51 protein-coding genes, 1 tRNA gene and 1 riboswitch (2 of these 53 cut by a window edge) are annotated in these 57671 nt (G+C 69.8%); of the genes, 21 read left to right on the top strand and 31 right to left on the bottom strand.

Annotated elements, in window-relative coordinates; genetic code table 11:
* Positions 1-1174 carry the 3' portion of a class II fumarate hydratase gene (locus DW307_RS15180; protein ID WP_021199548.1) on the top strand. It extends 221 nt beyond the left edge of the window, so 1174 of the gene's 1395 nt are visible here — the last part of the coding sequence; the start codon falls outside the window, past its left edge; the stop codon is at positions 1172-1174.
* 169 nt (positions 1175-1343) lie between these two features.
* Here DW307_RS15180 and DW307_RS15175 read toward each other — a convergent pair whose 3' ends face one another.
* The 4 genes from DW307_RS15175 to DW307_RS15160 form a co-directional block, all read right to left on the bottom strand.
* The gene (locus DW307_RS15175) at positions 1344-2174 is read right to left on the bottom strand and encodes an endonuclease domain-containing protein (protein ID WP_136025115.1); all 831 of its coding nucleotides are present in this window, start codon (positions 2172-2174) and stop codon (positions 1344-1346) included.
* Positions 2175-2434: 260 nt separating this feature from the next.
* Entirely contained in the window at positions 2435-3817 is a 1383-nt protein-coding gene (locus DW307_RS15170) for a PhoH family protein (protein ID WP_021199547.1), read from the bottom strand.
* A 158-nt stretch (positions 3818-3975) separates the two neighbouring features.
* A complete protein-coding gene (locus tag DW307_RS15165; protein ID WP_136025114.1) occupies positions 3976-5106 on the bottom strand; it encodes an aminotransferase class V-fold PLP-dependent enzyme in 1131 nt (376 codons plus the stop codon).
* Positions 5107-5161: 55 nt separating this feature from the next.
* On the bottom strand, positions 5162-5941 hold the full coding sequence (locus DW307_RS15160; RefSeq protein ID WP_029266653.1) for an isoprenyl transferase: 780 nt from the start codon (positions 5939-5941) through the stop codon (positions 5162-5164).
* Between the two features lie 97 nt (positions 5942-6038).
* On the opposite strand from DW307_RS15160, the gene trhA reads away from it, so the two are divergent.
* Positions 6039-6770, top strand: a complete 732-nt coding sequence (trhA, locus tag DW307_RS15155) for a PAQR family membrane homeostasis protein TrhA (protein WP_240750692.1) — start codon at positions 6039-6041, stop codon at positions 6768-6770.
* 7 nt (positions 6771-6777) lie between these two features.
* Here the strand turns inward: trhA and DW307_RS15150 are convergent, their stop codons facing one another.
* Entirely contained in the window at positions 6778-7077 is a 300-nt protein-coding gene (locus DW307_RS15150; RefSeq protein ID WP_021199543.1) for a hypothetical protein, read from the bottom strand.
* A 67-nt stretch (positions 7078-7144) separates the two neighbouring features.
* Here DW307_RS15150 and DW307_RS15145 point away from each other — a divergent pair, with 67 nt between their 5' ends.
* Both DW307_RS15145 and greA read left to right on the top strand, forming a co-directional pair.
* The gene (locus tag DW307_RS15145) at positions 7145-7531 is read left to right on the top strand and encodes a DUF4307 domain-containing protein (protein ID WP_021199542.1); all 387 of its coding nucleotides are present in this window, start codon (positions 7145-7147) and stop codon (positions 7529-7531) included.
* A gap of 98 nt (positions 7532-7629) precedes the next feature.
* Positions 7630-8118: a transcription elongation factor GreA gene (gene greA, locus DW307_RS15140; RefSeq protein ID WP_021199541.1), complete on the top strand. Its 489-nt coding sequence runs from the start codon at positions 7630-7632 to the stop codon at positions 8116-8118.
* A 69-nt stretch (positions 8119-8187) separates the two neighbouring features.
* Here greA and ilvA read toward each other — a convergent pair whose 3' ends face one another.
* Entirely contained in the window at positions 8188-9417 is a 1230-nt protein-coding gene (gene ilvA, locus DW307_RS15135; protein WP_029266649.1) for a threonine ammonia-lyase, read from the bottom strand.
* On the bottom strand, positions 9414-10610 hold the full coding sequence (locus tag DW307_RS15130) for an AI-2E family transporter (protein ID WP_136025113.1): 1197 nt from the start codon (positions 10608-10610) through the stop codon (positions 9414-9416). Before DW307_RS15130 ends, ilvA begins: the two co-directional genes overlap by 4 nt.
* An 88-nt stretch (positions 10611-10698) precedes the next feature.
* Here DW307_RS15130 and DW307_RS15125 point away from each other — a divergent pair, with 88 nt between their 5' ends.
* On the top strand, positions 10699-11952 hold the full coding sequence (locus DW307_RS15125; RefSeq protein ID WP_136025112.1) for a winged helix-turn-helix domain-containing protein: 1254 nt from the start codon (positions 10699-10701) through the stop codon (positions 11950-11952).
* Complete coding sequence (locus DW307_RS15120; RefSeq protein ID WP_136025111.1) at positions 11949-12854, top strand: hypothetical protein; 906 nt, start codon at positions 11949-11951, stop codon at positions 12852-12854. The genes DW307_RS15125 and DW307_RS15120 overlap by 4 nt, the downstream gene beginning before the upstream one ends.
* A 25-nt stretch (positions 12855-12879) precedes the next feature.
* On the opposite strand, the gene DW307_RS15115 is transcribed toward DW307_RS15120, so the two are convergent.
* From DW307_RS15115 to DW307_RS15105, 3 genes are all read right to left on the bottom strand, one after another.
* Positions 12880-13446, bottom strand: a complete 567-nt coding sequence (locus DW307_RS15115) for a LemA family protein (RefSeq protein ID WP_021199536.1) — start codon at positions 13444-13446, stop codon at positions 12880-12882.
* An 88-nt stretch (positions 13447-13534) separates the two neighbouring features.
* Positions 13535-14848, bottom strand: coding sequence for a D-arabinono-1,4-lactone oxidase (locus tag DW307_RS15110; RefSeq protein ID WP_136025110.1), 1314 nt, complete (start codon positions 14846-14848; stop codon positions 13535-13537).
* Positions 14845-16092 carry an alanine racemase gene (locus DW307_RS15105; RefSeq protein ID WP_021199534.1) on the bottom strand — a complete coding sequence of 416 codons (1248 nt, stop codon included), beginning with the start codon at positions 16090-16092 and terminating at the stop codon, positions 14845-14847. The genes DW307_RS15110 and DW307_RS15105 overlap by 4 nt, the downstream gene beginning before the upstream one ends.
* Positions 16093-16178: 86 nt before the next feature.
* Between DW307_RS15105 and DW307_RS15100 the strand changes: the two genes are divergently transcribed.
* Positions 16179-16251, top strand: a tRNA-Leu gene (locus tag DW307_RS15100).
* Positions 16252-16274: 23 nt separating this feature from the next.
* On the opposite strand, the gene DW307_RS15095 is transcribed toward DW307_RS15100, so the two are convergent.
* The 11 genes from DW307_RS15095 to DW307_RS15045 all read right to left on the bottom strand — a co-directional run bounded on the left by DW307_RS15095 (position 16275) and on the right by DW307_RS15045 (position 26838).
* The gene (locus DW307_RS15095) at positions 16275-16940 is read right to left on the bottom strand and encodes a DedA family protein (protein WP_029260392.1); all 666 of its coding nucleotides are present in this window, start codon (positions 16938-16940) and stop codon (positions 16275-16277) included.
* 6 nt (positions 16941-16946) lie between these two features.
* Positions 16947-17885 carry a hypothetical protein gene (locus tag DW307_RS15090; protein WP_029266639.1) on the bottom strand — a complete coding sequence of 313 codons (939 nt, stop codon included), beginning with the start codon at positions 17883-17885 and terminating at the stop codon, positions 16947-16949.
* A gap of 294 nt (positions 17886-18179) precedes the next feature.
* Positions 18180-19721, bottom strand: a complete 1542-nt coding sequence (locus tag DW307_RS15085) for an NAD(P)/FAD-dependent oxidoreductase (protein WP_136025145.1) — start codon at positions 19719-19721, stop codon at positions 18180-18182.
* A 25-nt stretch (positions 19722-19746) separates the two neighbouring features.
* Positions 19747-21054 (bottom strand): S8 family serine peptidase, encoded by a 1308-nt coding sequence (locus DW307_RS15080; RefSeq protein ID WP_029260395.1) that lies wholly within the window; start codon positions 21052-21054, stop codon positions 19747-19749.
* The gene (locus DW307_RS15075) at positions 21051-21593 is read right to left on the bottom strand and encodes a DUF501 domain-containing protein (RefSeq protein ID WP_029260396.1); all 543 of its coding nucleotides are present in this window, start codon (positions 21591-21593) and stop codon (positions 21051-21053) included. Before DW307_RS15075 ends, DW307_RS15080 begins: the two co-directional genes overlap by 4 nt.
* A gap of 47 nt (positions 21594-21640) precedes the next feature.
* Positions 21641-22216 carry an FtsB family cell division protein gene (locus DW307_RS15070; RefSeq protein WP_205810515.1) on the bottom strand — a complete coding sequence of 192 codons (576 nt, stop codon included), beginning with the start codon at positions 22214-22216 and terminating at the stop codon, positions 21641-21643.
* A gap of 75 nt (positions 22217-22291) precedes the next feature.
* Positions 22292-23572, bottom strand: coding sequence for a phosphopyruvate hydratase (gene eno / locus DW307_RS15065; protein ID WP_021199527.1), 1281 nt, complete (start codon positions 23570-23572; stop codon positions 22292-22294).
* A 132-nt stretch (positions 23573-23704) separates the two neighbouring features.
* A complete protein-coding gene (locus DW307_RS15060; protein WP_136025109.1) occupies positions 23705-24364 on the bottom strand; it encodes an O-methyltransferase in 660 nt (219 codons plus the stop codon).
* A 31-nt stretch (positions 24365-24395) separates the two neighbouring features.
* Positions 24396-25346 (bottom strand): CPBP family intramembrane glutamic endopeptidase, encoded by a 951-nt coding sequence (locus DW307_RS15055; RefSeq protein ID WP_136025108.1) that lies wholly within the window; start codon positions 25344-25346, stop codon positions 24396-24398.
* Positions 25343-26413, bottom strand: a complete 1071-nt coding sequence (locus tag DW307_RS15050) for a DUF1648 domain-containing protein (RefSeq protein WP_136025107.1) — start codon at positions 26411-26413, stop codon at positions 25343-25345. Before DW307_RS15050 ends, DW307_RS15055 begins: the two co-directional genes overlap by 4 nt.
* Positions 26410-26838 carry a GntR family transcriptional regulator gene (locus DW307_RS15045; RefSeq protein WP_021199523.1) on the bottom strand — a complete coding sequence of 143 codons (429 nt, stop codon included), beginning with the start codon at positions 26836-26838 and terminating at the stop codon, positions 26410-26412. Before DW307_RS15045 ends, DW307_RS15050 begins: the two co-directional genes overlap by 4 nt.
* A gap of 109 nt (positions 26839-26947) precedes the next feature.
* Here DW307_RS15045 and DW307_RS15040 point away from each other — a divergent pair, with 109 nt between their 5' ends.
* Positions 26948-27418 carry a PaaI family thioesterase gene (locus tag DW307_RS15040; protein ID WP_021199522.1) on the top strand — a complete coding sequence of 157 codons (471 nt, stop codon included), beginning with the start codon at positions 26948-26950 and terminating at the stop codon, positions 27416-27418.
* On the opposite strand, the gene DW307_RS15035 is transcribed toward DW307_RS15040, so the two are convergent.
* Entirely contained in the window at positions 27399-28403 is a 1005-nt protein-coding gene (locus DW307_RS15035; RefSeq protein WP_031207208.1) for a LacI family DNA-binding transcriptional regulator, read from the bottom strand. The genes DW307_RS15040 and DW307_RS15035 overlap by 20 nt on opposite strands.
* Before the next feature lie 104 nt (positions 28404-28507).
* On the opposite strand from DW307_RS15035, the gene DW307_RS15030 reads away from it, so the two are divergent.
* From DW307_RS15030 to DW307_RS15010, 5 genes are read left to right on the top strand one after another with little or no spacing between them, the layout of a single operon-like run.
* Positions 28508-29518, top strand: coding sequence for an alpha/beta hydrolase (locus DW307_RS15030; RefSeq protein WP_136025106.1), 1011 nt, complete (start codon positions 28508-28510; stop codon positions 29516-29518).
* The gene (locus DW307_RS15025; protein ID WP_136025105.1) at positions 29515-30531 is read left to right on the top strand and encodes an alpha/beta hydrolase fold domain-containing protein; all 1017 of its coding nucleotides are present in this window, start codon (positions 29515-29517) and stop codon (positions 30529-30531) included. The genes DW307_RS15030 and DW307_RS15025 overlap by 4 nt, the downstream gene beginning before the upstream one ends.
* A gap of 35 nt (positions 30532-30566) precedes the next feature.
* Positions 30567-31865, top strand: coding sequence for an MFS transporter (locus DW307_RS15020; RefSeq protein WP_029266617.1), 1299 nt, complete (start codon positions 30567-30569; stop codon positions 31863-31865).
* Positions 31862-33580, top strand: coding sequence for a CocE/NonD family hydrolase (locus DW307_RS15015; protein WP_136025104.1), 1719 nt, complete (start codon positions 31862-31864; stop codon positions 33578-33580). The genes DW307_RS15020 and DW307_RS15015 overlap by 4 nt, the downstream gene beginning before the upstream one ends.
* 4 nt (positions 33581-33584) lie before the next feature.
* Complete coding sequence (locus DW307_RS15010) at positions 33585-34814, top strand: APC family permease (protein WP_136025103.1); 1230 nt, start codon at positions 33585-33587, stop codon at positions 34812-34814.
* Positions 34815-34893: 79 nt separating this feature from the next.
* Here the strand turns inward: DW307_RS15010 and DW307_RS15005 are convergent, their stop codons facing one another.
* Positions 34894-35685, bottom strand: a complete 792-nt coding sequence (locus tag DW307_RS15005; protein ID WP_136025102.1) for a helix-turn-helix domain-containing protein — start codon at positions 35683-35685, stop codon at positions 34894-34896.
* Between the two features lie 87 nt (positions 35686-35772).
* Between DW307_RS15005 and DW307_RS15000 the strand changes: the two genes are divergently transcribed.
* Positions 35773-36339, top strand: coding sequence for a VOC family protein (locus tag DW307_RS15000; RefSeq protein WP_136025101.1), 567 nt, complete (start codon positions 35773-35775; stop codon positions 36337-36339).
* Here the strand turns inward: DW307_RS15000 and DW307_RS14995 are convergent.
* The 4 genes from DW307_RS14995 to nhaA form a co-directional block, all read right to left on the bottom strand.
* Positions 36308-37114: an SGNH/GDSL hydrolase family protein gene (locus DW307_RS14995; protein WP_240750690.1), complete on the bottom strand. Its 807-nt coding sequence runs from the start codon at positions 37112-37114 to the stop codon at positions 36308-36310. The two genes, DW307_RS15000 and DW307_RS14995, sit on opposite strands and share 32 nt — an antisense overlap.
* Before the next feature lie 64 nt (positions 37115-37178).
* Entirely contained in the window at positions 37179-38429 is a 1251-nt protein-coding gene (hisS, locus tag DW307_RS14990; protein ID WP_240750696.1) for a histidine--tRNA ligase, read from the bottom strand.
* Between the two features lie 69 nt (positions 38430-38498).
* Positions 38499-39104: a MazG family protein gene (locus DW307_RS14985; protein ID WP_208323757.1), complete on the bottom strand. Its 606-nt coding sequence runs from the start codon at positions 39102-39104 to the stop codon at positions 38499-38501.
* A gap of 136 nt (positions 39105-39240) precedes the next feature.
* Positions 39241-40410: a Na+/H+ antiporter NhaA gene (gene nhaA, locus DW307_RS14980; protein WP_029260412.1), complete on the bottom strand. Its 1170-nt coding sequence runs from the start codon at positions 40408-40410 to the stop codon at positions 39241-39243.
* 110 nt (positions 40411-40520) lie between these two features.
* On the opposite strand from nhaA, the gene DW307_RS14975 reads away from it, so the two are divergent.
* Both DW307_RS14975 and gdhA read left to right on the top strand, forming a co-directional pair.
* Positions 40521-43217: a phosphoenolpyruvate carboxylase gene (locus tag DW307_RS14975; protein WP_136025100.1), complete on the top strand. Its 2697-nt coding sequence runs from the start codon at positions 40521-40523 to the stop codon at positions 43215-43217.
* A 131-nt stretch (positions 43218-43348) separates the two neighbouring features.
* Positions 43349-44719, top strand: a complete 1371-nt coding sequence (gdhA, locus tag DW307_RS14970; protein WP_021199508.1) for an NADP-specific glutamate dehydrogenase — start codon at positions 43349-43351, stop codon at positions 44717-44719.
* 72 nt (positions 44720-44791) lie between these two features.
* On the opposite strand, the gene DW307_RS14965 is transcribed toward gdhA, so the two are convergent.
* The 4 genes from DW307_RS14965 to mfd form a co-directional block, all read right to left on the bottom strand.
* Positions 44792-46219, bottom strand: a complete 1428-nt coding sequence (locus DW307_RS14965) for an APC family permease (protein WP_021199507.1) — start codon at positions 46217-46219, stop codon at positions 44792-44794.
* A 159-nt stretch (positions 46220-46378) separates the two neighbouring features.
* Positions 46379-49348: an aminotransferase gene (locus tag DW307_RS14960; protein ID WP_168441043.1), complete on the bottom strand. Its 2970-nt coding sequence runs from the start codon at positions 49346-49348 to the stop codon at positions 46379-46381.
* Positions 49345-49971, bottom strand: a complete 627-nt coding sequence (locus DW307_RS14955; RefSeq protein ID WP_021199505.1) for a gamma carbonic anhydrase family protein — start codon at positions 49969-49971, stop codon at positions 49345-49347. Before DW307_RS14955 ends, DW307_RS14960 begins: the two co-directional genes overlap by 4 nt.
* 35 nt (positions 49972-50006) lie before the next feature.
* A complete protein-coding gene (gene mfd, locus DW307_RS14950; protein ID WP_031207203.1) occupies positions 50007-53582 on the bottom strand; it encodes a transcription-repair coupling factor in 3576 nt (1191 codons plus the stop codon).
* 78 nt (positions 53583-53660) lie between these two features.
* On the opposite strand from mfd, the gene DW307_RS14945 reads away from it, so the two are divergent.
* The 5 genes from DW307_RS14945 to DW307_RS14925 all read left to right on the top strand — a co-directional run.
* Positions 53661-54224: a GNAT family N-acetyltransferase gene (locus tag DW307_RS14945; RefSeq protein ID WP_136025099.1), complete on the top strand. Its 564-nt coding sequence runs from the start codon at positions 53661-53663 to the stop codon at positions 54222-54224.
* A gap of 51 nt (positions 54225-54275) precedes the next feature.
* Positions 54276-55139 carry an Fpg/Nei family DNA glycosylase gene (locus DW307_RS14940; protein WP_136025098.1) on the top strand — a complete coding sequence of 288 codons (864 nt, stop codon included), beginning with the start codon at positions 54276-54278 and terminating at the stop codon, positions 55137-55139.
* A 78-nt stretch (positions 55140-55217) separates the two neighbouring features.
* Positions 55218-55362, top strand: a riboswitch (FMN riboswitch).
* Positions 55363-55425: 63 nt separating this feature from the next.
* Positions 55426-56481, top strand: a complete 1056-nt coding sequence (gene ribD, locus DW307_RS14935) for a bifunctional diaminohydroxyphosphoribosylaminopyrimidine deaminase/5-amino-6-(5-phosphoribosylamino)uracil reductase RibD (protein ID WP_136025097.1) — start codon at positions 55426-55428, stop codon at positions 56479-56481.
* Positions 56481-57110, top strand: a complete 630-nt coding sequence (locus DW307_RS14930; protein WP_029260422.1) for a riboflavin synthase — start codon at positions 56481-56483, stop codon at positions 57108-57110. The genes ribD and DW307_RS14930 overlap by 1 nt, the downstream gene beginning before the upstream one ends.
* Positions 57107-57671 carry the 5' end (the start) of a bifunctional 3,4-dihydroxy-2-butanone-4-phosphate synthase/GTP cyclohydrolase II gene (locus DW307_RS14925; protein WP_021201044.1) on the top strand. 704 nt of this gene lie beyond the right edge of the window, so only the first 565 of its 1269 coding nucleotides appear in the window; the start codon lies at positions 57107-57109; its stop codon lies beyond the right edge, outside the window. The genes DW307_RS14930 and DW307_RS14925 overlap by 4 nt, the downstream gene beginning before the upstream one ends.

Raw genomic sequence — 57671 nt, 5'->3', positions numbered from 1 at the left:
CATCGCCCAGGCCGCCGATCAGGTGGCGTCCGGCGCCCATGACGGAGAGTTCCCGGTCGACACGTACCAGACCGGATCCGGTACCTCGTCGAACATGAACATGAACGAGGTGCTGGCCACGCTCGCGACACGCATCCTCGGCGCGACGGTTCACCCCAACGACCACGTGAACGCCTCGCAGTCGTCCAACGACGTGTTCCCGACCTCGGTGCACATCGCGGTCACCCAGGCCCTCATCGACACTCTCATCCCCGCGCTCGACCACCTTGCCGTCGCCCTCGAGGCAAAGGCAGAGCTATGGAAGGACGCGGTCAAGTCCGGTCGCACGCACCTCATGGACGCGACGCCCGTCACGCTCGGCCAGGAGTTCGGCGGTTACGCCCGCCAGATCCGCCTCGGCATCGAGCGCGTGCAGTCGGCCCTCCCCCGCGTCGCCGAGGTCCCGCTCGGCGGCACCGCAGTGGGCACCGGCATCAACACCCCGCTCGGCTTCCCGCAGAAGGTCATCGCGCTGCTGGCAGCCGAGACCGAGCTGCCGATCACCGAGGCCAAGGACCACTTCGAGGCGCAGGCCAACCGCGACGGTCTCGTCGAGGCCTCCGGCGCCCTGCGCACGATCGCAGTCTCGCTGACCAAGATCAACAACGACCTGCGCTGGATGGGCTCCGGCCCCAACACGGGTCTCGGAGAGCTGCACATCCCCGACCTGCAGCCCGGATCCTCGATCATGCCCGGCAAGGTCAACCCGGTCGTGCCCGAAGCCGTGCTGATGGTGTGCGCGCGTGTGATCGGCAACGACGCGACCGTCGCCTGGGCCGGCGCATCCGGATCCTTCGAGCTCAACGTCGCCATCCCCGTCATGGGCACGGCCGTGCTCGAGTCGATCCGTCTGCTGTCGAACGCCTCGCGCGTTCTCGCGGACAAGACGATCGACGGCCTGCAGGCCAACGTCGAGCGTGCCGCTGCCTTCGCGGGCATGAGCCCGTCGATCGTGACCCCGCTGAACAAGCTCATCGGCTACGAAGCCGCAGCGAAGATCGCCAAGCACTCGGTCGCCAAGGGCATCACGGTGCGCGACGCCGTGATCGACCTCGGCTACGTGGAGCGCGGCGACCTCACCCTGGAGCAGCTCGACGAGAAACTCGACCTGCTGTCGATGACGCACCCGGGCTGACCCAAAGCGCGAGACGGCGGATGCCGCGAGGGCTCTTCCTCGCGGCATCCGCTGTTTCCAGGCCCGGCTTCCCCGCTCTCGGTGCACACGCATGACCAATCGACGATTGCATGACCATTCGGCGGGACGGCACGTGCATCCGGCATCACCTCATGCAGGTGCGCCACTTTCACGCACGAGCCCGTGCGAGCGCGGCCAGAATCGCAGCCTCGACCACGTCCCACGAGTACACGGTCATCGAATAGTCGAAGCGGAGCGTCTCGAAGCCGAGGTCGGATGCGCGCGCGTCTCGCATGAGATCACGATGCCGTTTCGCGGCACCGTCGTGGTTCTCGCGACCGTCGGCCTCGAGGATGACACGATCTTCGATCACGAAGTCGACCCGCCCGACCCCGTCGACGGCCACCTGGGTGCGCACAGCGACTCCGATGAGATGGAGCCTCAGCCGCACCAGGGACTCCAGGCCGCTCTCGGCGTCCGGACGCGCGAAATCGACGAGCCAGCGCGCCGTCGCAGGAAGGGCAGAGCGGACGTGCGCACGCGCCGCAGCCGTCAGCATCCGCTTGTTCCAAGCCGACTCGAATGCGGCGAAGAAGAACTCCTCCCCGTAACAGGCGTATGCGTGGGTCAACGCGATCTCGATCGGCGCGATGCCGACCTCCATGCGACCGCGGGTGAAGTGGCCGACGCAGCCGCAGTGCTCCGGGTGATGTCGCCGCCCGCCGAGCCCCATCCAGACATGCACTTCCGTCGGAACCTCCAGCGTCCACACCTCCCTGATCCTCAAGGCACTCGCGCACGTGAGGGCGCCCCCGTGAGCCGCTGCAGCGACCACATCGGTCGCTGCGCGTCGAGATGCGAACACGCCCGGACGCACGCGGACGATACGACCCGCTCTGCACTCCGCGCCCAGCCGCGATCGCGAGCATCCGAAGGCCTGCAGCCGGGTTCCGCGTGCGACGCCTCCCAGGCGTTCGAGGAACACGTTGACGTCGATCATCGTCCGATTCTGGGGGCGTGCGCCCACTCGGACAGTGCTCCTTCACGTAAACGGTGAGCACGAGTGCGGAACGCGCCGCCGTGCAGTCCGATTGATCCGCTTCCACGTCTCAGGCGCATGACCACCCGACGAATGCATGACCGAGCACGACAAAGCATCATGCGATCGGGCGGGATCCATGCGAACGGACGAAACGGCACCGAGCCGAAATCGGGGATGCCGCGAGGAGCGAGTCCCCGCGGCATCCGCTGTTTCCGTCGTCAGCTGAGCTCTCCACCCTCCAAGAGCTCGGTGACGAGCGCGGCGATGGCCGAACGCTCGGAGCGCGTCAGAGTCACGTGCCCGAAGAGGTCGTGCCCCTTCAGCGTCTCGATCACGCTGGCGATTCCGTCGTGACGTCCGACCCGGAGGTTGTCGCGCTGACCGACGTCGTGAGTGAGGATCACCCGGGAATTCTGGCCCATCCGACTCAGCACCGTCAGCAGCACGTTGCGCTCGAGCGACTGGGCTTCGTCGACGATCACGAACGCGTCGTGGAGGGAGCGTCCGCGGATGTGGGTCAGCGGGAGCACTTCGAGCAGTCCGCGCTCGATGACCTCCTCGATCACGTTTCCCGACACCACCGAGCCCAGCGTGTCGAACACCGCCTGACCCCACGGCCCCATCTTCTCGCCCTGGTCACCGGGAAGGTAGCCGAGTTCCTGCCCGCCGACGGCGAACAACGGCCGGAACACGATGATCTTCTTCTGCTGCTGCCGCTCCAGCACTGCTTCGAGTCCGGCGCAGAGCGCGAGCGCCGATTTGCCGGTACCGGCACGTCCGCCGAGGGAGACGATGCCGACCTCCTGATCGAGCAGCAGGTCGATCGCGATGCGCTGCTCGGCCGAACGGCCGTGCATACCGAAGATGTCGCGGTCTCCTCGTACGAGTCGGTACTCGCCGTCGCCCGTCACCCGGCCGAGCGCGGAACCGCGCTCGGAGTGGATGATCAGTCCGGTGTTCACCGGGAGACCGCGTGCCTGCTCGCTGATGCCGACCTCGCTCTCGTAGAGGTCGCTGATGTCATCGCCGGAGAGGTCGAGCGTCGAGATGCCGGTCCACCCAGAGTCCACCGCCTGCTCGGCCAGATACTCCTCGGCGCGCAGGCCGAGAGAGGCGGCCTTGACGCGCATCGGCAGGTCCTTCGAGACGATCGTGACGTCCTGCCCGTCCTGCGCGAGGTGCATGGCGACCGAGAGGATGCGCGTGTCGTTGTCACTGAGGCGGATGCCGGCGGGAAGCACGGAGGAGTCGGTGTTCGCCAGCTCGACGCGGAGCGTGCCCCCCTCGCCGACCTCCACCGGGAAGTCGAGCCGTCCATGCTCGATGCGCAGGTCGTCGAGGTGGCGCAGGGCCTGCCGTGCGAAGTAGCCGATCTCCGGGTCGTGGCGTTTGCCCTCAAGTTCCGTGATCACGACGACGGGAAGGACGACCGAGTGCTCCGCGAAACGGAAGAACGCCTGCGGATCGCTCAGCAGGACAGAGGTGTCGAGGACATACGTGCGCAGATCCTGATCCGGATCGGCGGACGATGCCCGGCTCGACGTCTTACGGGTGGACTGCTGCGCGGTGCTGGTGGCCTGCTGCGCTGTACGTGTGGTCACGACCCACTCCCGACCCGGGGAATCCCGGCTATTCGAACGAGTCGACCAGGGGGTCACGAGTCGTCAACCTGAGGCCGACTCGAACGGGCGCCTTGCCCGATGCCTAGAACGTACGACCATGCGGGCGATTAACCCGAATTCGACACGCCAGTGATTCGTTACGCGCTGATGAACGTCTCGTTGCCGAACGCCCGCAGCGCATCGTCGAGGAGCTCGAACGTCGCCGCGTCGGTGCCCGCGTGCGGTGCGATCCGCACCGAGGCGCCCCGTGCCGTGACGACCACTCCGGCGTTGGCGAGTGCCGCGGCGAGCCGCGCGGGCTCCTCCGGAGCGAGCGCGACAATGCCCGCACGCCGGCTGCGCTCGCGCGGGGAGCTCACCTCGATGCCGTGGCGGTCGGCGATCTCGATCACGGTGTCGACGTTCTGGGCGAGCCGCTCCTCGATCGAGACGACGCCGGCATCGCGCACGTCGCGCACGCCGATCGCGAGTCGGCCGGCCGCGAGCGTGTCGGGCTGGCTCACGGTGAAGGCGCGGGCCGACGGCGCCGGCGCAGGCAGTTCGTCGACGAACAGCCCCGCAGCCGTCGTGCCGGTGATACCGGACAACACGGGGGTGATGCGCTCTCGTGCACGGGGCGAGAACCACGCGAAGGCGCTGCCACGACCCGCGCGCAACCACTTGTAGCCGTGTCCGACCACCACGTCGGCAGCGGAGTAGTCGGCGTCGATCACACCGAACGACTGGACGGCGTCGACGATGAGCAGGCGGTCGGGCCCGATCGCCTCGCGAAGCGCCGCGAGATCGACGCGGAATCCGGTGCGGAAGTCGACGTGGCTCACCGCCAGCGCGACCACCTCGTCATCGAGGGCCTCGATCACGGTGTCGGGCGTCACCCGCCCGTCGTCGGGTGTGATCCAGCGCGGTGCGACCGTTCGATCCGATGCCGTGGATGCGCGCTCCAGGGTCAGACTGACGCTCGGGAATTCGGCGGTGCTCGCGATCACGTCGCCGGAGAGCCCGAACAGCGCGTGCATGAGCCCGTGGGTCGACGACGGCTGCAACGTGACGTCGTCGGCCTCCGCGTCCAGCAGCTCGGCGACGAGCTCCTGGGCCTGACCGATGCGCTCGGCGACCAGGGAGAGCGATGACGGCCGCCCGCTGCCGAGCAGATCGGCGTCGGCGAAGACCTCTTCACGGACGGACGGCGACAGCGGACCGAAGGCCGCCCAGTTCAGATAGCCGGACTCGGTGTCGAACGTGTCGACATAGTCCCGGAAAGTGCTCACTGCGTCATTGTGGCACGGCTCACAGGTTCCTGGTCCCCGGCCTCCCGACACCCGTTCAGCGCCCGAAGCGTCGGTCCCGATCGGCGTAGTCGCGGATCGCACGGAGGAAGTCCACCTGTCGGAGATCAGGACCCAGCGCCTCGACGAAGTAGAACTCGCTGTGCGCGCTCTGCCACAACAGGAAGTCGCTCAGCCGCTGCTCCCCACTCGTGCGGATCACCAGGTCGGGATCGGGCTGACCGCCGGTGTAGAGGTGCTCGCCGATCATCTCGGGCGTGAGATGGGCGGCGAGGTCTTCCAGCGTGCCGCCGGATGCCTCGTGCTTCGTGATGATGCTCCGCACCGCGTCGACGATCTCATTGCGTCCGCCGTAGCCGACGGCGAGATTCACGTGCAATCCGGTGTGATCCTTCGTGCGCTTCTCGGCGTCGGAGAGCACGCGCGCGAGTTCCGCCGGGAGGATGTCGGATCGGCCGACGTGCTTGACCCGCCAGTTGCCTTCACGCGACAGAGCCTCGGCGAGTTCGGCGATGATCTCGATGAGGTCGGCGAGCTCCGCGGAATCGCGCTTTCGCAGGTTGTCGCTCGAGAGCAGATACAGCGACACCACGCGCACACCGAGCTCGTCGCACCAGCCGAGGAACTCGCGCATCTTGGCGGCGCCCGCCCGGTGGCCCTCTGCGGGCGTGTCCAGTCCGAGCTGACGCGCCCAGCGACGGTTGCCGTCGATCATCATGGCCACGTGATGCGGCACCCTGCTCGGATCGAGGTGGCGACGCAGCCGGCTGGTGTAGAGCCGATACAGCGGCCCTCGCCCCGGGCTCTCGCGTGACATCACCTCCCTACGCTACCGTGCCGAGGCGTGCGGCATCGTGTGTGCACGCTGGGGATATGTGCCCTGTGGGGTATGCGCGTCGGCTTAGAGTGAGCACGTGAGCACTCCCGAGCCCTCCGGCCCCGACATCCCCCAGCTGCCCCTGCTCGAAGCGGCCGCCGTGGATGCGGCGACCGAGGTCAAACCGACCTGGCGCGGATGGATCCACGCCGGCACGTTCCCGGTGGCTCTGATCGCGGGCATCGTCCTCATCGTCGTGGCCGACGGCGCCCCAGCGAAGTGGGCCTCCGCCGTGTTCATGCTCACCTCGCTGCTGCTCTTCGGCAACTCGGCGCTCTACCACCGCATCGACTGGCGGCCGAAGGTGAAGGTGCTGCTCAAGCGCATCGACCACGCCAACATCCTGCTGCTGATCGCCGGTACCTACACTCCCCTGGCGGTTCTGGCGCTCCCGCCCGCGAAGGGCGTACTGCTCCTCTGCCTGGTGTGGGGCGGAACCCTCGTCGGCATCCTTTTCCGGGTCTTCTGGATCCACGCGCCCCGCTGGCTCTATGTCGCCCTGTACCTGCTGCTCGGCTGGGCGGCCGTGATGTACATCGTCGACCTCATGAACGCGAACTTCGCGATGATGGTGCTGGTGATCGTGGGAGGCCTTCTCTACACGGGGGGCGCCGTCGTCTACGCGCTCAAGAAGCCCAACCCCTGGCCGGGGCACTTCGGGTTCCACGAGATCTTCCACGTGTGCACGGTGCTCGCGTTCCTGTGCCACTGGACCGCGTGCCTGCTCATCGCGCTGTCACCGCTGTCGCCCTCGCTGGGCGCACCGTAGCGGTCGGTCAGCGAGCGGGCGTGTCGCCTTCGCCCTCCGCTGAGGTCGTGCCGTCGGCTGTCGATTCGTTCGCTCCGGGTGCAGCGGCACCGCCCTCGGCCCGCGCCGCTTCTTCGGCGTCCAGCTCGTCACGCACCTCTTCGCGGTACCGGACCCGGCGGATGCGACGGTTCATGTCCCAGATCAGCAGGATCACCGCGATCACGACCACGACGATCGCGGCGAAGCCGACGAACCCCGGGGTGACCGACACCGGATCGACGGTCATGCTCGGCGTCGGCATCGGGGTCTCGGACAGAGAGAACATGAATCGGCCTTTCGTACGCAGGTCGCATAACCTGGTAACACCAGCCTAACGACCGGAAGACCCACCTGTGACGACCGCACAAGAGCTCGACGAACGCTATGGCCGAACCCGACGACGCCGGACGCCGTGGATCATCGGTGGCGTGATCGCGCTGTTGATCGTGGGCGCGTTCAGCTGGATGACCGTCGCCCAGTCGATGGCGTCCGTCGACGCGGACGACCTGGGCTTCGAACTCGTCGACGAGCACTCCGTGAACATCAGCTTCCAGGTGACCGGCGTGCAGGGCAAGGATGTCGTGTGCGCCGTGGAGGCCCTCGACGAGGAGTTCGGCGTAGTGGGTTGGAAGATCGTCGAGATCGAGGCCGGAGACAGCCACTCCCAGGCCCGCTCCGTCACCATTCCGACCGTCTCGGCGGCCACCACAGGTTTGGTGAACGCCTGCTGGGTCGCTTAGACTCGTGCCAGACAAGACGACGCCCCGGCACCGTGCCGGGGCGTCTTGGCATATCCCCCGCAGCATGCCGGAGGGATCCCGAAAGAAGGAGCTTCGTCATGTCCACCGATGCTCAGGTTCCCTTCCTCACGCAGGAAGCGTATGACCGGCTCGTCGCCGAGCTGGAGCACCTGTCCACCTTCGGCCGCGACGAGATCGCCAAGCGCATCGAGGCGGCCCGCGAAGAGGGCGATCTCAAGGAGAACGGCGGATACCACGCCGCCAAGGACGAGCAGGGCAAGCAGGAGGCGCGCATCCGCACTCTCGAAGGCCTGCTGAAGACCGCAAAGGTCGGCGAGGCTCCTGCCAGCCGCGGGATCGTCGAGCCCGGCACCGTGGTCACCGCCCTCGTCGCGGGCGGTGAAGAGGTCTTCCTCCTCGGCAGCCGTGAGATCGCGGCCGGCAGCGACCTCGACGTGTACAGCGAAGCCAGCCCGCTCGGTCAGGCCATCCTCGGCCTGAAGGTCGGCGAGAAGTCCTCCTACGAGGCTCCCAACGGGCGCTCGATCAGCGTCGAGATCGTGAACGTCGAGACCTACACGGGCTGAGCATCCTGTCAGACGCGCCCCCGCATCCTGTCGGACGCGGGGGCGCTTCTGCGTGATCGATCGGTGTGCTCAATCGGGGACGAGGATGGGCTCGAAGCCGGCGCGGCGCAGCGTGTCGAGCGTGTGCTCCGAGTGCTCGGGTCCGCGCGTCTCGACGCTGAGCTCGAGGATGACCTCGCTGATCTGGAGGCCGTGGCCGTGGCGGGTATGCATCGCCTCGATCACGTTCGCACCGGCCTCGGCGATGAGCTCCGACACGCGGGCCAGCTGGCCGGGACGGTCGGGCAGAGGGATGCGGATCGTGAGGTAGCGACCGGAGGCGGCGAGTCCGTGGGAGACCACGCGCTGCAGCAGGAGCGGATCGATGTTCCCGCCCGACAACACGGCCATCGTGGTCCCCGTGGCCGACACCTTGCCGGCCAGGATCGCCGCCACACCGGCCGCACCGGCGGGCTCCACCACGACCTTCGACTGCTCGAGCAGGATGAGAATGGCCCTCGCCAGGTCGTCGTCGGAGACGGTGACGACCTCGTCGACGAGCTCTTTGATGATGTCGAAGGGGACGGCGCCCGGGCGAGCGACCAGGATGCCGTCGGCGATGGTCGGTCGCGTCACGATGTCGACGGGCTCTCCGGCCTCGAGCGAGGGCGGGACCGCTGCCGCGTTCTCGGCCTGCACGCCGATGATGCGGACCGTGCGCCCGAGCTCGGCGGCGCGTGCCTTCACCGCCGCGGCGACGCCGGCGATGAGACCTCCCCCGCCGATGCCGAGCACGACGGTGTCGACGTCGGGTGCATCTTCGAGAAGCTCGAGACCGAGCGTTCCCTGCCCGATCACCACGTCGCGGTGGTCGAACGGGTGGATCAGCACCGCCCCCGTGCGCTCCGAGAACTCGGCGGCGAGACGCAGCGATGTCGCCACCGTCTCGCCCTCCAGCACGACCTCCGCTCCGTAGCCACGCGTGGCGAGCAGCTTCGGCACGGGAACGCCCAACGGCATGAAGATGGTGGCGGGGATGCCGAGCTCCTGCGCGGCGAGCGCCACTCCCTGCGCATGGTTTCCCGCGGACGCCGCGACCACGCCGCGCGAGCGCTCCTCGGCGCTCAGCTTCGACAGCCGGTACGCCGCCCCGCGGATCTTGAACGAGCCGGTGCGCTGGAGATTCTCCATCTTCAGCAGGACGGGGGCTCCGAGAATGTCGGAGAGGGCTCGCGAGGGCAGCGTCGGCGTGTGCGAGATCACCTCAGCCAGACTCTGAGCGGCGTGCTCGAACTCGGTCAGGCTGGGGACTGCGCTCATCGATTCCTCCGTCTCCGCTCGCGCGGAACTGTGCTCCAGATAAGGTCTCCGCTCGGCCCGACGCCGGTGCGCCAGGAGCCCGAGCTGATGGTCACCGCGGCGACGTTGACGAAGGCCGCCAGCGGCACAGCGAAGAGGGCGCCGGGGATGCCGGCGATCATCGCGCCACCCGCCACCACGAGGACGACGGCGAGCGGGTGCACCTTGACCGCAGAACCCATCATGATCGGCTGCAGGATATGCCCCTCGATCTGCTGGACGGCGAGGACCACCACGAGCATCCAGAGCGCGATCCACGGACCGTTGTACACGAGCGCGAGGAACACGGCGACGGCGCCGGTCACCACCGCACCCACGATCGGGATGAACGAGCCGAGGAAGACGAGCACGGCGACCGGGAGCGCGAGGGGCACCTGCAGGAGGAACGCCCCGAGGCCGATGCCGATCGCGTCGATGGTGGCCACGAAGAGCTGGGTGCGCGCGTAGTTCACGATCGTGGTCCAGCCGTTGCGCGCGGCACCATCGACGGCCGGGCGGGCGCGACGCGGGAAGATCTTGAGGGTCCAGCGCCAGATCCCCGCACCATCGGCCAGCAGGCAGATGAGGATGAACAGCGCGAGCAGGGCGCCCGTGGCGACGTGACCGACCGTCGTGCCGATGGCGAGCGCGCCCGTCCAGAGGACCTGCGCCTGCTCGCTGATGAGATCCAGACCCTGCTGGAGGTAGTCGGCGATCTGCGTGTCCGAGATGTTCAGCGGACCGTCGTGCAGCCACACCTGGAACTGATCGAACGCTTCGGTCGAGCGCGCCTGCACGTCGGGAAGCTGAGCCCGCACCTGCCAGACGACGAGCCACATCAATCCGGTGACGATGGCGGCCGTGCCGATCAGCGAGAGCGCGATCGCCAGCCAGCGCGGAAGACCACGTCGCAGCATCCACGAGAACGCCGGCCACAGCAACGCCGTGATGAGGATGCCCACCATCAGCGGGATGACGAGGAGCTTGAGCAGCATCACCAGCCAGATGAAGACGCCGATCGCGGCGGCGATCAGGAGCAGCCGCCAGGCATATCCCGCCGTTATACGCAGGGGCAGGGGCACCGCCTCGTCGGCCTCGGTCGTCACGGTGCGGTCGGTGGAGACCGGGCGCGGACGGAACAGATCTCGCAGCCGGGGTCGCTGGTCCTCGCTCATCGCCCAAGTCTACGGTCATGCCGTATGCCGTCGGACGCATCCTTTCTCCGGGGGGTGGCATGTCGGCGGCCGGAGATACCCTGGCCGTGTGACCGACACCCTCAGCTCCACCCAGGCACGCCGCATCGCTCTGGCTGCTCAGGGCTTCACACGCACCCGCCCCGCATCGGTCACGGGGCGGCACGTGCACCGGGTCATGGACCGGCTCGGGGTGCTCCAGATCGATTCGGTCAACGTGTTCGCCCGGTCCCACTACCTGCCGTTGTTCTCGCGACTCGGCGCGTATGAACCCGCTCTCCTCGACCGCGTCTTCCTCTCCCGCACGACCCACTACGTGGAGTACCTCGCGCACGAGGCGACCTTCATCCCGATCCAGGACTGGCCGCTGTGGCGGTTCCGCATGGAGGACTTCCGTCGGCGGTGGGCCGGCGAGGACTCCTGGATGAGCAGCAACGCGCGCACGGTGCAGTGGGTGCAGGACGAGTTGCGCGCGCGTGGGCCGCTGCGGCCGGCCGACCTCCGCGCCGATGCACCCCGAGAGCGGGGAACGTGGTGGGACTGGGACGATGTGAAGCTCGCCCTCGAGCACCTGTGGCGTGTCGGCGACGTCGCGATCAGCGGGCGCCGCGGTTTCGAGCGCACGTATGCGCTGGCCGAGCATGTGATCCCCGACGGCATCCGCTCGGAGGAGGTCTCCCGCGCCGATGCGATTCTCGAGCTGACGCGTCGCGCGGCCCGTTCGAGCGGTGTCGCGACGCAGTCCGACCTCGCAGACTACTACCGGATCCGCGACCGGGCGGCCGTCGCCCGCTCGATCGCCGACCTCGCCGATGCGGGCGAGTTGCAGCCGGTGCAGGTGCGCGGCTGGGAACGTGGCGGGCGTCCGCTCGCGGCCTGGCGGCATCGTGACGCGGTGCTTCCCCGGGGAATCGATGCGGCCGCGATCCTGACCCCGTTCGACCCCGTCGTGTGGTTCCGCGATCGAGCACTCCGCGCGTTCGAACTCGACTACCGCATCGAGATCTATGTGCCGGCGGAGAAGCGTCGGTACGGCTATTACTCCTTGCCCGTCCTCGTCGGCGACCGCATCGTGGCGCGGGTCGACCTCAAGGCCGACCGCGCGACGTCGACGCTGCAGGTCCAGTCCGCCTGGTGGGAACCGCAGGCGCGCCCCGGCGATGCGGAACCGATCGCGGCAGAGCTCACCCTCGCGGCGGAGTGGCAGGGTCTGGAGAACGTCTCGGTCTCCGGCTGGGGCGACGCCACCGATGCCCTGCATGCAGCGCTGGCGAACAGCCGTGCCGTGGGCCGTCATCTGCATGCGCGGGAGAACCGGACGTGAGAAGGGCGCACTGGTGGCTCATCGGCGGTGCCGCGGGACTCGTCCTGGCCGCCGCGGGCCTGTGGATCTGGCAGTCGACAGCCCCTTCGTCCACTCCCGAGGAGGCGGCACTCGACTACCTGCACGCCCTGGAATCCGGCAACCCCGATGCTGTGGCAGCCACCGGGATGAAGGTCTCGAGGACCGCCCTTGACGCGTTCGACGCCGCGACCTCACTGATCGAGGATGCCAAGGTCACGCGCGTCCGTGAAGACGCCGACGGAGCATCCGCCGTCGTCGACATCTCCTTCCGCCTCGACGGCGCGTCGCAGGAGGCGCAACTGAGCCTCGGCGTCGTGGAGGACCGTTGGATCGTCGACTCCGCGGGTCTGGGCAGCCTGACCATCGAATCGAGCATCGGCTCCGACGTGGCGATCGGCGACGCGACCATTCCGGCAGGGAAGGGTATTCCGCTGCTGCCTGCGACCTACACCGTGGCTGCCGCGCCGACGACGCTGCTCGACGGCGAGAGATCGGTGTCGGTGCTGCCCGGCACGAAGACCTCGGCGACGGTCGATGTCGCCGTGCGCCCGGAAGCGACTGCTGCCGCACAGGACAGTCTCGACGAGCTCCTCGAGACCTGTACCGCCCCAGCCACCACGGAGGCGGAGGGCTGCGGAATCCGAATCCCCTGGGGGACGGAGTTCCGCGATGTGACCGGCATCCGCTATCGGATCGACGAGTCACCGACCATCGCGCTGTCCCCAGCCGGTTTCACAGCGGAGGGTGGAGTTCTCGTGGCCACCGTCACCGGGACCGGCCAGAACGGCGAACCTCGCACCACCACGTATCGCACCGTCTCCTGGAGCCTGCGCGGCGATGTCTCATTCACCGCCGACGGTCTCGTGCTCTCACCGTGGTGAGAGGGGTCTGGTCAGGCGGAGGTCATCAGAACTGCACGCGCGGTGGCTCGGAGATGGCGCTGCTGTCGGCGACCTCGAAGAACTCCCGCTCGGAGAAGCCCAAGCCCTTCGCGAACAGGTTGTTCGGGAACACCTTGATCTTGGTGTTGAGCTCGCGCACACCGCCGTTGTAGAAACGGCGTGCGGCCTGGATCTTGTCCTCGGTGTCGACCAGTGCCTGCTGCACCTGGAGGAAGTTCGTGCTCGCCTGCAGCTGCGGGTACGCCTCGGCGACCGCGAACAGGCTGCGCAGAGCCTGTTGCAGGTGTCCCTCGGCGATGCCCGCTTCCCCGGGGCCTCCCGCCGACAGGGTCTCGGCACGCGCGCGAGTCACGTTCTCGAAGACGGCCTTCTCATGGGAGGCATATCCCTTGACCGTCTCGATCAGGTTGGGGATGAGGTCGGCTCGTCGCTTCAGCTGCACCGTGATTCCGCTCCACGCCTCATCGACGCGGACGTTCAGCTGCACCAGCGAGTTGTACGTGGCCCACAGATAGATGCCGACGAGCAGGATCACTCCGACAACGATCAGTACCGGCACGAGCCATTCCATCAGAGGCCCACCCTTCCTCGTGTTTCTCTCATCCTAGACGCGCAGCCTGCACGTGGACTGGGCATGCCCGGCGACGACCGCAGACCGATCAGCTGCCGAGGACCCGTTCGAGATAGCGGTTGGCGAATCGACGTTCGGGGTCGAGGCGATCGCGCAGCGTGACGAAATCGTCGAACCGCGGGTACCGCTCCCGGAGCGTCTCCGCGGTCAGCGTGTGGAGCTTGCCCCAGTGCGGGCGTCCCCCGTATTCGTGCATGATCTCTTCGACGGCACCGAAGTACTCCGTGGGGTCGGCTCGCCAGTACCGGTGCACGGCGATGTAGGCGCTGGCACGCCCATGGGCCGTCGACAGCCAGCGGTCGTCGGCGGCCGCGAACCGCACCTCGATCGGGAACTCGATCCGCCACCCTCGTCGGTCGATGAGCGCCCGGACCGCCTGGAAGGCGGCCACTGCGTTCTCGGCGGGGATCGCGTACTCCATCTCGCGGAATCTCACGGTCCTGCTCTGGATGAGCACCCGGTGGGACAGCTCGGTGTATTCGCGATCGCCCGTGAGCTTGACGGCGAGCCGGCTGAAGGGTGGAGTGATCGCGGGGATGACCTGGCCCGCCGCGCACACCACGCGATACACGCCGTTCGAGAGCAGCGTCTCATCGATCCATCGCCCGACCGCCGGGAGCGGCTTGCGGACCGTCGCCTCCGGCATGCGCGTCTGGCGCTTGGTCAGGGCCACATCGGTGTGGGGGAACCAGTAGAACTCGAAGTGATCGGCGGCAGCGACGCGCTCGTCGAGGCTGGCCAGCACCTCGTCCAGGGCCACCGGCTCGTCGATCGCGTGCATGACGAACGCGGGCACGCACTGGAGAGTCACCTCGACGACGATGCCGAGCGCGCCGAGGCCCAACGCCACGGCGGGCAGGAGCTCATTCTCGTGCTCCTCGTCGATGCGGAGGAACTCGCCGGCCGCCGTGACCATCGTGACACCGACCACCTGGGTCGCGAGGCCGCCGTATTCGGCTCCCGTTCCGTGCGTGCCCGTCGAAATCGCACCGGCGATCGACTGCCGATCGATGTCGCCGAGGTTCTCCATCGCGAGCCCATAGGGCGCGAGCAGAGCCGGGATGCGGTGCAGCCGAGTGCCGGCGAGCAACGTCACGCGCCCGGTGGCGGCGTCCGCGGAGACGAGGCCCTGCAGGTCGTCGAGCTCGAGCAGGACGCCCGGGGCCACCGCGATGCCCGTGAAGCTGTGACCGGCGCCGACGGCCTTCACCGGCAACCCGTGCTTGACTGCGGCGATCACCGCGCGCTGCACGCCCTCCGGGCTGCGCGGACGCTCCACACGCACGGGTCGGACCGAGGCCGAGCGGCCCCAGTTCTGCCAGGTGCCGCCGATTCTCGTCACAGGAAGGCCTTTCCCTCGCCGCGGTAGGTCGGCAGCTCGTCGATGATCTCGTCGCCCGAGACCAGGTGGTAACTCTCGATGCGCTCGGCCGGCTCGCCGCTCTTGGCATGACGGAACCAGACCCGGTCCCCCACGCCCAGCGACGTGGCCGTCGGACCCTGGAGCGGTGTCTGCACTTCTCCAGCCGCTTCCCGGGAGAGCGTGTGGAGCCCTTCCGGCCATACGGGACGCGGCTGACGGGACGCGACTGCGGGGCCGGAGGCGATCCAGCCTCCGCCGAGCACGGTGGCGATGTCGACGGCCGGGCGCCGCACCACGTCGAACGCGAACGCCGAGGCTGGAGCAGGTCGGAACGAACGGTACCCGTCGAACAGATGGCCGCCCAGGAGCCCGCTCCCCGCACTCGCCTCGGTGAGGGACTCGTCGCTTCCGGTGAACTCGAGCGATCCGGTGCCACCGCCGTTGAGGATCTCGAGCGGAGCGATCGCGCCGACAGCGGAGACGATGGCTGCCCGGCGTTCCCGCAGCTCATTGCGCGAGCGGGCCTGCACCATCCGGATCAACGGCGCATCGGGCCCGGCGTCATCGCCCTGTCCCGCGATCTGCGCGTCATACATCTGCAGTCCGACGAGCCGGAACCCTGGCCGCGCGACCACCTTGCGAGCGAATGCCGCCACCTCTCCGGCGCTGAACAGCGCCGAGCGTCGGACGCCGATGTGGCCGAGGAGCGACGAGCGCCAGGAGGCGTCGACGTCGATCGCGACGCGGAGTTCGGGGCGCGACCCCGGGCCGGCGACGCTGTCGATCAGATCGAGATGCACGAGGTCGTCGACCATCAGGGTGATGCGCTGCGCGGCCTGCTCGTCGGCGAACAGCCGTTCCAGTCCTCCGCGATCCACGGTCGGGTAGCCGAGCATGATGTCGTCGTGCGTCTCGGCGAGCCAGAGCGCTTCCTCCAGCGTGAAGGCGAGGATGCCGTGGAACCCGGGCAGCGCGAGCACGGCATCGAGCACGGATCGCACGCGCACCGACTTCGAGGCGACACGGATCGGCAGCCCGCCGGCCCGCACCAGAAGGTCCATGGCGTTGTAGCGGAGCGCCTCCCTGTCGATCACCGCGACCGGGGCGGGGAGATGCCCGGTCACGGCGGACAGGCGCGGCCAGTAGCGGGCCGGGTCCTCCCACTCGGGGGCGACCGCGGGCGCACCATGGACGGGGCTCAGTTCGTCGATGAGGTCGAGCACTCCCCCACCCTAAGGCCTCATCGGACTCGGGATCACCCCCTGCGGCACCGCGTCGCATGCGGGCACGGCGATAGGCTGGCGGCGAGGCCCCCGTAGCCCAATGGCAGAGGCAGGCGACTTAAAATCGCTTCAGTCTGGGTTCGAGTCCCAGCGGGGGCACACCGGGGTTCGGCCCCGCCCTCTCAGTCTTCGATGTCGATGGCTCGCTTCTTCTCGCCCGAGGCCTCACGGATCCTCCGCACGATCAGGACGACGAGTGCGATCGCGATCGCCGAGTACACGACGTAGTCGAGATAGCCGAGATACTGCTCCAACTGCTCGTGCTGCGTGCCCAGCGCTGCGCCGACGCCCAGCAGGAGTGTGTTCCAGAGGCCGCTGCCGATGACCGTGTAGATGCTGAACGTCACGAGGTTCATGCGGGATGCGCCCGCCGGGATCGAGATGAGGCTGCGGACGCCGGGGACCATCCGCCCGACCAGCACGGTCCAACCGCCGCTGCGCACGAACCAGTCCCCTCCCCGCTCGAGGTCGGACCGGCTCACCAGCCGAGTGGCCGCCAGCATGCGCACGGCCCGATCCATGCCGATCGCGGCACCGAGTCCGTACAGCAGCAAAGCGCCCAGCAGGGACGCGAGAGTGCTCCAGAAGATCAACCACCCCAGGTTCAGGGCGCCGCTCTGGCTGAGGTACCCCGCGAACGGCAGGATGACCTCGCTCGGGATGGGGGGCACCAGGACTTCGAGGAAGACCAGCACGCCCACCCCGACATCCCCGAGTGCGGTGAGGACGTCGGCCGCGAATCCGGTGAGCCCGGTGAAGCCATGATCGGCGGCAGCAGTGAGGACCATCCGCGATCAGCGCCCGAAGATGTCGCCGATACCGGGGATGCCGAGATTGCCGAGTTGCTCGCCCCACCCGCTCGCCGCATCGCCCAGACCCGACACGGTCTCGCCGGCCGAGCCCAGGAGCTCACCGGCACCTCCCGTGAGCGACTCGACGTCGATGCCGGCGGCCAGGGACTCGATGTCGATGCCCTCCGCCATCGCGCCGAAGTCGACGCCGATGTTCGCGGCCTGCTCCAACAGGGGCCCCGCCACGGTGCTGAGGACGGCCCCGCCCGCCACCACGCCGAGCAATCCGACGGCCGCGCCACCAGCCGCGACCGCCGCACCACCGGCAGCGCCACCGATACCGGCTCCACGTGCTCGCGACAGCAGTCCGCGCATCCGGCCCGGCTTCATGGCCTCAGCACGTCCGGCGGCGCGGGCGAGGTCGTCCGCCGACGAGGACCGCGGCCGCTCACCGGGTTCGAGCTCCTGCCTCATCCGGGCCTCGACCTGCGCGCGCTGGTCAGGTGTGAGGCGGGCGAACGCCTCGCGGTGGATCTGTTCGACACGCTGCGGATCCGCCGTCTGGAGGAGGTAGTCGTAGCGGGCGATGGCCGCTCGATCGGCGTCGGTCACGGCGTGTGCGCCCCGCACGGTTCCGGGAGGAGGCGGTGCGTACGGGTCTGCAGCAGCCGGTGCCGTGTGCGCGGGACGCGGTCGTCCACCGGACGCGGCCGGCGGCGCGTACGGGTCGGCCGGCGAAGGCCTGCCCTGGCCCGACGACCGTGCGGGGTCGGCCGGACCGCGGACCGCGTCGACGGCACCACGGAGCATGCCTCCCCAGTCCGTCGACCGGGACCCGTCCTGCGAGCGCGATCGGTCGGCCGCGTGAGGGTCGCGCCCCGTGCCGGCGTTCTTCTCGAGTGCTTCGGACGCCATTCCGATCAGTCGGGAGAGCTTTCCCATGAGTGGTCCCTTTCGTGGTGCGGACCACCGCGGATCCACGACGCCGGGACGACGGCAGGGTTCTCTCGGCAGCCCGCGATGCGGGTGCCAAGGTCTCCTCCACCCTCACGGGCCGGCGGGCCGGAGCACGATCTCGTGCTCGTAATGACGACGTCGCCGCATTCGGGAGTACTCCCCTTGCTCGCGTGACGATACCGGCCGTACCTATGCATGACCTCGGAGCCGCCCCGCAGAGACGAACATCGGCCCCGACGCGGAGCGCGTGGGGCCGATGTTCGTGTGCGAGCGTGTCTGCTACTTGGCGGCAGCCTCGGCCGGCTCGGGAGCCTTCTCGGCGGCGGGCTTCTTCGCTGCGGGCTTCTTCGCCGCCGGCTTCTTCGCCGCCGGCTTCTTCGCGACCGGCTTCTCCGTCACCTCGGCCGATGCGGCCGGAGCGGCCTTGGCCGCCGACTTCTTCGCAGCGGGAGCAGCCTTCGCAGCCGGAGCAGCATCTGCCACGGGCGCGGCCGGAGCAGCCGGGCGCGGGCGCGCCGCGAACTCCTCGAAGACGTAGCGCGGGTTCTGCACGGTCTCGAGATTCACCAGGTCGCGGCCGAGCCACAGGTTGTTCCACCAGCCCCAGATGACGCGGAACTTGCGCTCCCACGTGGGCATCGCGAGACCGTGGTAGCCGCGGTGCGCGACCCAGGCCACGAAACCCTTGAGGGCGATCTTGCCGGACTGGAAGACACCGTTGTACAGGCCGAGGCCGGCGACGGCACCGAGGTTCTTGTGGAAGTACTCCTTGGGCTTCTCTCCCCGGAGGACCGCGACGAGGTTCTTCGCGAGCAGCTTGGCCTGGCGGACCGCGTGCTGGGCATTCGGCACGCAGAAGCCGCCGACCCCACCACCGGAGAGGTCGGGAACCGCCGAGACGTCACCGGCCGCCCACGCTCCCTCGACGAACGCCTCCGGCGTTCCGACGCGCAGGTCGGCGCGGGTCTGGATGCGACCGCGCTCCTCGACCGGCAGGTCTCCGCCGCGGACGACGGTCGGGTTGGCCATGACACCCGCGGTCCACACGATGACGTCGGTCGGGATGACCTCACCGGTGGAAAGCTCGACGTTGCCGTCGACGGCGCTCGTCAGCTGCGTGTCGAGGTGCACGTTGGCTCCGCGCTTGGCCAGGTCCTTGAGCACCCACTCGCTGGTCTGCAGCGAGACCTCGGGCATGATGCGGCCCATCGCCTCGATGAGGTGGAAGTGCGTGTCGTCGAAGCTGATCTGCGGGTACTTGGCCACCAGCGCGGACGCCAGCGAACGCAGCTCGGCGAACACCTCGATGCCGGCGAAGCCACCACCGACGACCACGACGGTCAGCAGACGGTCGCGCTCAGGCCCGGCCGGGAGGGAGGCGGCCTTGTCGAAGTTCGACATGACCTTGTCGCGGATCGCGACGGCCTCTTCGATCGTCTTCAGACCGATCGCGTTGTCGGCGATGCCGGGGATCGGGAAGGTACGCGACACGGCACCGGCGGTGACGACGATCTGGTCGTACGCGAACTCGTACGGCTCACCCACGGGCGGTGTGATGGTCGCGACCTTCTGCGCGTGGTTGATGTTCGTCACCTTGGCGGTGAGGACGTTCGTGCGCTTGAGGTGACGACGGTGCGCGACCACCGAGTGTCGCGCCTCGATGGAGCCGGCGGCGACCTCGGGCAGGAACGGCTGGTACGTCATGTACGGCAGCGGGTCGACCATGGTCACGTCGGCTTCGCCCTTGCGCAGGTGCTTCTCGAGCTTCCACGCGGTGTAGAAACCCGCGTACCCTCCGCCGACGATCAGGATCTTGGGCACAGTGCTGTTCTGAGGCACAGAAGAACTACTCCTCGGAGTCGGGGGTGTGGCGTACGGAAATGCGCGCCGATCGGATGCGCCGGGCAGCTGCGGTGACGCCAAGCGCTACCAGGATACCAGGGACGGTGAGCGCAATGAGCGGCAGGGTACCGTAGCGCAGTGAATCCGCGCTGGGAAGCAACGGTGAACCCGCCTCGGTCGGAGCGTCTGCGGCCGGAAGAGGGGGAACGGCGACCGGAGTCCTCGTCTCCACCGGCTGCGGTTCCGACTGCGCACGGCGGAACACGCGGATCCACTCCGCCAGGTCTCCCATGGGGTTCTCGCTCACTGCGGGGATGTTCGCAGAGATCGCCGCCGCCGCATCCACCAGCCCGTACCCGTACAGCGGATCCTGGGGCTTGATCGCATCGTCGACCGGAATCGCGGTCTTGATGATGCGGTTGATGACGTCGATCGCCTTGATGTCGGGGTGCGCCGAGCGGATCAGCGCCGCGACTCCGGCGACGATGGGCGCCGCACCGCTCGTGCCGCGCCAGGGGACGACCGAGCCATCGGCCGAGACACCGATCAGGCCTTCGCTGGGCGCCGAGATCCCGATCGTGATGCCCTGCGTCGACGCCTCGATGCTGGCCGTGCCCGTCTGGTCGACGCCGCCGACGGTGAGCACGCCGGGAATGGTCGCCGGGGCGCCGATGATGTTCGTCCCGCTCCCCCGGTTGCCGGCGGCGACGACCACCACCACGTCGTGCTCGAAGGCGTACAGGAACGCCTCGTCCCAGCTCTCGTCCCAATCGAGCGTGTTCGTGGTGAACGACAGGTTGATGACGTCGGCCCCGTTGTCGACGGCCCACTTCATGCCCTTCGCCACCTGTTCCGTGAACGGCACCGCCGCGGCCGCACCGAAACCCACGGAGATCGAGAGCAGGTTGGCCTCCGGAGCCACGCCGATCATGCCCGTTCCGTCCGGTGCACCGCGTCCGGCAGCCAGCGAAGCCACCCAGGATCCGTGGTTGCCGTCGACCGCGCCCAGCGGGGTGCGTCCGTCCGGAGTCCCGGCCCCCGACACGTCCGTGCCCCCGACGACCGCGTCGCCGAAGACCGACGGCACCTTGCCGATGCCCGTGTCGATCACCGCGATCGTCACGCCCTTGCCGCGGGTCGTCTGCCAGGCCTCGCGGATGCGTGCGCCGTCGAGCCAGTACTCCGAGGCGCGGACCGGATCTGCGGGGTCATCGGGGATCGGCGGCGGCGTGGCGGAGGCGCCGATGAGCAGCACGGTCGCCGCGACCACCACGATGGCGGCAGCGCTGCGCAGCTTCCGGCGCGCGGTCATGCCGAGGGGGCCGCCCCGTCGCGCACGGCGGCACCGGGGTCTTCGCAGCGGCAGACCGAGGGCGACCATGAAGAGCGTGCGAGTGCGGCGTCGCCGATCGGGTTGACCCCGGGGCCCGCAGCCAGGGCATGTCCGGCCAGGGCGTGCAGGCACTTGACACGCGTGGGCATGCCTCCGGCGGAGATGCCGTCGATCTCGGAGACCTCTCCGAACTGCCCACGGTCGGCGAGATAGGCCTCGTGGGCTGCGAGGTAGGCCGCGGCCACGTCTTCGTCGTCGGCGAGGAGGGCGGCGAGCTCCGGCATCACCTGGGTGGCCTCGAGCGTCGACATCGCCGCGGTCGCCGCCGGGTGCGTCAGGTAGTAGAACGTGGGGAACGGCGTGCCGTCCGGCAGACGCGGGGTGGTCGCGACGACCGTCGGGTTGCCGCACACGCAGCGGGCCGCGATACCCACCATGCCTCGGGCGGGACGACCGAGCTGAGCCGATACGACGGCGAGTTCGGCGGGCGTGGGGGCGGGGAACGGCGGCGTGGTCACCCCACCAGCGTAGGGGAGCCGCCAGGGAGGATGCTCGGAGCGAATGCTCAGGGAGCGACGGCGGCCGTGTCGCTGAGCCCGGTCGAGACCACGGTGCGCAGCAACTGCGGCATCCAGTCCGTCGGCGTCTCGACGAGCGTCTCGCTCACGGGGTCCTGCTCACGCGGAAGTGCTGCGGGGTCGAGGTCGTTGTCGACCAGGTAGACGACCTCGCCGGGCTTGACGTAGTAGAGGCGTTCGCGGGCCTGGGTGGCGATGTACGCGGGGTCGTTCCAACGCTCGCGTTCCGCGACGAGCGCCTCGATCTGGTCTTCGCTCACCTTCACCGATGCCTCGAGAGCAGCGATCTTCTGACGCTGATCGATGAAGGTCCCGAGCGTGGGCACGAGCACCCAGGCTCCCAGCACCACGAGAGAGAGCATGATGACGGAGAACGCCGAGAGCCGGATGCCGGATGCCCACTCGCGCACGTCGACGCGAGGCGCCGCGCCTCGGGACGCGCTCGACGCACGCCGAGACGACGTCGTCGCTGCCTGCGCCCGGGGCTTGGCGCCCTTCTTCGTGGGCGAGGGCGTCGGCTGCGCGCGCGGAGACGACGAAGGAGGAGCCGGTCGTCGTGCCACGGCTCCTCCTTCGTCGTGCCGGGTCAGCGGCGGTGTTCACCGCCGTGTCGGCGGCTTCTTCGATGTGTCGTGCGTTCAGGCCTGGTAGCGCGGGAACGCCGAGCGGCCGGCGAAGACCGCGGCGTCGCCGAGCTCTTCCTCGATGCGCAGCAGCTGGTTGTACTTCGCGACACGCTCGCTGCGGGCAGGGGCGCCCGCCTTGATCTGGCCCGCGTTGGTCGCGACGACCAGGTCGGCGATCGTGGTGTCCTCGGTCTCGCCCGAGCGGTGCGAGAGCATCGCCGTGTACCCGGAGCGCTGCGCCAGGCTGACGGCGTCGAACGTCTCGGTGAGCGTGCCGATCTGGTTGACCTTGACGAGCAGCGAGTTGGCGACGCCACGCTTGATGCCGTCGGCGAGACGCTGCGGGTTGGTGACGAACAGGTCGTCGCCGACCAGCTGGACCTTGGAGCCCAGGACGTCGGTGAGGTGCTTCCAGTTGTCCCAGTCGTCCTCAGCGAGAGCGTCTTCGATCGTGACGATCGGGAAGTCGTTCACGAGTCCGACGTAGTACTCGGTGAGCGCGGCGGCGTCCCAGTCCTTGTTGTCGAGACGGTAGACGCCGTCCTTGAAGAACTCGGTCGCGGCGACGTCGAGCCCGAGGGCGATGTCGGTTCCGGGCGTGAACCCGGCCTTCTCGATCGCCTTCACCAGGAAGTCGAGGCCCTCACGGTTGCTGGGCAGGTCGGGAGCGAAGCCGCCCTCGTCGCCCAGACCGGTCGCGTAGCCGGCGGCCTTCAGCTCGGCACGCAGCACGTGGTAGGTCTCGACACCCCACCGGAGTGCCTCGGAGTAGGTCTCGGCGCCGATCGGCGCGAGGAAGAACTCCTGCATGTCGATGCCGTTGTCGGCGTGCTCGCCACCGTTGATGACGTTGAACAGCGGAACGGGCAGCACGTGCGCGTTCGGGCCGCCGAGGTAGCGGAACAGCGGGAGGTCGGCCGAGTCCGCGGCGGCCTTGGCCACGGCCAGGCTCACGCCGAGGATGGCGTTGGCGCCGACGCGCTTCTTGTTCTCGGTACCGTCGACATCGATCAGGATCTCGTCGACGATGCGCTGCTCGCTCGCCTCGACACCCTCGATCGCCGGTCCGAGCTCATCGATGATGGCCTCGACGGCCTTCAGCACGCCCTTGCCGCCGTAGCGGCTCTTGTCTCCGTCGCGGAGCTCGTACGCCTCGAACGCGCCCGTGGATGCGCCGGACGGAACGGCCGCCCGCTGCACGATGCCGTCGTCGAGGAGGACCTCCACCTCGACGGTCGGGTTTCCGCGCGAGTCGAGAATCTCGCGTGCGCCTACAGCCTCGATCAGTGCCACTGATGTGCTCCTTGCTCAGGGGGAAAACGTTGTGTGGAGCGTCGTCGATCCGCGCCCAGTCTAGCCCGGCCTCCCGACGGACTCCGGGACTCGCCCGGACGCGAATCGCCCGCGGCGGGAAGCCCCGGAAGGTCAGACGACCACGGCGATCGCGAAGCCGTCCCATCCCTTCACGCCCACGGTCTGCAGGGCCGTGGCATCGAAGCGCGGATCCTCCCCCAGCATCCGCAGTCCGTCGCGGGTGCCCACGACCTTGGGATCGGTGCTGTCGTCGCGGACGATCTCGCCCTCGCGCCCGATGTTGTCGAGCACGATCACCGTGCCGGGGTGCCCGAGCTTCGCCGCCCAATCGAGGTAGATCGTGTTCGACTCCTTGTCGGCATCGATGAACACCAGATCGAATCCGCCGACCAGGGTCGGCAGCACGTCCGCTCCCCGCCCCACCCGGATGTCGACGCGATCACCGACCCCCGCGGCGTCGATGCTGGCACGGGCGACCGCCGCGTTTTCCGATTCCGCCTCGATCGTCACGACCCGTCCTTCGGCGCCGACGGCGCGGGCGAGCCAGATCGTCGAGTAGCCGCCGAGCGTGCCGATCTCGAGCACGCGGCGCGCGCCGCTGATGCGGACCAGCAGGTTCAGCAGTTTGCCGGCGACGGGCGCGACCTCGATCTCCGGGAGGCCGGCGGCCCGCTGCGCAGTGAGGGCCGACTCCAGCGCCGGATCGGGACCGACGAGCAGATCGGAGAGGAAGCTGTCGGCGTCGGACCAGGCGGCGGGGGTGGATTCCATGGCCTCAGCCAACCCCCGGCGCCGCCCTCCGTCAAGGCCGCGGTGCCGAGAGCAGCCGCCCCGACGCGTCGGCGAGCTCGGGCTGGGCACGGAACTGTCCCGTCAGCTGCAGCACCACCGCGACGAGCGCGAGGACGACCCAGGTCGCGACGCCGAGTGGTCCCGCCAACGCCAGATCGGGCTGCGTCGCGGCGACGATGAGGATGAGCCCCGCCGCGGCGTTCAGAGATCCGTGCGCGATGACCGCCGGCCACACCGATGCGGACCGCAGCCGCAGCCAGCCGAGCAGGACGCCCCAGGCCACGCATCCACCGATCATGAACAGGATGCCCGTGATGTCGGTGCGCCCGAAGTTGTAGCCGAGCAGGATGATCGGGCTGTGCCACACGCCCCAGATCACGCCGCTGAGGATCAGGGCCGGCCAGGTGCCGAGCGGGCGCAGCGCCGGAAGCAGCCACCCCCGCCAGCCGAGCTCCTCGCCGAACGCGAAGAGGCTGTTGAACAGCGCGCCGACGGGGATCATCGCGAGCTGCGCGAACACGACGACCTGGACAGGAGGCTGTGGCGTTCCGGCCGGCACTGCCTTCTCGAGCTCGGCTGCGAGAGCCGAGAACGTCAGGTCGAGCTGCACGAAACCGAGCGCGGCGGAGAGCAGGACGCCCAGGCCCACCAGCAGCGGCGGAACGAGCCACCCCGCGACCATGAGCCAGATCACGCGCTTCGCGGGGCGCAGCGGCCACAGTCCGAGGAAGCGGGCGCGCTGCCCGGGTGCGGGGACGCGCATCGCGAAAGTGACGATGAGAGCCGCCACCGCAGGCGTGAACATCATCACCGGCAGCAGGAACACCGAGCTCGGCTCGGCGAGCCCGTCGCCCAGCCACAGGGGCAGGGCGACCAGCCAGGAGAGGACGAAGGAGACCGCCACGAAGACGATCACCGCGGTCCACGGCACACGGCGCGGGTTCAGGGTCTGGTCGTTCATGAGGTCTCCTTTCCGGAGTCCGTCGATCGATCGGTCGAGGGGATGGCCACGGTCCGCGCGCGGTCGACATAGGCCTGGAGCAGCGCCGCGGCTTCTTCCGCGCCGTCGATGGTGACGATGAAGGGTCGCCGGCCCCGTCGGGAGACCTCGATCGCAGATCCGCGGCGCATGACGATCCCGGTGCGCCCGTCGACGGCGATGCGCCATCCCCAGCCGCCGAACTCGCCGAACGGGGAGATGTCGACAGCGCGCGCCGCCTCGACCTCGTCGAGCGGGACACGGATGCGCGGCCAGCCCAGCAGGGCACGAGCGGAGAAGCCCTCCGGTGTGACCGTGACGCGGAACGAGGCGGTCGCCGCGAGGGCGAAGCCCACGACGACCACGACCAGCGCGACGATCCAGCCACCCTCGACGCCGGTGCCGAGCATGTACGCGGCGAGCGCGACGAGACCGAGGAGCACGAACAGCAGGAAGGCGAGCGCGCCGCGCGGCATCGTCGTCGTGGCGACCCACACGACGCGTTCGCCCTTCGCGACGTGCACCGAGTAGCGGGGTTCGAGCGTGCGCCCCTGCTCCGGCCGCACGCGCGGCTGCACGGCCCAGGCGATGCCGCCGACCAGAAGGAGTGCGGCGAACGCGAGTGCCATGGTGCCCCCGATGCCGGGCGATTCCGCGGGGTCGGCGAGCTCACGCTGGATCGCGAGGGATCCGAGGCTCATCACGGCCGCGAAGGCGGACATCCCCGCGGAGAGTGCGCCCATCAGCCGGGCCGCCCCGCCCCAGTGCTCACCGACGGACGCGAGGGTGACGATCGCCATCAGCGCCGGCAAGCCGAGCCCGACCCCGACGAGGATCCAGAGATACACGGACGGCGGGCCGAACCGGTCGGCGCCGCTCACACCCCAATGGGTCGCCACCTGTGGCGGCAGCGTGGGCAGCCAGGCGAGCAGGATCACGACGGCGACGGCGGTGATCACGATCGGCAGGATCACCGCGACGACGAAGAAGGTCAGCCGAGCGCGTCGCAGCAGCGCAGGCGGTGTGCGGGTGAGGTCGTGGATGGTCATGGCGAGTCCTCCTCGCGGCTGTCTGGGCGGTCGGGATCGGAACGGGGGAGATCAGAACGGTCGAGATCGGATCGGGCGTCACGGTGCGCATGAACGATGCCGGCGAGCGTGTCGGCGGAGACGCCGAGGGCTGCGGCACGGCGCACCAGCTCGTCAATGTCGTGAGCGAGTTCGGCGAGGGGTGCCGCCGAGGCCGCGATGACCGCTCCCCTCCCGCGACGCAGATCGACCAACCCCTCATCGCGCAGCCGCTGGTAGGCGTGCAGGACGGTGTGCTGGTTGATGTCGAGCGCTTCGGCGACGTCGCGGGCCGCCGGAAGGCGATCGCCGGGCGCGAGGACCCCGGTGAGGATGTCGGAGCGGATGGAGGCCGCCACCTGGTCGTAGAGCGCGCGGGGGCTGTCGGGATCGACGCGGATGAGCATCCGGCCCTCCTCTCCTATCATCGCTACTTATTCTATGCGAACTATAACAACTGTGCCAACCCTCCAGACGTCTTCGTCGCTTCCGCCCTGGTGCCGCACACTGGCCTTCATGCGCATCACTCCCCGCCGTCTCGCGATCGGCATGAGCCTGTGGATCCCCAACCTCTTCAGCGGCATCCGCATCCGCCGCTTCAGCGAGGACTGGACGCACGCGACCGTCGAGCTGCACGTCAACGTCTTCACCCGCAACTACGTCAAGACCGCGTTCGGCGGCTCGATGTCGGCGATGACCGACCCGTACTTCTTCATGCTGGTCATGCACCAGCTCGGACGCGACCACGTCGTGTGGGACACCCGCGGCGAGATCGAGTTCCTCAAGCCCGGCCGAGGCGTGCTCACCGCCGAGTTCGAGGTGTCGAAGGAGAAGGCGGAGGAGATCCGCGAGCGTGCACGCGGCGGAGCCAAGGTGCTCGAGTGGTTCGAGACCGTCATCACCGACCGTGAGGGCGACGTCGTCGCGAAGGTGCGCCGCGAGGTCTACATCCGGGAGAAGAAGCGCGTCACCGCTTCGCGGGGCTGATCCCGCCGGCGAGCGTCGACGCCCTCGCGATCAGGGTGGGGGCGAGGCGCACGGTGTCGTGCGCGGTCGATGCGCCCGACACCAGTCCGAGGACGAGCTCCAGAGCCGTGCGACCGCTCTCCTCGAACGGCTGCCGCACGGTCGTGAGGTCGAGCGCCGCAGCGACCTCGCCGTCGTCGTAGCCGACGACAGCGAGCGGAGCGGTGCCGGGGTCCGCGCGCAACGCCGACAGCACCGCGGCGGCGAACTGGTCGTGGTTCGCGACGATCGCCGTCGCACCCGCGGCGCGGGCCGCAGCGATCACCCGGCCGTCGACCGCGGAGGGATCAGCGACCGCCAGGTCGGTCATCGCCAGGTGCTGCGTGAGCCCTTCGATACGGAGCATCCCGGCCGACACGTAGGCCGGCGAGCGCTGCGGCTCATGCACGAACAGGACACGACGATGTCCGAGGCCGGCGAGGTGGCGGCCGATCTGCGCACCGCCGTCACGGTCGTCGACGAGGACGACCGGACCTCCCACGTCCGACCGCGTCGGCACCACGTCGACGTAGACCACCGGGATGCGCGCGGCCCTGCTCGCCCGTCGCGCCGCGCCGCCGAGCGGAACCCCCATCACCACGAGGCCGGTGGCGTCCGTGCGCGTGGGCAGCACGTCGAGCAGCGGCTCATCGGCGGCCGCCGCCGAATCGAGGTCGTAGGGGATGATGTCGACCGCCGCATCCCTGGCCCTGCGGAGCATCCCGGACAGGCGACGCAGGTACGAGGGGTATGTCGTGAACGGTGCAGCGACCGCGATGCGCGCGGCCCCCACGCGCCGCCCCTGCGTCATCCGATACCCGAGCGCGGTGGCCGCGGCGACGATGCGTTCGCGGGTCTCGGGTCGCACCCTGTGCGGCGCACTCACCGCCAGCGACACGGTGGAGATGCTCACTCCCGCGCGCTCCGCGACGTCGTAGATGGTGACCCGTCCCGGTCGTGCGCGCATGCTCGGACCTCCCTTCTTCATCGAAGTTCTTCGATTCCTCAGACTAGGTCGGAACCCGCCCCGGTCGGAACCCACCGGTGCGGAACCGTCGAAGGAGATGCCCGATGCCGACACCGTGGTCCCGATTCCGGCGCCCGACCCTCGACAGCGCCGTGGCGGCGTGGGAGGAGCGGGTCGCGCCTCTGCTCGAGGAGGAACCCGCAGACCCCGCAGGACGACGCCGGGTCGCTGCCAGGAACGACAACACCGTGAGCGCCGCGCTCGGGATCACGCCGCTCCCCACCGCCGCCGAGGAGCACATCGTTCCGGTCGACGGGCACCCCGACGTACGCGTGCGCGTCTACTGGCCCGGCGAGGAGCGCACGCCACCCGGCTCGGGCCTCCCCGCGCTGGTGTACTTCTACGGCGGCGGATTCACGATCGCCGGGATCGACTGGGTCTCGTGGGACGCGCGGTTCCGAGCCCGAGCACGGGATGCGGGGATCGTGATCGTCGCCGCCGACTACGCCCACGCCCCGGAGCAGCAGTTCCCGACCCAACCGGAGCAGTGCTGGGCGGCTTTCGAGTGGACGCACACCCACGCGACGGAGCTGGGGGCATCGCCGGACCGCCTCGCCGTGGGCGGGGCCTCATCGGGAGGCGACCTCGCCGCAGCCGTGACGCTGATGAACCGCGATCGCTCGGCGCATACGATCGCCCTGCAGCTGCTGGAGAACCCCGCACTCGACCTGACCATGGGTCATGCCGACATGGCCGGCATCGATGCGCGGATGCCGGGAGTCATCGTGCGCGCGGTCGGCCGCACCCTGGTCCGGCAGTATGTCGGCGAGGATGCCGCGGCCGCTCGCCTCCCGTATGCGTCCCCGCTGCGGGCCGCATCGCACGAGGGGCTTCCGCCCGCCGTGATCCTCACCTCCGAGCTCGACCCCCTGCGCGGCGACGGAGAGGCCTATGCCCGAGCGCTCTCCGCCTCCGGGGTCCCGGTGACCGCGATGCGCTTCATCGGGCAGACGCACGGCTCGCTCGGTTCGACCGGATTCGTGCCCGCAGCGGATGCCGCGCATCGCCTGGTCGTCTCCGAGCTGCGCACCCTCCACGGAAGGACGCCGTCATGAGCGACCAGGAGCAGCACGAGCCGCCGCTGAGTCCGGCGATCCTGGAGTGGATCCAGCGCATCCGCGAGCTCTCCGCGACACTCCCCGAGCTGGAGTCGCCCGCCATGGGTGCGCGTCGCCGGGCGCAGCGGGAGCTGAGCGACCTCCTGGCCTCCGAGTTCACCGCGCCGGTTCCCTCGGGCGTGGAGATCGACGACCTGACGGTGGCGGGAGGGGAAGGTCCGCTGCGCGCCCGACGGTTCCGCACCGCAGCCGCGCCGGGCGCCCTCCCCACGATGCTGTGGCTGCACGGCGGCGGTTGGACCGGCGGCACGATCGACGAGTCGCTCAACGATCGGCTCTGTGCGGATCGCGCACTGCGCTCCGGCGTCCAGATCATGTCGCTCGAATACCGGCTGGCACCCGAGCACCCGTTCCCCGCTCCGGTCGACGACGCCGTCGCGGCCTTGGCGGATCTGCGCGAACGCGCGGACGAGCTCGCGATCGATGCGGATCGGCTGGGCGTGGGCGGCAACTCCGCCGGCGCGACCATCGCGGCCTCCGCCGCGCTGCGCGAGCGCGACGCCGGAACATCTCTGCACCACCAGGCACTCGAAGTGCTTCCGGCCGCGCTGCGCCTCGTCGGCGCATCGATGCCCCGCCGCCTCGCCGCCGCGGACTGGGAAGCGGCCATGCGCCTCGCCGAGGTCTATCGCTCCGGCGCTCCCCTCGCCGACGCTTCTCCGCTGGACGCGCCGGATCACCGCGACCTCGCTCCCGCCCTGATCCTCGCCGCCGAATTCGATCCCCTCCTGGACGGCGCGACGGCGTACGCCGACGCGCTGCACGAGGCCGGAGTCCCCGTGGTCCTGCGCATCGGCGCCGGCCACGACCATGCCTCCCCCGGCCTGACCGGCCGGTGGGAGGGGGCACGCCAGTGGCGCGACGTCTTCGTCCGGGAACTCGCCGATGCCTACCGCTCCGCCGGCCACTCCCCCGCGGATGCAGTGACGACGACCGGCGCGCACCTGTGACCCTTCCCCACCCCGACCGAGATCCGGAGACGATGATGTCCACCCACGCAGTCGATCCTGTCTTCCCCGCAGACCCCGCTCCGCCACTCACCACCGACGCGATCCCCGGTCAGCGCCAGACACGCTGGTTCTGGATCGCCTTCGTGCTCGCGTGGCTCGGATCCGGCATCGCCCAGGGCGTCGCCAGCGTCGCGATCCCCCAGCTCCTCAAGGAGTGGGACCCCGACCAGGCGACGGGCGACCTCAGCATCATCCTCACGCTCGGCGGCGCCGCCATCCTCATCACGACGCCGATCTTCGGTCGCCTGAGCGATCGATCGATGTCCCGCCTCGGCATCCGCCGCCCCTGGATCCTCTCCGGCTCGCTGATCGCCCTGGCCGGGTACGTCGTGCAGGCGACCGCCCCCTCCCTCCTCGTGCTCGGAGCCGGCACCATCCTGGTCCTGGTCGGCTGGGGCGCCGTGTCGATGACGGTCCACACGCTGTTCGCCGACCAGATCCGCCGCAGCATCCGCGCCATCATGTCGGCCGTCACGGGGGCCGCCACCGCGATCGGGATCCTCGGCGGAGTCTCGCTTGCCGGAGTGGTCGCCCCGATCGGCCAGGTCGGCATGTTCCTGATCCCCGGCGGGTTCTCCGTGCTCCTGGCACTGATGCTGTTCTTCACGCTGAAGGACATCCGTCGCCGGCAGCCCGCCGACCCGATGGACTGGAACGCCGTTCTGGCGACGTTCTGGCTGAGCCCGCGCCGCTACCCCGACTTCGCCTGGGCCTGGCTGTGCCGCTTCTTCATGACCGCATCGATCGTGTCGGTCACGAGTTACCTCTACCTGACGATCTCGGGCCGTTTCGGCATCGACGACCCGACGGAGATCGCCGCGGTGCAGACGCAGGCCACGGCGGCCTTCACGCTCATGAACCTGGTGATGGCATTCGTGTTCGGGGTGATCTCCGATCGCACGGGCCGCCGCAAGCCGAGCGTCGTCATCGGCGCACTCGCCAGCGCGGGAGGCCTGATACTGGCGATCTCCTTCGGCGACATCGCGTTCTTCCTCGTCGGGATCGCAGTCGTCGGGGCCGGTCAAGGCGCCTACATCGCGGCCGATGTCGCCCTGATGACGGAGTGCCTCCCCTCCGTGGATGACGCCGGCAAGGATCTCGGCATCGTGGCCCTCGCCTATCTGCTGCCGGGCATCCTCGTGCCCGTTTTCGGATTCTTCGCCACCCGCATAGGCTCGCCGACAGGTGAGAACTTCGCGGCCCTCTACATCGGCGCGGTCGTGATGGCCGTGATCGCCGCATTCGCGGTCACCAGAGTGAAGGGCGTGCGATGACCGATGCTCCCCGTCTCGGCGGCACAGCCCGCCGGGAGTACCGACGCCTCTCCCGATCCGTCGACATGCCCCCGCAGACGCACCGGAAGGTCACGCGCACGGCCGACATCCCGGTCTCGGCGGACGACGGAGCCGCACTCCTCACCGACCACTGGCATGCGGAGGGATCCGACGGGCACACGGTGCTGATCCGCACCCCGTACGGGCGTGACGGCATCGCCGGGGTGGCCTTGTTCCTCGCCGAACGCGGGCACCATGTCGTGGTGCAGAGCTGCCGGGGCACGTTCGGGTCGGGAGGAGCGTTCGACCCGCTGCACGACGAGGTCTCCGACGGACAGGCGACGATGCGGTGGTTGCGCGCGCAGCCGTGGGCGACAGGACGCGTGCACTCCTGGGGCGGAAGCTACTTCGGCGTGACCCAGTGGGCCTACTGCGACGGCGACGTGCGTCCGGACGCCCTGGGCATCGCGATCTCGGCGCGGCGGTTCGACGACGCGATCCTCTACCCGGGCGGCGGATTCTCGATCGACACGCCGCTCACGTGGGCGTACGCGCTGGACATCCAGGAGCGGTCGCTGCCGTCGAAGGCGTGGGCACTGCTGCGCGCCCGCCGCGCCTTCCGTCGGGGTGCGCTCGCGATCCCGCCTGCAGACGCGGTGCGCGTGGCACGTGGCGCGGACCCGCAGTTCTTCCGCGACTGGGTCGAGCACAGCGACGAAGGCGACCCCTGGTGGGAGCCGATGCACTTCGCACAGGACATCGAGAGCATCCCGCCGGTCACTCTCGTGGCCGGATGGCAGGACCTGTTCCTGGTCGGTCAGCTGGCGGACTACGCCGCACTCCGCGATGCGGGGCGCCCGGTGCGCCTCATCATCGGCGACTGGGTGCACGGTGCCCCCGAGATCACGGTGATCGGCGCCCGCGAGGTACTGCGCTCCTTCCGCGCGGACGCCGCCGCGGAGGGCGTACGCCTCGACGTGACCGGAGGAGGTGGCCCGCGGGAGCTGGAGATCTGGCCCCCGCCGCATTCGGCGATGTCGATGGCCCTCACCGCCGACGGACGACTCGACCGAAGCGGTGTCGAGCACCCCACCGCCGAGCTGACATACCGCTACGACCCGGCGGACCCGACGCCGGACGGGGGCGGACGCACGCTCAATCCCTTCTCCGCAGGGCGACGCAGACAAAGCACCCGCGAACGCCGGGACGATGTCCTCGTGTTCACCGGTGATCCGCTTCCGGAAGACCTGATCGTCATCGGAGTGCCCGAGATCGCCCTGCGTCTCGCATCGTCGAATCCTCGAGCCGACCTGTTCGTGCGTCTCTGCGAGGTCGACTCCAAGGGCGTCTCCCGAGCGGTCACCGACGGGTATCGACGTCTCTCGCCCGAGGACACCGGCACCGACGAGACCGGCACCGACGAGACCGGCACCGACGAGACCGGCCGTATCCGGCTCGAACTCGCCCCCCTTGCCCACCGCTTCGCCGCAGGGTCGCGTCTGCGCGTGCAGGTGTCGTCCGGCGCCCACCCGCTGCATCTGCGCAACTCCGGCACCGATGATCCGGTGCGCGATCACTCGCGCCTGATCGCCAGCGAGCAGACCGTGCGTGTGGGAGGCTCCGATCCCGCCACCCTCACCCTGCCCGCCGCAGTGACGGCTGGGGCGCACGCGGGGGCGGCGTCACCCGCCGTTCACCGCCGCGTGCCACGATGACGGGATGCCCCTCGCCCGTCGCCTGACACTCGCGGATGCCGTCGCCATCGGCCTCGGATCGATGATCGGCGCCGGCGTCTTCGCGGTGTGGGCACCCGCGATCGGGGTCGCCGGGAGCGGGATCCTCATCGCCCTCGCGATCGCCGCCGTCGTCGCGTACTGCAACGCCACCGCGTCGGCGCAGCTCGCCGCCGCCCACCCCGTCGCCGGCGGCACGTATGCCTATGCCCGCGCCGAGATCGGCCCCTGGTGGGGCTTCATCGCGGGGTGGAGCTTCGTGATCGGCAAGATCGCGAGCTGCGCGGCCATGGCCATGACGTTCGCCGCCTATGCAGCCCCCGCCGGCTGGCAGGTGCCCGTCGCCGTCTCGGCCGTCGTGCTTCTCGCCGTCGTGAACTGCTTCGGTGTGACCCGCACAGCACTGGTCACCCGCATCCTCGTGGTGTGCTCGCTGCTCGGGCTCGCGGTCGCGGTCGGATTCGGTATAGCAGCCGCCCCGACGGCCTCTCCTCCTCCGCTGCCCGAGGCGACGGTCTACGGGGTGCTCCAGGGAGCCGGGCTGCTGTTCTTCGCGTTCGCCGGATACGCGCGCATCGCGACGATGGGCGAAGAGGTCGTCGACCCCGCCCGCACGATCCCCCGTGCGATCGTGTTCGCCCTGGGCGGCGCCGTCGTCGTGTACGCACTGGTCGGGTCGGTCGTCGTGCTCGTGCTCGGTGCCGAAGCGATCGGGGCGACGGCGCCGCTGGTCGATCTGCTCGCCGCAGCAGGTGCATCGGTGTGGATTCCGGTGCTCCGCGTGGCCGCGGCTGCCGCCTCGCTCGGCGCGCTCCTGGCGCTGCTGACCGGAATCGGCCGCACGACCCTGGCGATGGCCCGCGAGGGCGATGTTCCGCGGTTCCTCGCGAAGATCGACCGGAACCACCAGGTTCCGCAGCGTGCCGAGATCACCATCGCCCTCATCGTGATCGCCATCGTGCTCGTCGCCGACCTGCGCGGTGCCATCGGCTTCTCCTCCTTCGGTGTCCTCCTCTACTACCTCATCGCGAACGCCGCGGCCTTCCGGCAGCGCGGGCGTGCGCGACGCTACCCGCGAGCGCTGCAGGTTCTCGGTGCCCTCGGATGTCTGGTCCTGGTGAACACCCTGCCCGTGTTCGCGTCGATCATCGGCACCGCCGTCGTGCTGCTCGGCATCGGATACCGCCTGCTGCGTCTGCGGCTCACACGGGCCTGAACTCCTCGGGCGCTGAGCTCCTCGGGGTTGAGCCCTCGGGGTTGAGCTCTCACGACTCCGGGGCTCCGCCTGTCCGATCTCAGCCGCGCGTCTCGGAACGGTACACCCGCGGCGCGATGCCGAGCACAGCCTGGAAGTCCCGCGTGAGATGCGCATGATCGGCGTACCCGAGTTCTGCGGCGATCGAAGCCAGGTCGACTCCCGGCTCGTCGCGTACCCGCTGCGCCGCCTCCTGCAGGCGCCGACGCCGGATCATCGCGGCCGGCGAGAGCCCGACGTGGCGGTGCGTCATGCGCTGCAGGGTCCGCACCGAGACCGCCAGGCGTGTGGCGGCCTCCTCCGTGGTGAGGGCGGCCCCGTCTCCCATCAGCACCTCCATGGCGGCATTGGCCTGGCGTGCAGGTTCGCCAACCGGTCCCACACGCTTCTCGAGCCACCGGGAGACAGCCTCGACCGCCCGTTCCCGGCGCCCTTCACCCGCCTCCATCGCGTCGGCCACGGCACGGCGGAGGTCGGCGACGACCTCTCCCGCGTCGAGCACCCGCTCCACGTCGACCAGGGATGACGGATCGTCGATCAGCGCGACGACTGCTGCCGGTCGCAGAAGGGCACCGACAGCCCATCCGCTCCCCCGCAGATCGCGGTGGGACAGGCGGGTGGTCGCGCCCGACAGCGTCACGGCATCCGCATCGACGACGAGGTTGAGCGCCGGATAGGCGACCACCTCCTGCCGCGACGAGCGCCCGGGCTCGATGTCCCACTCCGGAATCCAGAACCACGCGACCAGATCCGCCACCGACGACGGTGCCGGCAACCGATGGAACTGCGGCAGACGTGCGGGATACAGCACACCGCGGCTCGGGTTCACCATAGCCCCAGCGTAGGCTCCGGACCCGACATCCGGATGCTGTCGCAGATCTTCAAGCCACCGCCATCCCGACCCGCCTAACGTGGCGGCATGAGCACTGACGACACCACGAACGACACCACCGCGAAGACCCCCGCGAACGCCCCGACGACCGGGACGAACGGGACATACACGACGAACGGCCGCCCGAACAGCGCCACCTCCCTCACGCCCTTCCTGGCGATCCCCGACGCGAAGCAGGCGATCGAGTTCTACCGCGACGTCTTCGGCGCCCGCGTCATCGACGTCACGGAGTTCGGCGGGGTGGTCGCGCACGCCGACCTCGACTTCGGTCTCGGCCTGCTCCAGCTCGGAGAGCCGAACCCCGACTACCACCTCGTGCGCTCCCCCGACGGCGACGACGACTGCTACTCCATGGGTCTGTACGTCTCGGACGTCGATGCGGTCGTCGAGAAGGCCGTCGCCGCGGGAGCGGCCGTGCGTGAAGCGCCCGCGCCCTTCGTCTCGGGCGACCGGTTCGCCAGCATCCGCGATCCGTTCGGTGTGCGCTGGTCGGTCATGACCCGTGTCGAGGACATCTCCGACGAGGAGAGCAGCCGCCGGGTGGCCGAATGGGCAGCGTCGTTCAGCGCGGAGCCGACGGACGGCGCGAGCTGAGCGACCTCTCCGCCGCGCGATACACCGCCGGCAGCAGCGCCTCGGCTGTGCGGCGATACCCGAGCGCGCTCGGATGGAAGCGGTCGAGGCTGAACATCGCTTCGGGCTCGTCGAAGAACATCGATCCCACCGCGTGGCGCAGATCCACCGGCTCGGCGCCCGCCTGTCGGGCCGTCTCGTCCTGGATCTCAGCGAGACGGCGCGACAGGCTCGACGCGATCCGCCGGAGGGGCTGCGGCACGGCGCGCAACGCACCGAGGTCGGGGCAGGTGCCCACGACGACCTCGGCACCCATCTCGCGCAGCCGGCGGATCGTCTCGTGCAGATGCTGCGCGGACAGCCCCACCGGCAGCCGGTGGGTCACGTCGTTCCCTCCGACGACGATCACGGCCACGTGTGGGCGGTACTCGGCGGGCAGGGCGTCGAGCTGAGCGGGGAGATCGGGCGACTCCGCACCGACCACTGCCGCCGTGCGCAGCCTCACGGGGCGGTGCATCCGGCGTCCTGTCGACTTCGCCAGACGCCCGCCGAGCGTCTCCTTGCGGTGCTCGGCTCCGAGACCCGCGGCGATCGAGTCGCCGAGCACCAGCAGGTCGAGGGGCGCTCCGTCGAGACCTCGACGCCAGAGGCGATCCGCATCGAGTGCTTCCTCCCCCAGCGGCTTCCCGATCCGCCGTCGCGCGAGCGCCGCCTGTCGGCGGAGCACGAGCCGGAAGCCGATGAGGAGCGCAACGAGTGTCACCCCGGCCAGAACGGGGATGCGGAAGCGGCTCACGCCCTGATTCCATCCCGACACCGTGAACGCGGCGTGAACGGGATCCGGCGACGACCCCGGCTCGTCAGGAGAGCGGCTTGAGCTCCAGCTCGTCGGCACCGGTGGAGACGGTCGCGAAGGCGGTGTAGCCGTCGGCAGCCGATCGCTCCAGCAGCGCCTTGACGTTCTTGGTGCGTCGCTCGAGCCGCACCCTGGCCCCGCCGGCGATCAGTGCCGCCTTGTGCCGGACCAGCTCGTGCACCGGAACTTCGGCATCGTGGATGAGCACGACCGCCCGCGCCCCGGCATCGGCCTCATCGGCGATCAAGTCGACCAGGCGTTCGAATCCGAGCGAGAAGCCCACCGCCGGTACCTGCTGCCCGAGGAAGCGCCCGATCATGCCGTCGTACCGGCCGCCACCTCCGAGCGAGTACCCGACGGAGGGGTGCGCGAGCTCGAAGATCGTGCCCGTGTAGTACCCCATGCCACGCACGAGGAACGGATCGAAGACGAGCGGGATGTCGGACTGCCCGCGCCCCGCGGCCACGGCCTCGCCGATGCCGACCAGGTGCTCGATCAGCTCGGCCGGTGCCCCCTCGGGCAGCGCCTTGCGGATCTGCCGCTCGCCGAACGGGTGGTACTCCATGGTCTGCGGACGTCGCAGGAAGGCGTCGAACGCGTCGGCGGCCGCAGTCGAGGCACTGCGCTCCCGCAGCTCGGTCGCCACCCCCTCGGGGCCGATCTTGTCGAGCTTGTCGATCGTGATGAGCACCCCTGGGCGCTCCTCCGCCGTGAACCCGAAGCTGTCGAGCATCCAATCCAGCACCCGGCGGTCGTTGATGCGCACGGTCGCGCCCTCGAGGCCCAGCGCGTCGACGGCGTCGAGCGAGGCGACCATCAGCTCGGCCTCGGCGCGCGAGGAGTCATCGCCCATGATGTCGATGTCGCACTGCACGAACTGACGGTAGCGGCCCTTCTGCGGACGCTCGGCGCGCCAGACCGGACCGATCTGGATCGAGCGGAACACGGTGGGGAGCTGACCACGGTTGCTCGCGTAGAAGCGCGCGAGCGGCACGGTCAGGTCGTACCGGAGGCCGAGATCGGAGAGCGCGGCCGGGTCGTCGGCGGCGGCGCGGATCGCATCGGCATCGAGACCACGGCGCAGGATGTTGTACGAGAGCTTCTCGTTGTCGCCACCGATACCGGCATGCAGTCGCTCGTAGTCCTCGACGACGGGCGTCTCGATCTCGTCGAATCCGTGTGCGAGGTAGCGCTCGCGGATGACGGAGAGCACACGCTCACGGCGGGCCTTGTCGGCGGGGAGGATGTCGCGCATGCCGCGCGGCGGATTCACGGTAGCCACGGTTCCATCTTCCCAGGTCTGTCGGCGTCGTCGCGCCGGGCGTCAGGAGGCGGCTTCGGCCGCGCGCACGTCGTCTTCGAGCACCCGCAGCCGCTCGCGCAGCGCCCGCTCGGCATCCCAGCCCTCGGCGCGCGCCGTCGCGACGAGGGCGAGGAGCGCTTCGCCGAGCTCCGCTTCCGAGTCCGGCGAGACGGCGGCCGGTGTCGGGTCGATCGTCACGCCCGCACCGGCGGCGCGGCCCGCGAGCTTCTGTGCGAGCGCGAGCGCCGGCATCCCCCGCGGCACACCGTCGAGCACGCTGCGTCGCGTGCGCTTCTCGGCCGCCTTCGCCGCGTTCCAGTGCACCAGCACCTGTTCGGGGGTGTCGGCGACCTCCCCGGCGAACACGTGAGGATGGCGACGCACCATCTTCTCGGTGAGCGTGCGCGCCACATCGTCGATGTCGAACGGATCATCCGGGTCCTGAGCCGCGATGGCGGAGTGGAACAGCACCTGCCACAGCAGATCGCCCAGCTCCTCGCGAAGGTCGTCGCGACTGCCGGCCTCGACCGCGTCGATCACCTCGTGCGACTCCTCGATGAGGTACGGCACGAGGTCGCGGTGCGTGATCTGCTGCGACCACACGCAGCGGTCCCTGACCGCGTGCATGGTGTCGGCGGCCTGACGGAGCGGATCCTGTGCGTCGTCGACGCCGGCATCGGTCTCGGGCTGAGCGCTCACGCTTCCTCCTCGAATCGGTCGGGCGCGGAGAGGCCCCGAGTCGGACTTCCCGTCATGATGCCTCTCAGGATGCTGCGGATGCGACCCGACGGTACCAGCGGGCCCGCAGCGACACGATGATCCCGGAGAGCACGAGAGCGATCAGCGACCCCACGAGCACGCCGAGGATCGCCTGGTCCCTGATGCCGCCGTCGTCGGCGAAGGCGAGATTCGCCAGCAGCAGAGAGACCGTGAAGCCGATGCCGCCGAGGGCTCCCGCGGCGAGGATGTCGGCGAACGGCAGCGCCGGATCGGCGCCCTTCGGGCGGATGCGCATCGCCAGCCAGCCGAACAGCGAGATGCCGATGATCTTGCCCACGGGCAGGGCCACGACGATGGCCCAGAACGCCGGCGACAGCTGCGTGATCGACACGGCGGGGATCACGACGAACGCCGCGACGAACGCGAACAGCGGCAGGATCGCACCGTTCACGGTCGGTTCGAGCGCATGCCGGGTGCGACCGGCGGGAACGGGCGACATCACGAGGCCCAGCAGCACACCGGCGATCGTGGCATGGATGCCGGAGGAAGCGACCAGGCCCCAGGTGAGCACGCCGACCAGGACCATCGCCACCGCGATCAGCGGGTGCCCCTTGGCGTGCAGGAGCCGGCTCAGCGCCCAGAACACCGCGACGCCGACGATCGCGAGGCCGAACAGCAGCCACTGCACGTCGTCGGCGAACAGCACCGCGATGAAGATGATGCCGATGATGTCGTCGAGGATGGCCAGCGCGAGCAGGAAGACGCGCACCCGCGACGGCAGCCCCTTGCCGAACATCGCCAGCACCCCGAGGGCGAAGGCAATGTCGGTCGCCGTGGGGATGGGCCAGCCCGGCGCCGTGGTGCCGTCGCCGCCGGCGATCAGGAGGTAGACCGCGATCGGGACGAGCACGCCTCCGGTTGCCGCGATCGCGGGCTGCACGGCCTTGCGTGGGGAGTCGAGCTCGCCGTGGGTCAGTTCGTGACGCAGCTCGATGGCCACGACGAGGAAGAAGACGGCGAGAAGACCGTCGGACACCCAGTGCGCGATGGACAGGTCGAGAGCGGTGCCGGGGATCGCGATGTGGAAGTCGAGGAAGGCGGCGAGCGCGTCGTGCGTCGGGAGGTTCGCGAGGAGCAGCCCGAGCCCGGCCGCGACGAGGAGGAGGACGGCAGGGAACTGCTGTCCGCGGAGGGGATTCGCTGAGATGCGCATTCCCCCCATCGTAGGTCGCCGGGAAGCCCCGGTGCTTCTCTCGATCCCGTGCCCGGACGCAGTCCGTCATGCGTGCAGGACACCCCTTCCCCGAGGGATACTCTCGAAGGGTGACCCCCGCACACTCCTTCTCCGAGCCCACGAACACCGAGGCCATCCGCGTGATCGGCCGCTTCGAAGCCGGCCGCGGCATCCCGGATGCGATGCGCACAGACGTCAGGATGCTCGGGCAGCTGCTCGGGCAGGTGCTGCGCGAAGCCGGCGGCGACGGCCTCTTCGAAGACGTCGAACGGCTGCGACTCGCGACGATCCAGGCCTACGACGAGGAGACCCCCGACGCGTTCGAGCGCGCGGCGGCGATCGCCGAGTCGTTCACGGTCGAGCGGGCCGACGAGGTCGCCCGCGCCTTCACCTGCTACTTCCACCTGGTCAACCTCGCCGAGGAGCACCAGCGTGTGCGCGTGCTGCGCGAGCGTGCCGGACAGCCGGGACGTGAGGACGCCGCCGACACCGTCGCGACCGCGTACGCCCGACTGCGCACCGAGGTCGGCGACGACGAGGCGCGCCGCCGCCTGGAGGGCCTCCGCTTCCACCCGGTCTTCACCGCGCACCCGACCGAGGCCCGCCGCCGTGCGGTCTCGTCGAGCATCCGCCGCCTGTCGGAACTGCTCACGCAGCACGACGCCGCGAGCGAGGGCGGATCGGAAGAGCACCGTGCCCGCCGACGGATGCTGGAGGAGATCGACACGCTCTGGCGCACCGCTCCGCTGCGTTCCCAGAAGCCGTCTCCGACCGACGAGGTCCGCACCGTGATGGGCGTTTTCGACGAGACGCTCTTCACGACGGTGCCTCATGTGTACCGTCGCATCGACGACGCGCTCCGGGGAGAGGACTCGGGTGCCAGCGCCCCCGTCGTCCCCGCCTTCGTGCGGGTCGGCTCGTGGGTCGGCGGCGACCGCGACGGCAATCCCTTCGTCACGGCGTCCGTCACGCGCGAGGCCTCGCAGATCGCGGCGGACCACGTGTTGCGCGGGCTCGAGCGTGCGCTGGAGCGCATCGGCCGGACGCTCACCCTCGCCTCAGACGACACGCCGCCCAGCGCCGAGGTCACCGCACTCTGGGAGAGCTTCGCCGCTGCAGAGCCCGCGCTGGCAGCCGAGCTCGCCACCCGCTCTCCCGACGAGCCGCACCGCCGCGTGCTGCTGATCCTGGCGCGTCGCGTCGCCGCCACGCGCCGGGGTGACGACAGCGCCCAGGCGTACGCACGTCCCGAGGAGCTGCTGGAAGATCTGCGCGCCGTGCAGGCGTCGCTCGCCGATGCCGGCGCGAAGCGCCATGCGTTCGGCGGCGTGCAGCACCTGATCTGGCAGGTCGAGACCTACGGCTTCCACCTCACCGAGCTGGAGGTGCGTCAGCACTCCCAGGTGCACGCGAAGGCACTGGCTGAACTCGAGGCGGGAGAGGCCGTCAGCGCGCAGACCGAGGAGGTGCTGGAGGTGTTCCGCGCGATCGCGGATATCCAGCGCGACCGCGGGCTGCGCGCCGCCGGGCGCTACGTCGTCTCGTTCACCCAGGCCGCCTCTGACCTCGCCAATGTGCACCGCCTCGCCCACTACGCCCTCGGCGACGACGCTCCGGTGCTCGACGTGGTGCCGCTGTTCGAGACGTTCGCCGACCTGCAGGCGGCTCCCGGCATCCTCGAGGAAGCCGTGACGTTCCCGGAGTTCCGCGAGCGCATGGCGGCCACCGGCAACCGGCTCGAAGTCATGCTCGGCTACTCCGACTCGTCGAAGGACGTCGGCCCGGTGGCCGCGAACCTCGCCCTGTACGAGGCGCAGGAGAAGATCGCGCGGTGGGCCCGGGAGTCCGGCATCGAGCTGACCCTCTTCCACGGTCGTGGGGGTGCCCTCGGACGCGGCGGCGGCCCCGCCAACTCCGCGATCCTCGCGCAGCCGCCGCACTCGGTCGACGGCCGCTTCAAGCTCACCGAGCAGGGCGAGGTGATCTTCGCGCGCTACGGTGAGCCCGCGATCGCGATGCGTCACATCGACCAGGTCGCCGCGGCGACGCTGCTCGCCTCCTCCCCCACCGAGGAGCAGCGCACGAGCCGGGCGGCCGCGCGGTACGCCGAGGTCGCGTCGATCATGGACGCTGCCTCCCGCGAGCGCTTCTTCTCCCTCGTGAAGGCGGAGGGTTTCGCTCCCTGGTTCGCCACCGTGACCCCGATGGAGGAGATCGGTCTGCTCGCGCTCGGCTCCCGCCCCGCCCGCCGCGGACTGTCGGTGGAGTCGCTGGAAGACCTGCGGGCGATCCCGTGGGTCTTCGCGTGGACGCAGGCTCGCATCAACCTGGCCGGATGGTTCGGCCTCGGCACCGCTCTGGACGCCGTCGGCGATGAGGCGCTGCTCGTCGAGGCGTACCGGGAGTGGCCGCTGCTGCGCACCATGATCGACAACGTCGCGATGAGCCTCGCGAAGACCGACGAGCGCATCGCGCGCCAGTACCTCGCCCTCGGCGACCGCGACGACCTGGCGCAGCTCGTGCTCGACGAGCTCGCGACGACGCGGCGCTGGGTGATCCGCCTCACCGGCGGCGAAAGTCTGCTCGAGAACAAGCCCGTGCTCCAACGCGCCGTACAGCTGCGCAGTCCGTACGTCGACGCGCTCTCGCTCCTGCAGCTGCGCGCGCTCCGGGCGCTGCGCTCGGCCGCGGAGGATCCCACGGGCTCCGGCGCCGACGCGGAACAGCAGCGACTGCTGCTGCTCTCCGTCAGCGGTGTGGCCGCCGGCCTGCAGAACACCGGGTGACCGACGTCGCCACCGAACCGGCGGGAACCCCCGCTTCGGTGGCGACTAGAGTGAAGTCTCTGCCGGATCCGGCACAGCCTCACGCGACACGATCGCCTGCACCACCATCCCCCACCAGAAAGCTCTTCCGCGTGACCGCTTCGTCTCCCGCCGACTTCCATCCGCTCGCCGCATCGGTGCAGCCCGTGTTCGACACGGTGCTCTCCCGCAGCCCGCACGAGCCGGAGTTCCACCAGGCCGTCCACGAGGTGCTGCACTCGATCGCCCCGGTCCTGGAACGCCACCCGGAGTACGTCGACGGCGGCATCCTCGAACGGCTCGTCGAGCCCGAGCGTCAGATCCTCTTCCGCGTGCCGTGGATCGACGACTCCGGAAAGCTGCAGGTCAACCGCGGCTACCGCATCCAGTTCTCCTCGGTGCTCGGCCCGTACAAGGGCGGACTGCGCTTCCACCCCTCGGTGAACCTGTCGATCATCAAGTTCCTCGGCTTCGAGCAGATCTTCAAGAACGCGCTCACCGGTCAGGGCATCGGCGGCGGCAAGGGCGGCTCCGACTTCGACCCGCACGGCAAGTCCGACGCCGAGGTCATGCGCTTCTGCCAGTCGTTCATGAACGAGCTGTACCGCCACCTCGGCGAGCACACCGATGTTCCCGCGGGCGACATCGGCGTCGGCGGCCGCGAGATCGGCTACCTGTTCGGCCAGTACCGCAAGGTCACCAACCGCCACGAGTCCGGCATGTTCACCGGCAAGGGCACGGGGTGGGGTGGTGCCGAAGTGCGCACCGAGGCCACCGGCTACGGCGCGGTCTTCTTCGCGCAGGAGATGCTCGCCGTGCACGACGACTCCCTGAGCGGCAAGCGTGTGGGCATCTCGGGATCCGGCAACGTCGCGATCTACGCGATCCAGAAGGCCACCCAGCTCGGCGCCACCGCGGTGACGGCTTCCGATTCCTCCGGCTACGTCGTCGACGATGCCGGCATCGACGTCGACCTGCTGCGCCAGATCAAGGAGGTCGAGCGCGCCCGCATCGTCGAGTACGCCCACCGCCGCCCGAGCGCCCGCTTCGTCGAGGGCGGCAGCGTGTGGGAGGTGCCGGTCGACATCGCCGTGCCGTCCGCCACGCAGAACGAGGTCTCCCTCGCCGACGCGGAGGCACTGATCGCCAACGGCGTGCGCGCCGTGTCGGAGGGCGCGAACATGCCCTGCGTGCCGGATGCCGTCGACGCCTTCCAGAAGGCCGGTGTGCTGTTCGCCCCCGGCAAGGCCGCGAACGCCGGTGGTGTCGCGACCTCGGCGCTCGAGATGAGCCAGAACGCCTCCCGTCAGCGCTGGAGCTTCGGCGACAGCGAGAACAAGCTGCGCGAGATCATGGGTGACATCCACGATGCTGCCTTCGACGCCGCGGAGCGTCACGGCGTCGCGGGCGACTACGTCGCCGGTGCCAACATCGCGGGCTTCGAGCGCGTCGCCGCGGCGATGCTCGCCCAGGGCGTCATCTGATCCGTCCCTTCCTGCGACGAAAGAGCCGCCTTCCTCTTCGGAAGGCGGCTCTTCTGCGTCACGGAGCCGTCGTCAGCTCTCGTCGACCGGCACCTTGACGACCTTGTTGTACCCGGTCACCGCCTGGTTCTCGTCGAACGCGACGACCTTCTTGCGGAAGCCCTTGGTGATGATCGCGAGGTAGACGACTCCGATCGCGGTCCACACGAGGCCCCCGCGCAGAGCGTCTTCATGCAGGTTCGCCCAGAGCAGGCCGGTGAGGACCATGCCGATGCCGGGCATCACGATGAAGTTGAAGATGTCGCCGGGCGTCTTGCGACGGCCCTTGCGGATCGCGAACCAGGCGATCACCGAGATGTTGACGAACGTGAAGGCGATCAGCGCCCCGAAGTTGATCCACGCCGCGATCAGCTCCAGGGTGAACGGGATCGCCAGCAGGGAGATGGCGCCGACCAGCACGATGTTGAACGTCGGCGTGTGGGTGCGCGGGTTGATGTAGCCGAACGCCTTCTGCGGCAGCACGTTGTTGCGCCCCATCACCAACAGCATGCGCGACACCGAGGCGTGCGAGGCGAGGCCCGAGGCGAGGGTCGCGCAGAAACCGGCCGCGGTGAGCACCGCCATGAGCACGGGTCCGCCGACCAGGTTGCCGATGATCGGGAGGGTGGAGTCCTCGACGAACTGCATGTCGCCGCCGGGCGCGAACTCGTTCCAGTCGGGGAAGCGCAACTGCGTGAGGTAACCCGAGATCAGGAAGATCGCCCCGCCCAGCAGCACCGTCAACAGGATGGCCTTCGGCATGATCTTCGGATCCTTCGCCTCCTCCGCGTACATCGTGACGGCGTCGAAGCCGATGAACGAGAAGCAGACGATCGTGGCGCCCATCAGCACCGCGCCCATCGTGGCGCCGTCGTGGAAGAACGGGGTCATCGACGCGACCGTTCCCGCCCCCTCGCCGCGCATCAGCTGGGCGATCACCATCACCACGAACACGGCCATGACGACGATCGAGAACACCAGGAGGATCATGTTCATGTTCGAGGTGCCGCGCATCGTGAGGTAGATGATGGTGGTGACGAGGATGCAGTACAGCACGACCCAGATCCAGCCCGGGATCTCGGGGAACAGCGCTTCGAGGTAGCTGCGGATGATGAGGCAGTTGACCATCGGCAGCAGCACGTAGTCGATCAGCGAGGTCCACCCGACCATGAACCCCAGATTCGGGTGGATCGACTCGCGCACGTACGTGTACGCCGAACCGGCACTCGGGATCGCGCTCGAGATCTTGCCGTAGCTGATCGCCGTGAAGACCATCACGACCAAGGCGACCAGGTAGGCGGCCGGTACGACGTCGTCGGTGTCACGGGCGACCATGCCGAACGTGTCGAACACGACCGTCGGCGTCATGTATCCGAGCCCGAGCCCGACGATCGCCCACAGTCCGAGATTTCGTTTGAGCGTTCCTCCGCCGTGCGCGAGCGGCTTCGTCTTCGTGGCCATGGGTACTCCTCGGGGGACAGCGCATGGGTCGGACTTCGGGTCGTCCGACGCTGAGCAACAGTATGGACCGGAGGGAATCGTCAGCGCTACGGTGAATTCGGTTCGAAATGCGCTTTTAACATTCCGAACGACGGCGGGATTCGAAGGAGACGCCCGACCTCACCATCCCTCGGTGAGCACGCGATCCAGCATCGCGACGACGTGGTCGGCGCTCTCGGCGCTGAGGCACAGGGGCGGTTTGATCTTCAGCACGTTCGAGCGTTCCGAGGTCGTCAGCACGATGACCCCCAGTTCGCGCATCCGCTCGCAGATCGCCGCAGCCTCGGCGGCGGCAGGCTCCATGGTCTCGCGATCGCGCACGAGTTCGACGCCCAGGTACAACCCCTCGCCGTGGACGACGGCGACGAGCGGATGCCGGTCCGCGAGGCCGCGCAGGCCCTCGGCGAGGCGGGCACCGATCACTGCGGCGTTGTGCTGAAGGTCGTCCTCGGCCATCGCGTCTAGCACCGCGATGCCGACCCGGCAGCTGAGCGTGCTTCCCCCCGCAGACGAGAAGAACTGTCCCTGCGTCGACAGCGCGTCCGCGATGCGCTTCGTCGTGATCACCCCGCCGATCGGATACCCGTTGCCCATCGGCTTCGCGATCGTGACGATGTCGGGCACGACGTCCGCGAGCTCGAATCCCCAGAAGGTCGATCCCGTCCGCCCGAATCCGACCTGCACCTCGTCGGCGATGCACAGTCCACCCGCCGCCCTGATCTGTGCGTAGGCCCCGGCCAGGTAGCCGTCGGGGAGCACCACGCCTCCCGCGTTGCCGAGGATCGACTCGCACAGGAACGCGGCGACCTCTCGTCCCTCGTCCTGCAGCCGGTCGAGATCGGCAGCGAGATCGGCGAGGTAGTCGCCCGCCACGTCGGAGCCTCGATAGGTGCCGCGGAAGCGATTGGGGACATCGGCCACGTGCACCCAGTCCGGGCGCGTCGCGAGGGCGGAGGGATTGTCGTAGGCGCTGGTCGTGACCGCATCGCTCGCCATGGTCCAGCCGTGGTACGCCTCGCGCAGTGCGACGACCGTCCGCCGTCCGGTCGCGGCCTGGGCCAGACGGATCGCGAGGTCGACCGCCTCCGAGCCGCTGTTGACCAACAGGACGGTGTCGAGGTCGCTGCCCTCCGGCATCAGTTCGAGCAGCCGCTCGCTGTACTCCGCGAGATCGCGGAACAGGAACCGGGAGTTCGTGGCGAGGGTGCGCAGCTGGCGGTCCGCCGCATCCGCGACTTTCGGATGCGCGTGGCCGAGACCGGCGACGTTGTTCACCATGTCGATGTAGGTGCGCGCGGTGGTGTCGACCAGGTGGTGCCGCCAGCCGCGCTCGATCTGCGGCGGGTGCGCGTAGTAGCGCTCCTGCGCCGCCGCGAAGATGCGCTCACGGCGCGCCTGCTCCGCCGCCGAATCATCCCGCTGGGCGAAGGAGGGCAGCCCGAGCAGCGGCGCAGGATCTGCGGTGAGGCGGCGCCAGGCCGCGACCCGATCGGGGGCGATCAGTGCCGCTCCGTCCGCCTGGCGCTCCGGAGCGTCGTCGCGGTGGATTCCGACGGTCAGGCGCCGCGGCTCGAACGACGCGGCGAGCCAGCCCACGGTCTCCCCCGCATCGACGGGGCGCTCGCGCCGCTCCTCCGCATCGAGACCCGAGACCTCCAGCACCCATTCTTGGCCGTCGTCCGGACCGGTGAGGTCGAGCGCGAAGCGGGCGATCGCGCCCCGCTGCGTCACCCGTGCCTCCGTCGGTGCCACCACCCGCACCCGCGGGCCGGGAGGCAGATGCAGTTCGGTCGCGGTCGCCCAGGTATGCCCCGGGTCCGCCTCGTCGACGGTCGCGCGGGTCAGGCGGAACGCCCCGTACGGCATGACCGCCACAGCGGCGCCGAGGTCGAATGCATCGGCGACCAGAGCGTGCTCGACCGATTCCTCGAGCCAGCGCCCGTTGTCGAGGGCGGCAGACTCGACACCCGGATCGATCACGGCCACGCGACCGGTGAGATCCGGCAGCAGTGCGCGCAGCGGAGCCTCGTCGTCGTCCCCTGCGAGTTCGGGCGCGGAGAATCCCGGGGCGTCGATCCCGACCGCGGCGAGCACGTGCTCGGTCATCTCCACGAGCGGCAGCAGCGTCGCGGCGTCGAAGATCGCCTGCTCGCCCGCGACCCTCTCACGCGCGTAGTCGTTGTCCCCGTCGATCTCGAGCTGACGCCACCCGCTCGCCACCAGCAGGGCAGCGCGCAGCACCACGAGCGGCCAGACCGCCCTCGCCTCCGCATCGCCCAGCGGCACCTGGCGATGGAATGCCGCGATCGTCTCGATCACCCGCAGCGGCCGCTCCGGGTCGTGGTGCAGCATCGATGCCGCGCACACCGCCAGTTCGGCGACGCGCCAACCGAGCCCGAGGTCGCCGAGGTCGAGCACCGTGCGCGGGTGCAGCCGTGCGTCGTCGCCCCGCTCGCCCATCACGTTGTCGTCCGTGAGGTCGCCGTGGATCGTCTGCACGGGGAGCCGGTCGGCGAGAGGTTCGACGGCGGCGTGCGCCTTGGTCGCGGCGCGCAGCACCCGTCCCCGAAGTGCGGCATCGGCGATCGACGGCGCGAGCGCATCGATCTGTTCGTATGCGACGCGCATGTCCCACATCTGCCGACGATCCAGCCCGGGGTGTCGGAGCGGTTCCAGCGCGCGCACGGAGGCGGCGGCGAGCGCGCCGAACTCCGCGAGCACGACGGGTGCGAGATATCCGGAACCCACCATCGGCTCGCCCGGCGCGAACTCACTGCGCCGCGCGGCGAAGCCGTTCCAGCGCTGGGTCAGCGCACCGTCGAGGCCGGGGAGCACTGCCGGTACGCGAACGCCGGCAGCGCGGTAGGCCTCGAGAGCGACATGCTGGGCGTCGCGTTCGTCGTCGCCGAACACCGGGTTGTCGATCCGCAGCACGCTCCTCGTGCCGTCTTCTGCCGTGAGCAGGAAGTTCCGGTCCTGGTTGCTGCCGAGCTCTTCCGCTGTCGCCGTGATCCCCCAGCACTCGAGCGCGATGCGCGCGGCATCGGCCGTATCGACGTCGGGACGGACCAGGCCCACGCCCGCCGTCATGCGCGGTGCTGCCCGCGGTGCGCGTCGCCGAGGCTCACGTCGTGGGCATGCCGCGCGAGCGAGCTGCCGTAGCGCTCGGTCAGCTGCACCATCAGGTCGGGGGTGTCCCGATCGACCCCGAAGACGTGCCCCGGGAAGTCGAGATCGGGCTGTGCCGCCGCGATCTCCTCCTCACGGTCCGGCGAGAACAGCTGTGCGGGGTCGCCCACCGCCACCCAGCCGATCGGCACGACCGTGCCCTCCGGCAGCACGGCGCGACGGAGCACGATGGCGTTCACGCGCACCTCACAGCGCGGCCCGATCAGCGAGCCGTTGAACAGCCGCGACCCCGAGGCGAGGAACGTCTCGTCTCCCACCGTCGCACCGGCGATGCTCGACAGCGTGCCGATCAGGGTGTGCGACCCGATGTGCACCGCATTCGCCGCCGTCGCCCGGATGAGCGCATTCTCCATCACGATGACGTGCTCGCCGAGCGTGATCGCCCCACCCTCGGCGGTGATGACGGCACCGTGCAGAACCTGGCAGCCCGGCCCGATCTCCACATCTCCGGAGACGACGGCGGTGGGGGCGATGACGGCGGTGTCATGGACGCGGGGCCGAGCCCCGAGGTGCTCGTACAACATGCGGCCAGACTAGTACCGCGGCCCCCCGTCGCGCGCTACTCGGTCTTGGCCGGCTCGGGGAAGATCGCGGTGAACAGCTGCCCGACCCACTCGAGCAGCTGTGCGTCGGGGAGCGGCTCGAGACCCACCCCGACCGCCGCGGGGACGGTGGGCATCGGCACGACCAGCGCCTCTCCCCCGGCCACGAGCTTCGCCTTCGGGTAGAGCCGCTGCAGCCGCACCTTGATCGAGTCTTCGAGCCGCGCGGGCGCGATGCGCAGGTTCGAGCCCATCACGACGACGTCGGTCAGCCCGACCCGGGCAGCGCGACGGCGCAGACGCGAGATCGCCAACAGTCCTTCGACCTCTTCGGGCGGCGTGCCGTAGCGGTCGACGAGCTCTTCGACGACCAGATCGATCGCCTCATCCTTGGCGGTCGCCGCCGAGGCGGCGGAGAGCTTCTGGTAGGCCTCGAGCCGCAGCCGCTCGCTGTCGATGTAGTACTCGGGGATGCGCGCATCCAGGGGCAGTTCCAGGCGCAGCTCCTGCCCGGTCTCGACCTCGTCCCCGCGGAACGTCGCCACGGCCTCGCCGATCATGCGCAGGTACAGGTCGAATCCGACGCCCGCGATGTGTCCGGCCTGTTCGGCGCCGAGCAGGTTGCCCGCCCCGCGCAGTTCGAGGTCCTTCAGCGCGACCTGCATGCCGGAGCCCAGGTCGTTGTTGACCGCGATGGTCTGCAGACGGTCGGCCGCGGTCTCGCTCAGCGGCTTCATCTCGTCGTACAGGAAGTACGCGTAGGCCCGCTCGCGCCCTCGTCCGACGCGGCCACGCAGCTGGTGCAGCTGACTGAGTCCGTACTTGTCGGCGCGGTCGATGATGATCGTGTTCGCGTTCGCGATGTCGAGACCCGTCTCGATGATGGTCGTCGAGACGAGCACGTCGAACTTGCGCTCCCAGAAGTCGTCGACGACCTGCTCGAGCTGGTGCTCGCCCATCTGTCCGTGCGCGACCGCGATCCGGGCCTCGGGAACGAGTTCGGCGAGCTCGCTCGCGACGCGCTGGATCGACTGCACCCGGTTGTGCACGAAGAAGATCTGCCCTTCGCGCAGGATCTCGCGACGGATCGCCGCGGCCATCTGCTTGTCGCTGCGCGGGCCGACGAACGAGAGGATCGGGTGCCGGTCCTCCGGCGGGGTCGCCAGCGTGGACATCTCCCGGATGCCGGTGACCGCCATCTCGAGCGTGCGCGGAATCGGCGTGGCACTCATGGCGAGGATGTCGACGTTGGTCTTCATCTTCTTGAGCGCGTCCTTGTGCTCGACGCCGAACCGCTGCTCCTCGTCGATGATCATCAGGCCGAGGTCCTTGAACATCACCTGGTCGGTGAGGATGCGGTGGGTGCCGATCACCATGTCGACCGAACCCTCGAGCAGGCCTTGCAGAGTGAGACGCGCCTCCTTGTCGGTCTGGAAGCGCGACAAGGGCCGCACCTTGACAGGGAAGCCGGCGAAGCGCTCGGTGAACGTCTCGAGGTGCTGCTTCACCAGCAGCGTCGTCGGCACGAGCATCGCGACCTGCTTGCCGTCCTGGATCGCCTTGAACGCCGCCCGCACCGCGACCTCGGTCTTGCCGAAGCCGACGTCGCCCGAGAGCAGCCGGTCCATCGGGATGGGCCGTTCCATGTCGGCCTTGATCTCGTCGATCGTCTGCAGCTGGTCCTGTGTCTCCGCGAACGGGAACGCCTCTTCCAACTCGCGCTGCCACGGGGTGTCCGGGCCGAACGCGTGGCCCTTCGCGCTCATGCGCGCGGAGTAGAGCTTCACGAGCTCGACCGCGATGTCGCGCACGGCCTTGCGCGCCTTGCCCTTGGCCTGCGACCAGTCGCTGCCGCCCATCTTCGAGAGCGTCGGGGCCTCGCCGCCGACGTACTTCGAGAGCAGATCGAGCTGATCCGTCGGCACGAACAGCTTGTCGCCCGGGTAGCCGCGCTTGGACGGCGCGTACTCGAGAACGAGGTAGTCGCGGATCGACTTGGTGGCGTTGCGCCCGCCGGTGGACACCTCGCGCTGGGTCATCTCGACGAAGCGGCCGATGCCGTGGGTGGCGTGCACCACGAAGTCGCCCTGCTTGAGCTGCAGCGGGTCGACCACGTTCTTGCGCCGCGAGGCGAGCTTCTTGACGACACGCTGATCGCCGCCGATGGTCCGGCCGTAGAACTCGTTGTCGGTGAGGACGGCGAGCTTCGCCTCGGCCACCTGGAAGCCGGCTTCGACGGATCCGGTGACGAGGGTCGCGACACCGCCCTCCGGTGCGTCGGTGAGCGTCTCGACCACCCGGGCGGCCAGGCCGCGGTCGGCGAGCACGTCGCGTGCACGATCGACCAGACCGTGACCGGCGGCGATCACGACCACCCGCCAGCCGTCGGTCACCTTCGCCTCGACGAACGAGATCGCGCCGTCGACGTTGCCGTGGAAGGAGGGGATGACGGCGGCGCCGAGGTTCGTGGCCTCCGCATCGCCCTCACCGAGCCCGGCGCCGAACGGGCTGAGCCGCCACCACACCCCGCCCCGGTCGCGCACGACCTCGCGCAGCTCGGCGATGGTCAGGAAGTCACCGGCCCCCAGATCGATGGGCGCGGAGGCGCCGGAGGTGGCGGCGCTCCAGGCGGCGTCGAGGAACTCGCGGTTGGTGTCGCCCAGGGTGATGGCGCGCGCACTCGATCGCTCGGGATCGATGACCGCCGTGGCGCTTCCCGCCGGCAGGTACTCGGCCAGCGACTTCAAGGGTCCGGCGACCGCGGGGAGCAGCGACTCCATGCCTTCGACCGGGATGCCCTCGGCCATCTTCTCGAGCATGCCCGAGATCGCCGGGAAGCCGCCGACGAGTGCGCGGGCCCGATCGCGGACCTCGGCCGTGAGCAGCAGTTCGCGGGTGGGCGGCAGGTCGACGCCGGTGACATCACCCGGAAGCGAGCGCTGGTCCGCGACGGAGAACGCACGGATCTGGTCGATCTCGTCGCCGAAGAACTCGACGCGATAGGGGTGCTCCGACGTGGGAGGGAAGACGTCGAGGATGCCGCCGCGCACCGCGAACTCGCCGCGCCGCGACACCATGTCGACGCGGGAGTACGCCCGTTCGACCAGCTGCTCGACCACGCGGTCGAGTTCGTGCCCCCGGCTGCCGACGCCGAGTTCGAGCGGGGCGATCTCGCCCAGGTTGCCGGCGATCGGCTGGAGCGCGGCCCGCACGGACGCGACGACGACGAGCGGGTGGTCGCCCGACCACTCCGCGATCCGGCGCAGCGTCTGCAGACGCTGACCGACCGTGTCCGGGCTCGGGCTGAGCCGCTCGTGCGGCAGCGTCTCCCAGGCGGGGAACGTGAGGATGTCGGCGTCGGGCAGGTAGGCGTGCATCGCCAGCGCGAGGCTCTCCGCCCGCCTCCCGGTGGGGACGACGGCGAGGAGGGCGGCCGGGTGTCCCGCCGCCGCCCTCTTCTCGAGCAGGCCGGCGAGCGCCGGGGCGTCGAGCCCGTCGACCAGGCCGAGGTCGGCGTCGGTGCGCGCCCAGCTGAGGGCGTCACGGTACAGAGACGCCTCTTCCAAGGCGCGCAGAATCCCCGGAACAGTCACCGGACAAGACTAGTCGCGCCCACGGACACTCCGGCCGCCACGCCCGTCGAGGAACGCCAGCCTGCCTAGGCTGTCAGGATGGAATCCGTCGCCCTCACCACGCCCCGACTCGTCCTGCACGCCCCGACGGAGGCGGACATCGACGCGATCACCAAAGCGTGCCAGGATCCGGAGATCCCGCGCTGGACCACCGTGCCGAGTCCGTACACCCGCGAGGACGCCGCGCAGTTCGTGCGTCTGTCAGCCGCGCAGTGGGACGCCGGTTCCGAGGTCGTCTGGGGCATGTATGCGGATGGCGAGCTCGTGGGCATGATCGGTCTTCACAACATGACCGATCACTTCACGGGCGCGACCGCCGAGCTGGGCTACTGGGTGACGGCCGGCGCACGGGGCCGCGGATATCTCACCGAAGCAGCAGCGGCCGTGATCGATTGGGGTTTCGTCGGACTCCGGCTCGTCCGCATCCGCTGGCAGGCCGTCGCGGGGAACATCCCCTCGGCCCGCGCCGCCCGGGCCCTCGGCTTCCGCTACGAGGGCCTGCAGCGGCAGGCGCTGACGAGCCCGCGCGGGCGCGACGACGGCTGGACGGCCAGCCTCCTCCCCGGGGACGACCGCACGCCGGTCGACTGGCCGATCCTCTGAGGGGTGCGCCCACCGGGTGACAGCGTCGGCGCCCGATGACAGGATGAACCCATGCCGGAGATGCCGGAAGTCCAGGGCCTGACCACCTTTCTCGCAGAACGCGCCGTCGGGCGCACCATCACGCGCGCGACCGTCTCGGCGATCGCCGCGTTGAAGACCTACGATCCTCCGATCAACGCCCTCCAGGGAGCCACGATCACCGCATCCGCGCGTCTAGGCAAGTTCGTCGTGCTCTCCTGCGGCGACGAGCTGCACCTGGTGTTCCACCTCGCGAAGGCCGGGTGGCTGCGCTGGTACGAGACGCTCCCGACCACGCTCATCAAACCGGGCAAGTCCCCCATCGCCCTGCGCATCGCCCTCGACGACGGCAGCGGTTTCGACCTCACGGAAGCGGGGACGAAGAAGTCGCTCGCCGTGTACGTGGTGCGCGATCCGCAGGAGGTGCCCGGCATCGCCCGGCTCGGCCCCGACCCCCTCGACCCCGCGTTCACGCGCGAGGCGTTCGCCGCCCTGCTCGAGGATCGGCGCATGCAGATCAAGGGGCTGCTGCGTGATCAGGCGGTGATCGCGGGCATCGGCAACGCGTACTCGGACGAGATCCTGCATGCCGCGCGCATGTCACCGTATGCGATCGCCGGAAAGCTCGACGACGCCGAGATCGACCGCCTGTTCGGAGCCATGCGCGAGACGCTGACAGAGGCGGTCGCCCAAGCCTCCGGCAAACCGCCGGCGGACCTGAAGGATGCCAAGCGCCGCGGCATGCAGGTGCACGCGCGCCGAGGAGAAGCCTGCCCGGTGTGCGGAGACACGGTCCGCAGCGTGTTCTTCGCCGACCGCTCGCTCGAGTACTGCCCCACCTGCCAGACCGGTGGCAAGGTACTGGCCGACCGCCGCCTCTCCCGACTGCTGAAGTGACGGCGGACGCGCAGCACGACGAAGTCCTCTGTCGCGGAATGAAATGCGCCCGAACGCGTTGAGTACACTCAGAACAACAACGTGCTCCGGGGTCGGTGGGAATCCGAACCGGCGGTGACAGTCCGCGAGCGTCTCGAGAGATCGGGATGCCGATCCGGTGGAATTCCGGGACCGACGGTGATGCGAGGGCGACCTCGCTAGTCCGGAAGGGAGGCAGCACGAGACGCATCCGTGCGTCCGTTCCGCCACCCCTGTCTGAACCCGGAGCCTCAGAGGAGGACGACGGATGGCAGTGAACGCGGCAGAGCGCCACGCGATGGATCGCGCGCTCCACCTCGCCGCCCGTGGACCGCGCGGGGCGAACCCGCAGGTCGGTGCGGTCCTCCTCTCCCCCGACGGCAGGGTCATCGCCGAGGGCTGGCACCACGGCGCCGGCACCCCCCACGCAGAGGTCGACGCGCTCTCGAAGCTCGCACCCGGCGAGGCGCGAGGAGCGACGGCCGTCGTGACCCTCGAACCCTGCAACCACACCGGCCGCACGGGCCCCTGCGCCGTCGCTCTCATCGACGCGGGCGTCGCACGCGTGGTGTACGCGCTCGACGATCCCGGCGTCGCCTCAGGCGGCGGGGCGGAACGCCTGCGGTCCGCAGGCGTCGACGTCGAGTCGGGTGAGCAGGCGGACGCTGCACACGCGCTCATCGCCGGATGGCTGACCGCCCAGCGCCTCGGACGCCCCCATGTCACTGTCAAGTGGGCGCAGAGCCTGGACGGCCGCGCGGCCGCCGCCGACGGATCGAGCCAGTGGATCACGGGGCCCGCCGCACGCGCCGACGTGCACCGCCGACGTGCGGAGGCCGACGCGATCGCGGTCGGTACCGGAACGGTGCTGGCCGACGACCCCGCCCTGACGGCTCGCGACGGCGACGCCCTGCTGCCGCACCAGCCGATCCCGGTCGTCATCGGCTCCCGGCCCACCCCGTCCGACGCCGCTGTGCACCGGCATCCCCACACCCCGCTGTTCTTCGACACCCGCGATCTGCGTGCGGTGGTGGCCGACCTGCACACCCGCGGCGTGCAGAGCCTGTTCGTGGAGGGCGGCCCGACGCTCGCCAGCGCCTTCATCGAGGCAGGACTCGCCGATCGCGTGCTCGCCTACATCGCCCCGGTGCTGCTCGGCGGCAGCCGACTCGCCCTGACCGACATCGGTGTCGGCTCCATCGACGAGGCCCGACGCCTGACCGTCGACGAGTGGCTTCCCCTCGGAGACGACCTGCTCGCGATCGCGCACCCCGCGCACGCCACCGATCCCGCGGAAGACCCGCAGAACGAAGGAGCCGCCTGATGTTCACCGGAATCATCGAGGAGATGGGCGAGATCACCGCGATCGCCCCCGCGGGTGACGGCTGGCGCCTGACCGTCCGCGCGCCCCGGGCCGCAGCGGACGCCGTGCACGGCGAGTCCATCGCCGTCTCGGGTGTGTGCCTCACCGTGGTGGGTTCGACCGCCGACACCTTCGACACCGACGTGATGAAGCAGACGCTCGACGTCGCCGCGATCGGATCGGCGACGGTCGGCACCCGCGTGAACATCGAGAAGGCGATGCCGGTCGGCGCCCGTCTCGGCGGTCACATCGTGCAGGGCCACGTCGACGGCACCGGCGACGTGCTCGAGGTGCGCCCCGGCGCGCAGTGGAGCGTGCTGCGGATCAGCCTGCCCCTCGACCTCGCCCCGCTCGTGGTCGACAAGGGGTCGATCTCGGTCGACGGCACCTCGTTGACCGTGAGCGCCGTCAGCGCCCCTGCACACCCCTCCCCCTGGTTCGAGGTCTCGCTGATCCCCGAGACCCTCGCCGCGACAACGCTCGGCGTCCGCGCCGTCGGCGACCGCGTGAACCTGGAGACCGACATCCTCGCCCGGCACGTCGAGCGCCTGCTCGCGTTCCGCGCCGCACCGGAAGGAGGCTCGCGATGAGCCTTTCCACCATCGCCGAGGCCCTGGAGGCGCTGCGCGCCGGGCGTCCCGTCCTCGTCGCCGACGACGAGAACCGCGAGAACGAAGGCGATGTCATCCTGTCGGCAGAGCTCGCGACGCCCGAGTGGGTGGCGTGGACCGTGCGCTGGTCTTCGGGCTTCATCTGCGCCCCGATGCCCGCCGATCTCGCCGATCACCTGAACCTGCCGCCGATGGTCGCCGCCAGCGAAGACGCCCGCTCGACCGCATACACGGTGAGTGTCGACGCCGCGCAGGGGGTCACGACCGGCATCAGCGCCCACGACCGCGCCCACACGCTGAACGTGCTGTCGAACCCGGAGTCCACGTCGACCAGCATCATCCGGCCCGGCCATGTGCTGCCGCTGCGGGCGGTGGACGGCGGGGTGCGCGAGCGCAGTGGCCACACCGAGGCCGCGGTCGAACTCATGAAGCTCGCCGGTCTCCGCCCCGTCGGCGCGATCGCCGAGGTCGTGGCGGAGGACGGCAGCATGATGCGCCTTCCCGGCCTGATCGAGCTCGGTGCGCGCGACGGCGTGCCGG

The sequence above is a fragment of the Microbacterium sp. K27 genome (assembly GCF_004794435.1).
Taxonomy (GTDB): Bacteria; Actinomycetota; Actinomycetes; order Actinomycetales; family Microbacteriaceae; genus Microbacterium; species Microbacterium maritypicum_A.
This window is presented reverse-complemented; position numbering and strand designations above follow the sequence as displayed.

Coding starts and splice junctions, on each gene's coding strand:
- DW307_RS15175 (WP_136025115.1), bottom strand. CDS start 2,174: ATGATCGACGTCAACGTGTTCCTCGAACGCCTGGGAGGCGTCGCACGC.
- DW307_RS15160 (WP_029266653.1), bottom strand. CDS start 5,941: ATGTCACGCGAGAGCCCGGGGCGAGGGCCGCTGTATCGGCTCTACACC.
- DW307_RS15150 (WP_021199543.1), bottom strand. CDS start 7,077: ATGTTCTCTCTGTCCGAGACCCCGATGCCGACGCCGAGCATGACCGTC.
- greA (WP_021199541.1), top strand. CDS start 7,630: ATGTCCACCGATGCTCAGGTTCCCTTCCTCACGCAGGAAGCGTATGAC.
- ilvA (WP_029266649.1), bottom strand. CDS start 9,417: ATGAGCGCAGTCCCCAGCCTGACCGAGTTCGAGCACGCCGCTCAGAGT.
- DW307_RS15130 (WP_136025113.1), bottom strand. CDS start 10,610: ATGAGCGAGGACCAGCGACCCCGGCTGCGAGATCTGTTCCGTCCGCGC.
- DW307_RS15115 (WP_021199536.1), bottom strand. CDS start 13,446: ATGGAATGGCTCGTGCCGGTACTGATCGTTGTCGGAGTGATCCTGCTC.
- DW307_RS15095 (WP_029260392.1), bottom strand. CDS start 16,940: ATGGTCCTCACTGCTGCCGCCGATCATGGCTTCACCGGGCTCACCGGA.
- DW307_RS15090 (WP_029266639.1), bottom strand. CDS start 17,885: ATGGGAAAGCTCTCCCGACTGATCGGAATGGCGTCCGAAGCACTCGAG.
- DW307_RS15080 (WP_029260395.1), bottom strand. CDS start 21,054: ATGACCGCGCGCCGGAAGCTGCGCAGCGCTGCCGCCATCGTGGTGGTC.
- DW307_RS15060 (WP_136025109.1), bottom strand. CDS start 24,364: ATGGAATCCACCCCCGCCGCCTGGTCCGACGCCGACAGCTTCCTCTCC.
- DW307_RS15055 (WP_136025108.1), bottom strand. CDS start 25,346: ATGAACGACCAGACCCTGAACCCGCGCCGTGTGCCGTGGACCGCGGTG.
- DW307_RS15050 (WP_136025107.1), bottom strand. CDS start 26,413: ATGACCATCCACGACCTCACCCGCACACCGCCTGCGCTGCTGCGACGC.
- DW307_RS15045 (WP_021199523.1), bottom strand. CDS start 26,838: ATGCTCATCCGCGTCGATCCCGACAGCCCCCGCGCGCTCTACGACCAG.
- DW307_RS15040 (WP_021199522.1), top strand. CDS start 26,948: ATGCGCATCACTCCCCGCCGTCTCGCGATCGGCATGAGCCTGTGGATC.
- DW307_RS15035 (WP_031207208.1), bottom strand. CDS start 28,403: ATGCGCGCACGACCGGGACGGGTCACCATCTACGACGTCGCGGAGCGC.
- DW307_RS15030 (WP_136025106.1), top strand. CDS start 28,508: ATGCCGACACCGTGGTCCCGATTCCGGCGCCCGACCCTCGACAGCGCC.
- DW307_RS15025 (WP_136025105.1), top strand. CDS start 29,515: ATGAGCGACCAGGAGCAGCACGAGCCGCCGCTGAGTCCGGCGATCCTG.
- DW307_RS15020 (WP_029266617.1), top strand. CDS start 30,567: ATGTCCACCCACGCAGTCGATCCTGTCTTCCCCGCAGACCCCGCTCCG.
- DW307_RS15015 (WP_136025104.1), top strand. CDS start 31,862: ATGACCGATGCTCCCCGTCTCGGCGGCACAGCCCGCCGGGAGTACCGA.
- DW307_RS15010 (WP_136025103.1), top strand. CDS start 33,585: ATGCCCCTCGCCCGTCGCCTGACACTCGCGGATGCCGTCGCCATCGGC.
- DW307_RS15005 (WP_136025102.1), bottom strand. CDS start 35,685: ATGGTGAACCCGAGCCGCGGTGTGCTGTATCCCGCACGTCTGCCGCAG.
- DW307_RS15000 (WP_136025101.1), top strand. CDS start 35,773: ATGAGCACTGACGACACCACGAACGACACCACCGCGAAGACCCCCGCG.
- hisS (WP_240750696.1), bottom strand. CDS start 38,429: ATGCGCGACATCCTCCCCGCCGACAAGGCCCGCCGTGAGCGTGTGCTC.
- DW307_RS14985 (WP_208323757.1), bottom strand. CDS start 39,104: ATGCACGCGGTCAGGGACCGCTGCGTGTGGTCGCAGCAGATCACGCAC.
- nhaA (WP_029260412.1), bottom strand. CDS start 40,410: ATGCGCATCTCAGCGAATCCCCTCCGCGGACAGCAGTTCCCTGCCGTC.
- DW307_RS14965 (WP_021199507.1), bottom strand. CDS start 46,219: ATGGCCACGAAGACGAAGCCGCTCGCGCACGGCGGAGGAACGCTCAAA.
- DW307_RS14960 (WP_168441043.1), bottom strand. CDS start 49,348: ATGACGGCGGGCGTGGGCCTGGTCCGTCCCGACGTCGATACGGCCGAT.
- DW307_RS14955 (WP_021199505.1), bottom strand. CDS start 49,971: ATGTTGTACGAGCACCTCGGGGCTCGGCCCCGCGTCCATGACACCGCC.
- DW307_RS14945 (WP_136025099.1), top strand. CDS start 53,661: ATGGAATCCGTCGCCCTCACCACGCCCCGACTCGTCCTGCACGCCCCG.
- DW307_RS14940 (WP_136025098.1), top strand. CDS start 54,276: ATGCCGGAGATGCCGGAAGTCCAGGGCCTGACCACCTTTCTCGCAGAA.
- ribD (WP_136025097.1), top strand. CDS start 55,426: ATGGCAGTGAACGCGGCAGAGCGCCACGCGATGGATCGCGCGCTCCAC.
- DW307_RS14930 (WP_029260422.1), top strand. CDS start 56,481: ATGTTCACCGGAATCATCGAGGAGATGGGCGAGATCACCGCGATCGCC.